The sequence below is a fragment of the Devosia sp. CN2-171 genome (genome assembly GCF_049354815.1).
Classification (GTDB): domain Bacteria; phylum Pseudomonadota; class Alphaproteobacteria; order Rhizobiales; family Devosiaceae; genus Devosia_A.
In genome coordinates this window covers 4,116,400-4,171,940 of record NZ_CP186479.1, presented here as the reverse complement: position 1 = coordinate 4,171,940, position 55,541 = coordinate 4,116,400, and the positions used below count along the sequence as shown (strand labels likewise).

At 65.5% G+C, this 55,541-nt stretch carries 54 protein-coding genes and 1 riboswitch (1 of these 55 running past the window's edge); of the genes, 34 read left to right on the top strand and 20 right to left on the bottom strand.

The features are described 5' to 3' along the window. Window positions 1–409, bottom strand: partial view of a glutathione S-transferase family protein gene (locus tag ACOYW5_RS20685; RefSeq protein WP_423066762.1) — the 5' portion only. It extends 218 nt beyond the left edge of the window; 409 of the gene's 627 nt are visible here — the first part of the coding sequence; its start codon is at window positions 407–409; the stop codon falls past the left edge of the window. Between the two features lie 152 nt (window positions 410–561). Here ACOYW5_RS20685 and fliF point away from each other — a divergent pair, with 152 nt between their 5' ends. From fliF to flhA, 6 genes are all read left to right on the top strand, one after another. Beyond that, window positions 562–2,244, top strand: coding sequence for a flagellar basal-body MS-ring/collar protein FliF (gene fliF, locus ACOYW5_RS20680; RefSeq protein WP_423066761.1), 1,683 nt, complete (start codon window positions 562–564; stop codon window positions 2,242–2,244). An 11-nt stretch (window positions 2,245–2,255) separates the two neighbouring features. Further along, a complete protein-coding gene (fliG, locus tag ACOYW5_RS20675) occupies window positions 2,256–3,329 on the top strand; it encodes a flagellar motor switch protein FliG (protein WP_423066760.1) in 1,074 nt (357 codons plus the stop codon). Continuing rightward, a complete protein-coding gene (locus ACOYW5_RS20670; protein WP_423066759.1) occupies window positions 3,329–3,967 on the top strand; it encodes a hypothetical protein in 639 nt (212 codons plus the stop codon). Before fliG ends, ACOYW5_RS20670 begins: the two co-directional genes overlap by 1 nt. Before the next feature lie 38 nt (window positions 3,968–4,005). Continuing rightward, window positions 4,006–4,293, top strand: coding sequence for a flagellar motor switch protein FliN (gene fliN / locus ACOYW5_RS20665; protein WP_423069521.1), 288 nt, complete (start codon window positions 4,006–4,008; stop codon window positions 4,291–4,293). A gap of 2 nt (window positions 4,294–4,295) precedes the next feature. Continuing rightward, on the top strand, window positions 4,296–5,663 hold the full coding sequence (locus ACOYW5_RS20660) for a sigma 54-interacting transcriptional regulator (protein WP_423066758.1): 1,368 nt from the start codon (window positions 4,296–4,298) through the stop codon (window positions 5,661–5,663). 111 nt (window positions 5,664–5,774) lie between these two features. Beyond that, complete coding sequence (gene flhA / locus ACOYW5_RS20655; protein WP_423069520.1) at window positions 5,775–7,838, top strand: flagellar biosynthesis protein FlhA; 2,064 nt, start codon at window positions 5,775–5,777, stop codon at window positions 7,836–7,838. A gap of 74 nt (window positions 7,839–7,912) precedes the next feature. On the opposite strand, the gene ACOYW5_RS20650 is transcribed toward flhA, so the two are convergent. Together ACOYW5_RS20650 and ACOYW5_RS20645 are read right to left on the bottom strand one after the other, a co-directional pair. Further along, window positions 7,913–8,122, bottom strand: a complete 210-nt coding sequence (locus ACOYW5_RS20650) for a hypothetical protein (RefSeq protein WP_423066757.1) — start codon at window positions 8,120–8,122, stop codon at window positions 7,913–7,915. Further along, on the bottom strand, window positions 8,119–9,159 hold the full coding sequence (locus ACOYW5_RS20645; RefSeq protein ID WP_423066756.1) for a hypothetical protein: 1,041 nt from the start codon (window positions 9,157–9,159) through the stop codon (window positions 8,119–8,121). Before ACOYW5_RS20645 ends, ACOYW5_RS20650 begins: the two co-directional genes overlap by 4 nt. Window positions 9,160–9,275: 116 nt before the next feature. Between ACOYW5_RS20645 and ACOYW5_RS20640 the strand changes: the two genes are divergently transcribed. From ACOYW5_RS20640 to ACOYW5_RS20625, 4 genes are all read left to right on the top strand, one after another. Next, window positions 9,276–10,394 (top strand): zinc-binding metallopeptidase family protein, encoded by a 1,119-nt coding sequence (locus tag ACOYW5_RS20640; protein WP_423066755.1) that lies wholly within the window; start codon window positions 9,276–9,278, stop codon window positions 10,392–10,394. Window positions 10,395–10,486: 92 nt separating this feature from the next. Next, entirely contained in the window at window positions 10,487–11,179 is a 693-nt protein-coding gene (locus ACOYW5_RS20635) for a hypothetical protein (RefSeq protein ID WP_423066754.1), read from the top strand. A 43-nt stretch (window positions 11,180–11,222) separates the two neighbouring features. Beyond that, entirely contained in the window at window positions 11,223–11,657 is a 435-nt protein-coding gene (locus ACOYW5_RS20630; RefSeq protein WP_423066753.1) for a GNAT family N-acetyltransferase, read from the top strand. Between the two features lie 394 nt (window positions 11,658–12,051). After that, entirely contained in the window at window positions 12,052–13,014 is a 963-nt protein-coding gene (locus ACOYW5_RS20625) for a PRC-barrel domain-containing protein (RefSeq protein WP_423066752.1), read from the top strand. A gap of 65 nt (window positions 13,015–13,079) precedes the next feature. On the opposite strand, the gene fliJ is transcribed toward ACOYW5_RS20625, so the two are convergent. Then, window positions 13,080–13,493 carry a flagellar export protein FliJ gene (fliJ, locus tag ACOYW5_RS20620; protein ID WP_423066751.1) on the bottom strand — a complete coding sequence of 138 codons (414 nt, stop codon included), beginning with the start codon at window positions 13,491–13,493 and terminating at the stop codon, window positions 13,080–13,082. A 28-nt stretch (window positions 13,494–13,521) separates the two neighbouring features. Then, on the bottom strand, window positions 13,522–14,862 hold the full coding sequence (gene fliI / locus ACOYW5_RS20615; protein ID WP_423066750.1) for a flagellar protein export ATPase FliI: 1,341 nt from the start codon (window positions 14,860–14,862) through the stop codon (window positions 13,522–13,524). Window positions 14,863–15,245: 383 nt separating this feature from the next. Between fliI and ctrA the strand changes: the two genes are divergently transcribed. Beyond that, window positions 15,246–15,956 carry a response regulator transcription factor CtrA gene (gene ctrA, locus ACOYW5_RS20610; protein WP_423066749.1) on the top strand — a complete coding sequence of 237 codons (711 nt, stop codon included), beginning with the start codon at window positions 15,246–15,248 and terminating at the stop codon, window positions 15,954–15,956. An 84-nt stretch (window positions 15,957–16,040) separates the two neighbouring features. Here ctrA and ACOYW5_RS20605 read toward each other — a convergent pair whose 3' ends face one another. Beyond that, window positions 16,041–17,702, bottom strand: coding sequence for an FAD-dependent oxidoreductase (locus ACOYW5_RS20605; RefSeq protein ID WP_423066748.1), 1,662 nt, complete (start codon window positions 17,700–17,702; stop codon window positions 16,041–16,043). Window positions 17,703–17,977: 275 nt separating this feature from the next. On the opposite strand from ACOYW5_RS20605, the gene ACOYW5_RS20600 reads away from it, so the two are divergent. From ACOYW5_RS20600 to ACOYW5_RS20590, 3 genes are all read left to right on the top strand, one after another. After that, window positions 17,978–19,501 carry a winged helix-turn-helix domain-containing tetratricopeptide repeat protein gene (locus ACOYW5_RS20600; RefSeq protein WP_423066747.1) on the top strand — a complete coding sequence of 508 codons (1,524 nt, stop codon included), beginning with the start codon at window positions 17,978–17,980 and terminating at the stop codon, window positions 19,499–19,501. Window positions 19,502–19,632: 131 nt separating this feature from the next. Further along, window positions 19,633–19,857: a hypothetical protein gene (locus tag ACOYW5_RS20595; RefSeq protein ID WP_423066746.1), complete on the top strand. Its 225-nt coding sequence runs from the start codon at window positions 19,633–19,635 to the stop codon at window positions 19,855–19,857. 23 nt (window positions 19,858–19,880) lie between these two features. Next, window positions 19,881–20,513 (top strand): sulfotransferase family protein, encoded by a 633-nt coding sequence (locus ACOYW5_RS20590; protein ID WP_423066745.1) that lies wholly within the window; start codon window positions 19,881–19,883, stop codon window positions 20,511–20,513. Window positions 20,514–20,592: 79 nt separating this feature from the next. On the opposite strand, the gene ACOYW5_RS20585 is transcribed toward ACOYW5_RS20590, so the two are convergent. Further along, window positions 20,593–20,973 (bottom strand): response regulator, encoded by a 381-nt coding sequence (locus ACOYW5_RS20585; protein WP_423066744.1) that lies wholly within the window; start codon window positions 20,971–20,973, stop codon window positions 20,593–20,595. A 324-nt stretch (window positions 20,974–21,297) separates the two neighbouring features. On the opposite strand from ACOYW5_RS20585, the gene ACOYW5_RS20580 reads away from it, so the two are divergent. Beyond that, a complete protein-coding gene (locus tag ACOYW5_RS20580; protein WP_423066743.1) occupies window positions 21,298–22,392 on the top strand; it encodes a helix-turn-helix transcriptional regulator in 1,095 nt (364 codons plus the stop codon). Window positions 22,393–22,419: 27 nt separating this feature from the next. On the opposite strand, the gene chpT is transcribed toward ACOYW5_RS20580, so the two are convergent. Together chpT and ACOYW5_RS20570 are read right to left on the bottom strand one after the other, a co-directional pair. Further along, entirely contained in the window at window positions 22,420–23,094 is a 675-nt protein-coding gene (gene chpT, locus ACOYW5_RS20575; RefSeq protein WP_423066742.1) for a histidine phosphotransferase ChpT, read from the bottom strand. Between the two features lie 83 nt (window positions 23,095–23,177). Further along, entirely contained in the window at window positions 23,178–23,732 is a 555-nt protein-coding gene (locus ACOYW5_RS20570) for a YHS domain-containing (seleno)protein (protein ID WP_423066741.1), read from the bottom strand. A gap of 126 nt (window positions 23,733–23,858) precedes the next feature. On the opposite strand from ACOYW5_RS20570, the gene ACOYW5_RS20565 reads away from it, so the two are divergent. Beyond that, window positions 23,859–24,452 carry a DUF1134 domain-containing protein gene (locus tag ACOYW5_RS20565; RefSeq protein ID WP_423066740.1) on the top strand — a complete coding sequence of 198 codons (594 nt, stop codon included), beginning with the start codon at window positions 23,859–23,861 and terminating at the stop codon, window positions 24,450–24,452. A 311-nt stretch (window positions 24,453–24,763) separates the two neighbouring features. Continuing rightward, complete coding sequence (locus ACOYW5_RS20560) at window positions 24,764–25,954, top strand: hypothetical protein (RefSeq protein ID WP_423066739.1); 1,191 nt, start codon at window positions 24,764–24,766, stop codon at window positions 25,952–25,954. Between the two features lie 85 nt (window positions 25,955–26,039). On the opposite strand, the gene ACOYW5_RS20555 is transcribed toward ACOYW5_RS20560, so the two are convergent. Further along, entirely contained in the window at window positions 26,040–26,390 is a 351-nt protein-coding gene (locus ACOYW5_RS20555) for a hypothetical protein (protein WP_423066738.1), read from the bottom strand. Here ACOYW5_RS20555 and ACOYW5_RS20550 point away from each other — a divergent pair. Together ACOYW5_RS20550 and rpoH are read left to right on the top strand one after the other, a co-directional pair. After that, entirely contained in the window at window positions 26,389–27,408 is a 1,020-nt protein-coding gene (locus ACOYW5_RS20550; protein WP_423066737.1) for an RluA family pseudouridine synthase, read from the top strand. The genes ACOYW5_RS20555 and ACOYW5_RS20550 overlap by 2 nt on opposite strands. A 183-nt stretch (window positions 27,409–27,591) precedes the next feature. Next, entirely contained in the window at window positions 27,592–28,479 is an 888-nt protein-coding gene (gene rpoH, locus ACOYW5_RS20545; protein WP_423066736.1) for an RNA polymerase sigma factor RpoH, read from the top strand. A 538-nt stretch (window positions 28,480–29,017) separates the two neighbouring features. On the opposite strand, the gene ACOYW5_RS20540 is transcribed toward rpoH, so the two are convergent. Beyond that, entirely contained in the window at window positions 29,018–29,716 is a 699-nt protein-coding gene (locus tag ACOYW5_RS20540; RefSeq protein ID WP_423066735.1) for a thiamine diphosphokinase, read from the bottom strand. Between the two features lie 26 nt (window positions 29,717–29,742). Next, a riboswitch (TPP riboswitch) is annotated at window positions 29,743–29,841 on the top strand. Window positions 29,842–29,906: 65 nt separating this feature from the next. Between ACOYW5_RS20540 and thiB the strand changes: the two genes are divergently transcribed. The 3 genes from thiB to ACOYW5_RS20525 are packed head-to-tail and all read left to right on the top strand — an operon-like array spanning window position 29,907 to window position 33,131. After that, window positions 29,907–30,896: a thiamine ABC transporter substrate binding subunit gene (thiB, locus tag ACOYW5_RS20535; protein ID WP_423066734.1), complete on the top strand. Its 990-nt coding sequence runs from the start codon at window positions 29,907–29,909 to the stop codon at window positions 30,894–30,896. Between the two features lie 8 nt (window positions 30,897–30,904). Then, a complete protein-coding gene (locus tag ACOYW5_RS20530) occupies window positions 30,905–32,506 on the top strand; it encodes a hypothetical protein (RefSeq protein WP_423066733.1) in 1,602 nt (533 codons plus the stop codon). Continuing rightward, window positions 32,493–33,131 (top strand): ATP-binding cassette domain-containing protein, encoded by a 639-nt coding sequence (locus tag ACOYW5_RS20525; protein ID WP_423066732.1) that lies wholly within the window; start codon window positions 32,493–32,495, stop codon window positions 33,129–33,131. The genes ACOYW5_RS20530 and ACOYW5_RS20525 overlap by 14 nt, the downstream gene beginning before the upstream one ends. 6 nt (window positions 33,132–33,137) lie before the next feature. Here ACOYW5_RS20525 and ACOYW5_RS20520 read toward each other — a convergent pair whose 3' ends face one another. The 4 genes from ACOYW5_RS20520 to ACOYW5_RS20505 form a co-directional block, all read right to left on the bottom strand. Then, window positions 33,138–35,264: a hypothetical protein gene (locus ACOYW5_RS20520; protein WP_423066731.1), complete on the bottom strand. Its 2,127-nt coding sequence runs from the start codon at window positions 35,262–35,264 to the stop codon at window positions 33,138–33,140. Between the two features lie 48 nt (window positions 35,265–35,312). Beyond that, window positions 35,313–36,602, bottom strand: a complete 1,290-nt coding sequence (locus ACOYW5_RS20515) for an adenylosuccinate synthase (protein ID WP_423066730.1) — start codon at window positions 36,600–36,602, stop codon at window positions 35,313–35,315. Between the two features lie 219 nt (window positions 36,603–36,821). Beyond that, window positions 36,822–37,712 carry an NAD(P)/FAD-dependent oxidoreductase gene (locus ACOYW5_RS20510; RefSeq protein WP_423066729.1) on the bottom strand — a complete coding sequence of 297 codons (891 nt, stop codon included), beginning with the start codon at window positions 37,710–37,712 and terminating at the stop codon, window positions 36,822–36,824. Beyond that, the gene (locus tag ACOYW5_RS20505) at window positions 37,702–38,148 is read right to left on the bottom strand and encodes an Rrf2 family transcriptional regulator (protein WP_423066728.1); all 447 of its coding nucleotides are present in this window, start codon (window positions 38,146–38,148) and stop codon (window positions 37,702–37,704) included. The genes ACOYW5_RS20510 and ACOYW5_RS20505 overlap by 11 nt, the downstream gene beginning before the upstream one ends. Before the next feature lie 126 nt (window positions 38,149–38,274). Here ACOYW5_RS20505 and ACOYW5_RS20500 point away from each other — a divergent pair, with 126 nt between their 5' ends. The 3 genes from ACOYW5_RS20500 to ACOYW5_RS20490 all read left to right on the top strand — a co-directional run bounded on the left by ACOYW5_RS20500 (window position 38,275) and on the right by ACOYW5_RS20490 (window position 42,072). Next, window positions 38,275–39,651, top strand: coding sequence for an FAD-binding oxidoreductase (locus ACOYW5_RS20500; protein WP_423066727.1), 1,377 nt, complete (start codon window positions 38,275–38,277; stop codon window positions 39,649–39,651). A gap of 88 nt (window positions 39,652–39,739) precedes the next feature. Then, window positions 39,740–40,699 carry a DMT family transporter gene (locus ACOYW5_RS20495; protein ID WP_423066726.1) on the top strand — a complete coding sequence of 320 codons (960 nt, stop codon included), beginning with the start codon at window positions 39,740–39,742 and terminating at the stop codon, window positions 40,697–40,699. A 209-nt stretch (window positions 40,700–40,908) separates the two neighbouring features. Then, window positions 40,909–42,072 carry an epoxide hydrolase family protein gene (locus ACOYW5_RS20490; RefSeq protein WP_423066725.1) on the top strand — a complete coding sequence of 388 codons (1,164 nt, stop codon included), beginning with the start codon at window positions 40,909–40,911 and terminating at the stop codon, window positions 42,070–42,072. A 40-nt stretch (window positions 42,073–42,112) separates the two neighbouring features. Here ACOYW5_RS20490 and ACOYW5_RS20485 read toward each other — a convergent pair whose 3' ends face one another. Beyond that, entirely contained in the window at window positions 42,113–42,907 is a 795-nt protein-coding gene (locus tag ACOYW5_RS20485) for a helix-turn-helix domain-containing protein (RefSeq protein WP_423066724.1), read from the bottom strand. Window positions 42,908–43,018: 111 nt separating this feature from the next. On the opposite strand from ACOYW5_RS20485, the gene ACOYW5_RS20480 reads away from it, so the two are divergent. After that, window positions 43,019–43,411 carry a hypothetical protein gene (locus tag ACOYW5_RS20480; RefSeq protein WP_423066723.1) on the top strand — a complete coding sequence of 131 codons (393 nt, stop codon included), beginning with the start codon at window positions 43,019–43,021 and terminating at the stop codon, window positions 43,409–43,411. 215 nt (window positions 43,412–43,626) lie between these two features. Here ACOYW5_RS20480 and serA read toward each other — a convergent pair whose 3' ends face one another. Together serA and ACOYW5_RS20470 are read right to left on the bottom strand one after the other, a co-directional pair. Continuing rightward, on the bottom strand, window positions 43,627–45,213 hold the full coding sequence (gene serA / locus ACOYW5_RS20475) for a phosphoglycerate dehydrogenase (protein ID WP_423066722.1): 1,587 nt from the start codon (window positions 45,211–45,213) through the stop codon (window positions 43,627–43,629). A gap of 87 nt (window positions 45,214–45,300) precedes the next feature. Beyond that, the gene (locus ACOYW5_RS20470) at window positions 45,301–46,485 is read right to left on the bottom strand and encodes a phosphoserine transaminase (RefSeq protein ID WP_423066721.1); all 1,185 of its coding nucleotides are present in this window, start codon (window positions 46,483–46,485) and stop codon (window positions 45,301–45,303) included. 285 nt (window positions 46,486–46,770) lie between these two features. Here ACOYW5_RS20470 and ACOYW5_RS20465 point away from each other — a divergent pair, with 285 nt between their 5' ends. Beyond that, on the top strand, window positions 46,771–47,493 hold the full coding sequence (locus ACOYW5_RS20465; protein ID WP_423066720.1) for an FkbM family methyltransferase: 723 nt from the start codon (window positions 46,771–46,773) through the stop codon (window positions 47,491–47,493). Between the two features lie 329 nt (window positions 47,494–47,822). Here ACOYW5_RS20465 and ACOYW5_RS20460 read toward each other — a convergent pair whose 3' ends face one another. Then, the gene (locus ACOYW5_RS20460) at window positions 47,823–48,299 is read right to left on the bottom strand and encodes a MucR family transcriptional regulator (RefSeq protein WP_423066719.1); all 477 of its coding nucleotides are present in this window, start codon (window positions 48,297–48,299) and stop codon (window positions 47,823–47,825) included. A 202-nt stretch (window positions 48,300–48,501) separates the two neighbouring features. Here ACOYW5_RS20460 and ACOYW5_RS20455 point away from each other — a divergent pair, with 202 nt between their 5' ends. From ACOYW5_RS20455 to ACOYW5_RS20425, 7 genes are all read left to right on the top strand, one after another. Continuing rightward, on the top strand, window positions 48,502–50,463 hold the full coding sequence (locus tag ACOYW5_RS20455) for a BTAD domain-containing putative transcriptional regulator (protein ID WP_423066718.1): 1,962 nt from the start codon (window positions 48,502–48,504) through the stop codon (window positions 50,461–50,463). A 20-nt stretch (window positions 50,464–50,483) separates the two neighbouring features. Then, window positions 50,484–50,702 (top strand): hypothetical protein, encoded by a 219-nt coding sequence (locus ACOYW5_RS20450; RefSeq protein ID WP_423066717.1) that lies wholly within the window; start codon window positions 50,484–50,486, stop codon window positions 50,700–50,702. A gap of 14 nt (window positions 50,703–50,716) precedes the next feature. Next, window positions 50,717–51,919, top strand: coding sequence for a YcaO-like family protein (locus tag ACOYW5_RS20445; protein ID WP_423066716.1), 1,203 nt, complete (start codon window positions 50,717–50,719; stop codon window positions 51,917–51,919). After that, the gene (locus tag ACOYW5_RS20440; RefSeq protein ID WP_423066715.1) at window positions 51,916–52,614 is read left to right on the top strand and encodes a TfuA-like protein; all 699 of its coding nucleotides are present in this window, start codon (window positions 51,916–51,918) and stop codon (window positions 52,612–52,614) included. Before ACOYW5_RS20445 ends, ACOYW5_RS20440 begins: the two co-directional genes overlap by 4 nt. Window positions 52,615–52,682: 68 nt before the next feature. Further along, window positions 52,683–52,898, top strand: coding sequence for a hypothetical protein (locus tag ACOYW5_RS20435; protein ID WP_423066714.1), 216 nt, complete (start codon window positions 52,683–52,685; stop codon window positions 52,896–52,898). Window positions 52,899–52,964: 66 nt separating this feature from the next. Continuing rightward, window positions 52,965–54,089 carry a hypothetical protein gene (locus tag ACOYW5_RS20430; protein WP_423066713.1) on the top strand — a complete coding sequence of 375 codons (1,125 nt, stop codon included), beginning with the start codon at window positions 52,965–52,967 and terminating at the stop codon, window positions 54,087–54,089. 84 nt (window positions 54,090–54,173) lie between these two features. After that, the gene (locus tag ACOYW5_RS20425) at window positions 54,174–54,533 is read left to right on the top strand and encodes a hypothetical protein (protein ID WP_423066712.1); all 360 of its coding nucleotides are present in this window, start codon (window positions 54,174–54,176) and stop codon (window positions 54,531–54,533) included. Between the two features lie 61 nt (window positions 54,534–54,594). Here ACOYW5_RS20425 and ACOYW5_RS20420 read toward each other — a convergent pair whose 3' ends face one another. Beyond that, complete coding sequence (locus tag ACOYW5_RS20420; protein WP_423066711.1) at window positions 54,595–55,530, bottom strand: AraC family transcriptional regulator; 936 nt, start codon at window positions 55,528–55,530, stop codon at window positions 54,595–54,597. Between the last annotated feature and the right edge of the window lie 11 nt (window positions 55,531–55,541).

Here is a 55,541-nt window from a genome sequence, read left to right as displayed (position 1 = left end):
TCCAGTTGTTGATCGACTCGGCGATCCGCCCCTCGTCCGTGTACGCCGGATTCTTCCGCATCAGTGCCTGCATTGCATAGCCCCACTGCGCGTTCAGCTCGGCCACCTGCCAGGTCAGCCACTGATCGACCAGCGCCCGCTCCTTCGGCGCCACCGGCCACAAGCCGCTCCGCCGCGTATCGGCGAGGTAGCGCATGATGGCGTTGCTCTCCCACAGGACGAACCCGTCCTCGATGATGACGGGCACCAGTGCATTGGGGTTGAGCGCCAGGTACTCGGGCGATTTCGGGTCGCGATGCGGCATGCCCCAGAGCTCGGTCACGTACTCCGTGCCGATCAGATCCGCCGTCCACAACACCTTGCGCATGTTGATCGATGTGATCCGCCCCAGGATCCGCAAGTCCGCCATGCTCATTCCTCCCTAACCATCACTGGGCAAACCCTGCCGCTTTTCGCATTTTGCGACACGGAGTTAACCCCTTGTTTACCATCCACTGGGTAATTTTTGCCTATGGGCTCGGTGCGTTTGCGCGCACCCAAGAATACAAAGGGTGATCCCGCGTGGACGGGTTACTGCAGTTTTTCAACCGCCTCGGTTTGGCGCGCGTCGCCGCTATGGCCGTAATCGCCGTGCTGATGTTGGGCTTTTTCGCCTTCCTCATCATGCGTGCCTCTGCGCCGTCCCTGGCGCCGCTCTATTCGGGCCTGTCCCTCGAAGACTCCTCCGCCATCGTCACCGAGCTGCAGGCGCAGAACGTGACCTACGAGCTGCGCGGCGACGGCGACACCATACTGGTGCCGCGCGACCAGATCACCTCGATTCGCATGACGCTGGCCCAGGACGGCCTGCCCACCCGCGGCCAGGTCGGCTACGAGATCTTCGACCAGCAATCGACGCTAGGCGCGACGAGCTTCGTTCAGAACATCAACAATGTCCGCGCCCTCGAAGGCGAGCTCGCCCGCACCATCGGCTCGCTTGCCCGCATCAAGAGCGCCCGCGTCCACCTCGTCCTGCCCGAGCGCGCCCTGTTCAGCCGCGAACAGAAGGATCCTACCGCTTCGATCGTCCTCTCGGTCCGCGGCGAACTCTCGGCCGGCGAAATCCGCGCCATCCAGCACCTCGCTGCCTCCGCCATCGAGGGACTGACGCCGAGCCGCGTCTCGGTCGTCGACGATACCGGGCGCCTGCTCGCCTCCGGCGCAGGCAACGGCACCGAGGACGCCCTCGCGTCCGAAGGCGAGGAGCGCACCCTCAGCGTCGAGAACCGCCTGCGCGGGCGCGTCGAGGACCTGCTCGCTAATATCGTCGGCTCCGGCCGCGCCCGCGTACAGGTGTCGGCCGAGCTGGACATGAACCAGCTTTCGAAGACCTCGGAGACCTTCGATCCCAACGGCCAGGTCGTCCGCTCCACCCAGACCCGCGACCTTGCCAACACGGCCAAGGGCGGCGACTCGGGCCAGGTCAGCGTCTCGACCGAACTGCCCGGCGCCACGCCCAATGCCGGCACCGGTTCCACGACCAGCGAGGAAGCCTCGACCACCGAGGAAACCACCAACTACGAAATCAGTAAGACCACCCAGACCGAACTGACCCAGGCCGGCGGCATCAAGCGGCTGTCGATCGCGGTCGTCGTCGACGGCACCTACGTCGCCGACGCTGCCGGCAATTCGACCTACACCCCGCGTACCCCCGCCGAGATCGAGCAGATCACCTCGCTGGTGAAGTCCGCTATCGGGTTTGACGAAGCCCGCGGCGACCAGGTGCAGGTCGCCAACCTCCAGTTCGCCGATCGCCCCGAGCTGACCGCCGGCGGCACCGCCGAAGCCGGTCTCTTCGACTTCACCCGCGACGACCTGATGAACGGCGCCGAAATGGCCGTCACCCTGCTCATCGCCCTCGCCCTCGTCTTCTTCGTCCTCCGCCCGCTGCTGAAGCGCGTGCTCGCCCCCGAGAACAAGACGCTCGCCCTGCCCGTCAGCGCCGAACTGGGTACTCCCGGCGCTCCGAACCTCAGCCAGTTTGGTCCGGACGGCATGACCTCGTCACTGCCCAACCTCAACGGCGAATACACGGTCGAGGACGAGCAGCCGCACAAACCGCCCCGCGATCCGGCCTGGATGAAGAACGCCAAATCGATGGGCGAAGCCCAGGCCAACACGCTCCGCACTGTCGGCAGCCTCGTCGAGGAACACCCCAAGCAGGCCGCGCTGATCGTTCGCGATTGGCTCGGTAGCGCGGCTTAGGACTGATCGACATGGCCACCGCACACCAGACCGACCCGCAACAGGCCCTTCAGAGCGCGCAGCTCGTCGTTGGTGCCAATGCCATGCAGCGCGCCCTGCGCGGCGACGAGAAGGCCGCCGTGCTGCTGCTCGCGCTGGGTCCCGATTTCGGCAGGCCGATCCTCGAAGAGCTCGACGAGATGGAAATCCGCCAGCTCTCGCGCGCCATGGTCAAGCTCGGCCCGATCACCCAGGAAATGCTCGACACCCTGTTCATCGAGTTCGTCACCACGATCTCGTCGAACGGCTCGCTCGCCGGCAACACCGACACCACCGAGCGCCTGCTGCTGAGCTTCCTGCCGCATGATCGCGTCGATTCCATCATGGAGGAAATCCGCGGACCGGCCGGCCGCAACATGTGGGAAAAGCTCTCGAACGTTCAGGAAGACGTGCTCGCGAGCTACCTCAAGAACGAGTACCCGCAGACCATCGCCGTCGTCCTCTCCAAGCTCAACACCGACCATGCCGCCAAGGTCCTCGGCAACCTGCCCGAGGAACTGGCGATGGAGGTCGTACAGCGCATGCTGTCGCTCGATCCGGTGCAGAAGGAGATCCTCGAAAAGATCGAGACGACGCTCCGCACCGAGTTCATGTCCACCCTCAGCCACACCAAGCGCCGCGACAGCCACGAGCAGATGGCCGAAATCTTCAACGCCTTCGATCGCCAGACCGAAGCGCGCTTCCTCACCACCCTCGAAGAGCGCGACCGCGACGGCTCCGAGCGCATCAAGGCCCTGATGTTCACCTTCGAGGATCTCGCTCGCCTCGAGCCCGGTGCGATCCAGACGCTGGTGCAAAAGCTCGACAAGAAGGAACTCGGCCTCGCTCTCAAGGGCGCCAACGAGACCGTCAAGGACGTGTTCTTCGCCAATATGTCGGGTCGCGCCGGCAAGATGCTGAAGGAAGACATGCAGGCGATGGGTCCGGTCCGCCTCAAGGACGTCGACGAAGCCCAGGGCCGCATGGTCGCGACCGCCAAGGACCTCGCCGCCAAGGGCGAGATCGTCATCACCAAGGGCAAGGCCGATGAGGAGATGATCGGCTGATGACCGCCGCGCCCTCCAAATTCACCTTCGACCTCGATCTTGGCCACCGCCAGGAGCGCAACTCGCTGGTGACCGAGACCGCCATGGCCGAGCTGCTCACCGCCGCCCGCGCCGAAGGCATCGCCGCCGGTCGTGCCGAGGGGGAACGCAGCGCCACCGCCAATGCCGCCAAAGCCCAGACCGCCGCCGCCGAAGCGCTCGGCGCCCGCGTCGCTGCCATGGCCGCCGGAATCGACGATGCCAGGAAGCAGACCATCTCCGAAGCCGTCGGTCTCTCGCTGTCGATCGCACGCAAACTTGCCGGCGGCCTGATTGCCCGCGAGCCCACCGGCGAGATCGAGCAGCTGATCGCCGAGTGCATGGCGACGCTCGATGGCGTGCCGCACCTCGTCATCCGCTGCGACCCCCAGCTCGCCGACGCCGTGCGCGATATCGCGACGGGCCGCATGACCACGTCCGGCTTCACCGGCCGCCTCGTCGTTCTCGGCGATCCTGATGTCGCCATCGGCGATGCCCGTATCGAATGGGCCGATGGCGGCGTCGTCCGCGACATCCGCAAGCTCAGCGCCGAGATCGATTTGAAGATCGCCGAATACTTCGCCGCCCGCGGCATCCGTAACGAGGAGACCGAACAATGAGCACCGGAGGGATGAGCCCCGGCGTCGAGTTCGAGGAAATGACCGCGCCCGGCCGCGACGGCCAGTTGCCGCCCGGCGAAAAGAACGCCGCCGACCTCGAAGCGGTCTTCGACGTTCCCGTCCGCATCTCGGTCGTGCTCGGCCGCGCCAAGGTGCCGGTCGCCAACCTCCTGAAGATGGATGTCGGCAGCGTGGTCGAGCTCGACCGGCAGGTCGGCGAGGCCGTCGAAATCTACGTGAACGACCGCCTCGTCGCCCGCGGCGAAATCGTCCTCGTCGAGAACCGTCTCGGCGTCACCATGACCGAAATCATCAAGGCAGCGTGATCATGCGTCTCCTTATCGTCGGGCCGCTCGAAGGCCAGCTCACCACCGCCACCAAGCTCGCCATGGATGGCGGCGCCAAGGTTGCCCACGCCCCGTCGATCGAAATCGCGCTCGCCAGCCTCCGCGCCGGCCGCGGCGCCGACCTGCTGCTGGTCGATGTGATGATGGATATCTCCGGCCTCATCGCCGGCCTCGAGGGCGAACGCTTCGTCATCCCCGTCGTCGCCTGCGGCACCGAGAGCAACGCCGCCGCCGCGGTGAGCGCCATCCGCGCCGGCGCCAAGGAATACATCCCCCTCCCCCCCGACGCCGAGCTGATCGCCGCCGTGATTGCGGCCGTCGCCCGCGAGTCGAGCGATTTCCTCTATCGTGATCCAGCCATGGCCCGCGTGGTCAAGCTCGCCGAGCAGATCGCCCCCTCCGAGGCCTCCGTGCTCATCACCGGCGAGAGCGGCACCGGCAAGGAAGTGATGGCGAAGTACGTCCACTCGCGTTCCAAGCGCGCCGGCCGCCCCTTCATCTCGATCAACTGCGCCGCCATTCCCGAGGCCCTGCTCGAGAGCGAACTCTTCGGGCACGAGAAGGGCGCGTTCACCGGCGCCGTCGCCCGCCGCATCGGCAAGTTCGAGGAAGCCACCGGCGGCACGCTACTACTCGATGAAATAAGCGAGATGGACGTGCGCCTTCAGGCCAAGCTCCTCCGCGCCATTCAGGAGCGCCAGATCGACCGTATCGGCGGCGGCAAGCCCGTGCCGGTCGATATCCGCATCATCGCCACCTCGAACCGCAACCTCAGCGACGCCGTGAAGGAAGGCAGCTTCCGCGAAGACCTGCTGTTCCGCCTCAACGTCGTCAACCTCAAGCTCCCACCCCTGCGCGAGCGCCCGGCCGACGTCTCCGCCCTCTCCGATCACTTCGTCGACAAATACGCCAAAGCCAATGGCCTCGGCCGCCGCGCCCTCTCCGACGAGGCTCGCGCCGCCCTGCTGAAGGCGCCATGGCCCGGCAACGTTCGCGAACTCGAGAACACCCTGCACCGCGCCGTCCTCCTCGCCGGTGGCGAAGTCATCGGACCTGATGCCATCGCCATGCCGGACGGCACCGGCCTCACCGAACTGGTCGCCAACACCTCGCTCGCAACGCAAGCGCGCGAGGCCGCCGAGTCGATCTCGCGCGCCATGGTCGGCCGCACCGTCGCCGACGTCGAGCGCGACCTGATCCTCGACACCCTCGACCACGTGCTGGGCAACCGCACCCACGCCGCCAACATCCTCGGCATCTCGATCCGCACACTCCGCAACAAGCTCAACCAGTACATGGACGAAGGCGTCCAGGTGGCCGGCCCGGGCGAACAGCGGAACGTGGCGTGAGCACCGATAGAGCCTCAATAACTCTCCTACCGGAGCCCACACGTGGCTGACCTCTCTGCCCCCGGCCCCGCCTCCGGCCTCAAGCTCCCGGCCTTCTCGCTCCAGGGCCTGATGAAGTCGCTCGGCTCGTCCGAGATCGGCCTCGCCGTGGGCATCATGGGGATCATCATGGTCCTCATCGTGCCGCTGCCTCCGCTGCTGCTCGATCTGCTGCTGGCCATCTCGATCGTCTTCTCGGTGCTGATCCTGATGACGGCGCTGTTCATCCAGACGCCGCTCGAATTCTCGTCCTTCCCGACCGTGCTGCTGATCGCCGCCATGCTGCGACTCGCGCTCAACCTAGCAACCACCCGCCTGATCCTCTCGGAGGGCCATAACGGCACCGATGCTGCCGGTCACGTCATCGAGGCCTTCGGCGAGTTCATCACCCGGGGCAACTTCGTCATCGGCGTCGTGGTCTTCGCCATCCTCGTCATCGTGAACTTCATCGTCATCACCAAGGGCTCGGGCCGCATCGCCGAGGTCGCGGCGCGCTTCAACCTCGACGCCATGCCCGGCAAGCAGATGGCCATCGACGCTGATCTCAGCGCCGGCCTCATCGACGAAGCCACAGCCCGCAAGCGCCGCGAGACCCTCGAAGGCGAAAGCGCCTTCTTCGGCAACATGGACGGCGCGAGCAAGTTCGTGCGAGGCGATGCCATCGCGGGCCTCCTCATCACGTTCATCAACATCATCGCCGGCCTGATCATCGGCATGCTGCAGGAAGGCCTGAGCTTCGCCGAAGCCGGCCACAACTACACCCTGCTCACCATCGGCGACGGTCTCGTTTCCCAGATTCCGGCGCTGATCGTCTCGACCGCCGCGGGCCTGCTCGTCAGTAAGGCCGGCGTGATCGGTTCGGCCGACAAGGCGCTGGTCGCCCAGTTCACCGGCTACCCCAAGGCGCTCGGCATGTCGGCCGCCGTCATCGGAGCGCTCGCACTGCTCCCCGGCATGCCAATCATCCCGTTCCTCGCCCTCGCCGGCGGTGTCGGCTGGCTCGCCTTCAAGTCGGGCAGGAAGAAGTCCAACGCTACCGACAAGGTTCTGCTCGAAAGCGCCATGGCCGAGGCCCAGCTTCCGAAGCCGTCCGAAGATGCCCCGATCACCGACAGCCTCAAGATCGACGAGCTGAAGCTCGAACTCGGCTACGGCCTGCTATCCCTGGTGAAGGAAGACGACACCGGCACCGATCGGCTCACCGAACAGATCAAGGCGCTCCGCCGTCAGCTCGCGACCGAACTCGGCTTCATCATGCCGCCGGTCCGCATCCTCGACAACATGCAGCTCGAGCCCAACGACTATAAGGTCAAGATCAAGGAGGTCGATTCCGGCCGCGGCCAGATCTTCGCGCACCAGCTCATGGTCATGGATCCCATGGGCCGCGAGATCAACCTGCCGGGCGTCCATACCACCGAACCGACCTTCGGGCTCCCCGCCACCTGGATTGAGCCCGCCCTCCGCGACGAAGCCGAACTCCGCGGCTACTCGATCATCGATCCCTCGACCGTCATCTCGACCCACCTCACCGAGGTGCTGAAGGCCAACGTCTCGGACCTCCTCAGCTACGCCAACGTCCAGTCGCTGCTCTCGGGCCTGCCCAAGGAGCAGCAGAAGCTCGTCGAGGATATTGTCCCGAGCCAGATCTCGGTCTCGGGCGTCCAGCGCGTCCTCCAGACTCTCCTCACCGAGCGCATCTCGATCCGCGACCTGCCGACCATCCTCGAGGGCATCGCCGAAATCGCCGGCCCGGGCCGCACCGCCCAATCGATCGCCGAGCACGTCCGCTCCCGCCTCGCCCGCCAGCTCTGCGCCGCCAACCTCGGGCCGGACGGCAACCTGCCGCTCCTCACCCTCTCGCCGCAATGGGAGCGCGATTTCGCCGAGGCCATGATCGGCGACGGCAACGACCGCCACCTCGCCATGGCCCCCTCGCGCCTGCAGCAGTTCATCATCGGCGTCCAGCAGGGCTTCGAGAACGCCGCTCAGCAGGGCGAAATCCCGGTCCTCATCACCAGCCCCGGCATCCGCCCCCATGTCCGCGCCATCATCGAACGCTTCCGCCCGCAGACGGTGGTGATGAGCCAGAACGAAGTCCACCCGCGAGTGCGGCTGAAGACGATCGGCAGTATCTAGCTAACTCGATCTGACCGTACCCACCGGCAGGCACCTCCCCCTTAAAGGGGGAGGACGGGAGGGGCCCGTCTGCCTCAGTCGGCACTGCCCTGGTACCGCCCCAGCAGCCACGCCACCAGCGCCGCGCGCTCCTGCGGCAGTTCCCCCGCGACGATCCGCACCGGCTCGTACCCACGCCGAGTCAGGCTCTCGTTTAGCGTCAGCACGCGGTTCGCCGGGTTGACGATCTTCAGCGTCCGCTCGGCCAGCTCCGCCGCCAGCGTCTTCGACATGCGTTTGCTCACGGCTGCTCCTTCCGCCAAATCTCGACGAGAACAGCGTATAGCCCCCACCCCACCCCCAGCATCAAGAGCGGTGTGAACACTGCTCCCCAGTAATAGTTGAATGGCTTCCCCACCGCCGCGAACAGCACGAGGTAAGCGACCCCGGCCGCCAGCGCCATTGTGCCGCCCCGCCAAGCCCACAGCCCCAGCAACCCGAGCGGCAGGAAGATGGCCGCCAGCCACTGCGGCGCGAGGCTCCACAGCCCGTTGAAACTCACCACCGAGACAAGGAAGCGCAGCCCGCCGAACTGCAGCCAGCCATCCGGATAAGCCCGATCCTCCGGGCCCAATTGCTGCATCACGGAAAACCAGTGCCAGCCGAAATAGCCGGCATAGGCGAGCCCGCCGACGACCCACGCCGCCAACTCGCTCCACCGCCGTTCCCGCAACGCCAGCACAGCTGCGGCCACGATATACGGAGCCGCCAACTCCCGCAGGAACAGCGCCAGCAGCCCCGCGACAAGCCCCGCCCAGCGCCAGCCCATCGCATAGGCCGCGACCGAGAACAGGATCACCGTTCCCCCCGCCACCTCGGCGAACACGACACTCGACGGCGATGCCAGCCCGCCGAGGCTCCCGCCCACTGCGACCAGCGTCAGCACCGCGGGCCCGATCCCGCCATCCCGCCGCGCGACCACGTAGCTCAGCACCAGCCCCACCAGAGCTACCGCCGCGAGCAGCCCCTGCGCCCACCCGGCCGGTAGCGCGGCCAGCATCATCGGCCATAGCGGCGTCCGCCAGTTGAACACCGAGCGCGTGCCGTAGCCGTCGGCCACCAGCACTTCATGTGCAGCTTCGTAATAGCCCTCGCCACCCCGCATTCGCTCGAGGATGCGCTGATAGCTGACGAGATCGCCTTCGGTGGGCCCCGTGACTGCGCCGGCCGGCGCAGTCACCGGCTGCATCGCCACCCACGCCAGAACCAGCATCGCAGCAAGCGTGATCGCCAGCACCAGCCAGCGGCGCGGTCGCGACAGATGCGCAAATCGTGTCGGCATCGGGTGCCCTCAATTCCCCCAAACGATGCCGGTTTCGCCTTAATTTTTCGGTTCGCGCCTGTGGAACTGCACACCATCCGCAGGCATTGTCTGCGGGCGTCACCGAGCACCGATACATGAAGCTCTTCCGCTGCGACCATTGCGGCAACCTGCTCTACTTCGAGAACACGCGCTGCGAACGCTGCGGCCACCGGCTTGGCTATGCCCCGCTGCTCAACCGCATGCTGTCGCTCGAAGGCGGTCCGGAGGTCTGGACGGCGCCCCACATCAACAACATGCAGTTCGTCTTCTGCGCCAATGCCGCACACGGCGCCTGCAACTGGGTGATCCTGCAATCGCCTGGCGGCGATCCATACTGCCGCGCCTGCCGCCACAACGAGCTGGTGCCGGACTTCGATCAGCCCGTCGATCTCGCGCGCTGGCAGTCGATCGAGCGCGCCAAGAAGCGCCTGCTCTACTCCCTGCTCCGCCTGCATTTGCCGCTCGCCACGCGTAACGAGGACCCCGTGCACGGCCTCAGCTTCCGCTTCCCCAACGAGGAGCTCTCCCGCGCTCCCGTCCTCACCGGCCACGACAGCGGCATCATCACCATCGCGCTGAAGGAGGCCGACGACGCCGCGCGCGAATATCGGCGCACCCAGTTCAACGAGCCGTACCGGACCCTGCTCGGCCATTTCCGCCACGAGATCGGCCACTACTACTGGAGCATCCTCGTCGCCAATCGCCCGGCCCATGAGGAATTCCACCAGCTCTTCGGCGATGAAACCCAGGATTACGGCGCGGCGCTGCAGGCCCACTACGCCACCGGCGCGCCAGCCGAATGGCAGCAGCGCTACATCTCGGCCTACGCCGCCTCGCACCCCTGGGAAGATTTCGCCGAGACCTTCGCCCATTACCTGCACCTCGTCGACACCACCGAGATGGCCGCGGCCTTTGGCGTGCGCCTGAAACCGAAGGTCGACAAATCAGGCGAACTCGCCGCCGATCTCGACTACCAGCCCTATGAAGTGGCCGACATCGACGAACTCATCGAAAACTGGGTCCCGCTCTCCTCGCTCATCAACAACCTCAACCGCGCCGTCGGCCAGCACGACGCCTATCCCTTCGTCCTCACGCCCGCGGTGATCGAAAAGCTCGGCTTCGTCCTCCGGCTGGTCCAGGAAGCGGGGTCGTCGCTGTGGACGGTTCCGGGACCATCGGGACCTATCCCGATCAACGTGCCGGTGACGCAGTAGGCGTGCGCACGAACCCCATCCGCAACGTACCGGACTAATCGGCAACCATTCACCGCGCGATGCTGTCCCTGGGTAACCTGGGGATCCGAGATATGGAAATCGACCACGAAGCGTTGATGCGGCTGGTAATCGGCTGGACCTGCGTAGGCGTCTTCGTCTGCACCGCAGTGATAACACTGCTGGCTTTGGTCGGCGTCCTGAACGTGGAGAAAGAGGTCCGTGACAAGCTCTACACGAGCCTGATCGTCGAGATCGTTGTAATTGCCGTGGCCGTATTCGCTGGCTTTATTAAAATCGATCCGAAACCGGTCGTGCAGCAGCTGCAGGCCGGCATCCAAGCGGAGCAAACACTTACGGCGATTGAGACGAGCACGACGGGCGGCGCGACCCCTCCGGCCCCTAGCCTACCAACCGGACCAAACATCCCAACGGAACCCGACGATTCGACCGGTCCCGGAGATGTGACTGAACCGCAGGGCGCGCCGGAGCTGCAGCCGCGCGTCTACATCCACATCGCGGACAACGCGCAACGCGACATTGCCGTAAGGGCCCGAGACGCGTTGCGCGACGCTGGTCAACTCGTTCCAGGCATCGAGCGTGTCGGGGCCAAGGCCCCGAACGAGACCGAGTTGCGGTACTTCCTGCCCTCAGAGGAGATATTGGCCGAGACGATCTCGAAGGAGCTTGCCGCCGTTGGGATCGAAGCACCGGCGCGATTCATCTCAGGCTTCGAGGACGCCAATATTCGTCCGCATCATTTCGAGCTGTGGTTCGCGAGAACATAAGTGACGGCTGGCCGAGCTTAGCGCAGCGTGCTTGTTTCTGGGCATGTCCGATATCACCCTCCTCAACGTCCCCGTCTTCTCCGCTCTCTGCAACGCCGCCTTCGCGCTGCGCCGCGAGGTCTTCGTCATCGAGCAGCAGATCCCGGAGTCCGAGGAGTTCGACGCCGACGACCTCACCGCCACTCACCTCGTCGCCATCGCCGCGGGCAACGTGGTGGGCACGCTCCGCATCATCGAGACGCCCGAGCATGCCAAGCTCGGCCGCGTCGTCGTCGCCAGATCCTGGCGCGGTCGCGGTATCTCGACCAAGCTCCTCACCCGCGCCATGGACATCGCCCGCGAGCGCGGCCAGGCGCGCTTCTACCTCACCGCCCAGCACGACAAGCTCGCCGTCTACGAAAAGCTCGGCTTCGTCGCTTATGGCGAGCCCTTCGACGACGGGTCCGGCATCATGCATCTGGCGATGAAGACGTACTGATTGTGGCTCCACCCACCTCCCCTTGATGGAGCAAGCAAGCGTAGCTTGCGAGCAAAGCGAACTAGCGAAGCCCGGAGGGGGTGGAGCCCCGCGCTCGGTTCCGAGTTAACCCCGGGTTAACCCGTTAACCCGACCCGGCGCGCCGTGCCGACAATTTTCCGCTAAGTTTAGCGATGTGGGGCGCCTCGACCGCTCCAACCAGACGCTGGGAGGCGTGGAAGGCCGGACCTCGAAAACGGGGCCGGCCTTTTGTCTTTCGTCCAAGCACCCCGCGGTCGGCGGAACAGATCGCGCCCACTCACGTTGCTATGTATCGGGCCGTACGGCACTCCACAGCCAAGCGTTGTGCCGCACGGCCCTGTCCATGACAGGCACGAACAAGAAGGACGATACAATGTTCCGTACATTGCTGACTACCACGGCTATTGCCGCACTGCTCACCGCTGGCGCGATCGCCCAGGACACCACCCAGACCCCCGCGACCGACGCACCCGCGACCACCGAGGCACCGGCGATGGACGCCCCGGCGACCGACGCCGCACCCCTCGACACCTCTATCCTCGCCACCGGCTATACAGTGACCGACAAGGACAACCTGGCCACCGAGATCATCGGCCAGCAGGTCTACTCCTCGAGCGCGGCCGACGCTGAGCATATCGGCGATGTAAACAACCTCGTCATTGGCGAGGCAGGCGAGGTCGCTGCAGTGGTTATCGGCGTTGGCGGCTTCCTTGGCATTGGCGAGAAGAATGTCGCGGTCAACTACGCGGAACTCGAATGGGTCACCGCCGAGGATGGCAGCGAGCGTTTCGTCCTCGCGACCACCAAGGAAGCGCTTGAAACGGCGCCGAACTTCGAAACCACGGATGAGGATGCCGACGCTCCGGCTGCGACAGCCCCGGCCGAGCAGCCTGCCGATGCGCCCGCCCCGGCCGACCAGCCGGCTGACGCTGCCGCTCCGGCCGACCAGAGCGCCGCACCGGCAGTCGCTCCGGCTGCCGGCCCGATCGACCGCGCCACCCTGACCGACGCCCCGCTGACCGCGGAGGAGCTGATCGGCACTAACGCCTACGGCCCGGCCGACGAGCACCTCGGCGCGATCGGCGACGTTGTCCTCAGCGAAGACGGCAAGACCGTCGAAGCCGTCATCATCGATTTCGGTGGTTTCCTCGGCATCGGCACCAAGCCGGTGGCCGTCGGCATTGAGAACCTGCGCTTTGCCACCAGTGCCAATAGCGACAAGTTCCTGTTCCTCAATGTCACGCGCGATCAGTTGGACAAGGCCGTGGCCTATGACAAGGACACCTATGCAGCCGAGCGCGACACCCAGCTGCTGAAGACCGAACCGCTGCAATAACAGCGCCAGGCCCAAGCACGAAAGGCCCGCTCCGGCGGGCCTTTTTCATCGTCGGACGGATGCGTTTACCGCCGCGTATGCCGCAGCCGGCCGATCTCGTCGTATTCCGACTGTTCTGCCTTAGCTTCAGCCGCGACCTCACGGCCGTGCTCGCGCTGGTCCAGCAGTTCGACCTTCTTCAGGTCCTCTACCGCCTCCGCCAGTGCGTCCTGTGCCGCCTCGAGATTGCCCTTCATGTCATTGGCCGACGCCAGGAGGTTATCCCTGCGCGCAATCGCGGCCTTGGCGAACGTTGAGTAGGCAAAATGGGCGACGTCGGAAATTCCGGTCTTCTGCTGTTCGATTTCGATCTGCTGGTCGAGTTCGGCGGCCATGCGCTCGAAATCGGCGATCATCATCTCGATCTGCGTCAGTTGCCGGCGCTTCTCGTCCACCTGAAACTTCTTGAGCCGGATCAGGCTTTCGCTGCGCGACTTCATGACTTGTACTCCTTACACCTCAAGTCATTCACTTCACTGGCGCGGAGTGTTCGCCCACCTTGTCCAGGATCGCCTCCAGCATCACGTAGCCGTCGGCAATCGAGGTGCGCTCCTCCCGCTGCTGGCTCAAAAACGCCTCCAGCGCCGGGTTGATCGCGATGGCACGGTCCACGCCTGGATCCGATCCCTTCCGGTAAGCCCCCAGCCGGATCAGTTCCTCCATGTCGGAAAACGTCGACATGAGCTCCCGCGCTTTCTGCAGGACTGGCCGGAAACTCACCGGCACGCATCCTGGCATCGTTCGCGAGATAGACCGGAGCACGTTGACCGCCGGATAGCGACCGCGTTCGGCAATCGAGCGCTCCATCACGATGTGCCCGTCAAGGATGCCGCGAACGGCATCCGCAATGGGCTCATTGTGGTCATCACCTTCCACCAAAACGGTAAATAGACCTGTAATGGAGCCGCTATCCTTTAACCCAGGCCCTGCTCTTTCCAGCAATCTGGGCAGTTCGGTGAACACCGTCGGCGGGTAGCCCTTGGCCGTCGGCGGCTCGCCGATGGCTAGCCCGATCTCGCGCTGCGCCTGGGCGAAGCGGGTCAGGCTGTCCATCATGCACAGCACGCGCTTGCCCTGATCGCGAAAGTACTCGCTCAGCGTCAGCGTCAGATAGGCCGCCTGCCGCCGCATCAGCGCCGCCTCGTCCGAGGTCGCGACCACCACCACCGCCTGCTGGATGCCGACTTCGCCGAGATAGTCGGTGACGAACTCCTGCACCTCGCGCCCACGCTCGCCAATGAGTCCGATCACCGCCACATCGACCTGGGCGTTACGGGCCAGCATCGACATCAGCACCGACTTGCCGACGCCCGAGCCCGCGAAAATGCCCATGCGCTGGCCCTCGCACATGGTGGTGAAGGTGTTGAGCGTCCGCACCCCCATATCGAGCGGATCACCCACCCGCACCCGCTCATGCGCAGGCAGCGGCACCTGCCGCATCGGATAGGAAATCGCCCCCGGCATCAGCGGGCCCTTGCCGTCGATCGGCTGCCCGTCGGCGTTGATCACGCGCCCCAGCCAATGCTCCGACGGCTGCACCGATCCGTCATGGCTCTTGAACAGCGCCCGGCAGCCCAGCCGAACCCCGTTCAAAGCCCCGAACGGCAGGCAAAGCGCATGGCCGTCGCGAAAGCCGATGATCTCGGCTCCGAGCACACCGCCATTGGTGGTTTCGATCTCGACCCGCCCGCCGACGCGGAGTTCGCGCACCGGCCCGACGATCTCGACCAGCAGCCCCTGCACGGTCTTGACCCGGCCGAAAACCTCAACGTCCTCGATAGCGTCTATTGCGGCTTTGAGGGACTGCATGAACCTGTTTCAAAAGGTCGAATCGCTTGCAACCCACGGTAACCGAACGTTAAGCAAAAAGCGTTAACCATAGGGTTGGGGCTCCGTCTGCGCGACCGCCCGAAAACCTCTTCAGACACCCCCAAATCCTTGAGTCGACAGAGTCGATTGTAAGGCCTTCTTAACCTAAAATCTTAAGTCCGTTTGGGCCGAATTATGCAGCATTTTCAACGATTTAATATATCGTTAGCGGGAGAACGTTTGCATCTTGCGGATCGGAATTAAACTTTGTTAACTAATTGCGCTTAGGTTTGGGTCATATCCAGTAGGGTTCGGTTAAGGGTGAACGCGCAGGGCGTCTCACCCGTAGTTCCAGCAGGGAACGGTTTAAGGGGATTGACGGCATGCGTGTGCTCTTGATCGAAGACGACAGCGCGACAGCGCAGAGCATCGAGCTGATGCTCAAGTCTGAGAGCTTCAACGTCTACACGACGGACCTGGGCGAAGAGGGCGTCGACCTAGGCAAACTCTACGACTACGACATCATCCTGCTCGATCTGAACCTTCCCGACATGTCGGGCTACGAAGTGCTCCGCACCCTGCGCGTGGCCAAGGTGCAGACCCCGATCCTGATCCTCTCCGGCCTCGCCGGGATCGAGGACAAGGTGCGCGGCCTCGGCTTCGGCGCCGACGACTACATGACCAAGCCCTTCCACAAGGACGAGCTGGTCGCCCGCATCCACGCCATTGTCCGCCGTTCCAAGGGCCACGCCCAGTCGGTCATCTCGACCGGCGACCTGACGGTGAACCTCGACACCAAGACCGTCGAAGTCCAGTCGGCCCGCGTGCACCTGACCGGCAAGGAATACCAGATGCTGGAGCTGCTCTCGCTCCGCAAGGGCACCACCCTCACCAAGGAAATGTTCCTCAACCACCTCTATGGCGGCATGGACGAGCCCGAACTGAAGATCATCGACGTCTTCATCTGCAAGCTCCGCAAGAAGCTCTCGGTCGCCACCGGTGGCAAGAACTACATCGAAACCGTCTGGGGCCGCGGCTACGTCCTGCGCGAACCCGACGAGCACGAGACCTTCGCCGAGTCGAGCGTCGCCTAAGCGCGCTCCCCCTTCGGAAGTTCCACGATCTGGCAAACCCCGTACCGGAAACCGGCGCGGGGTTTTGCTTTTGCCGGCCCCGCCCTACCGCTCGCCCGCCGCCAGCCGCGCCAGGTACTGGTGCACGAAGGCGATGGCCATGCTGCCCTCCCCCACCGCAGATGCGACGCGCTTGACCGGGCTGAAGCGAACATCGCCGCAGGCAAAGATGCCGGGCACGCTGGTCTCCAGCAGATAGGGATCGCGGCTTTCCGCCCAATGCCCGGTCTTCCTCAGGTCCTCGCCGGTGAGCACGTAACCGCGCGCGTCGCGGACAAGCTCCGCGGGGAGCCAGTCGGTCTCGGCGTCGGCGCCGATGAACACGAATAGCCCGCCACTCTCCTCGCGCCGGGTGAGGCCGGTGGCATTGTCCCTGAGCTCGACCGCGGTCAGGTGATCGTCGCCCAGCGTCGCCGCCACCTCGCTGCGCAGCGCCACCTTGATGTTGGATTTGCTGTGCACCTGGTCGACCAGGTACTGCGACATGCTCTTTTCAAGCGCGTCCCCACGCACCACCAGCGTCACCGTGCGCGCGTGGTTGGCAAAAAACATCGCCGCCTGCCCGGCCGAGTTTCCGGCCCCGATCAGGTGGATGTCGAGGCCCTGCGTGGTGCTCGCCTCGCTGCGAGCCGCACCATAATAGATGCCCTTGCCGATCAGCCGGTCGAAACCCTCGATGGCGACGCGACGCCAGCTGACGCCGGTGGCAAGAATGATCGTTTTCGCCTGCAGCATGTCGCCGCCGTCCAGTTCGACCGTGCGCGCAACTGGATCGATACGCTCGATCCGGCGGGTGATCAGCACCTCCGCCCCGAGGCGCTTCGCCTGCCGCAGCGCGCGGCTTGCCAGCTCGTCGCCCGATATGCCGCTCGGAAAGCCGAGATAGTTCTCGATCCGTGACGATGTGCCGGCCTGCCCGCCCGGCGCCTCGCGCTCGATCACCACGGTACGCAGCCCTTCGGACGCCCCATAGACCGCCGCAGCGAGCCCGGCCGGACCGCCACCGATGATCACCGTGTCGTATGTCGTTTCCTTCGCCGTGGTATCGAGACCGAGCAATTCCGCCAGTTCCCTCAGGCCCGGCCGCACCAGCGTCGGACCATCGACGATCTGCAGTGCCGGCAAACTATCGGTTCCCGGCACCTCGCCGTGCCAGTGCTCGGCCAACTCCGGAGCATCGGGCGTATAGCCGTCAAAGGCGATCTGGTTGCTGGCGAGGAAGCGTCGCAACTCGAGGCAGGCCGGGTCCCAGCGCTGGCCGAGTATCGTCACCTTGGCGCGGCGGGCATTCGCCGTGATGCTTTGCAGCCCGCCAATGCGCTCACGCGCCAGCTCGCCCATGCTGCGCGCCAACTCGGGCGCCATGGCCGCAGCGGCGTGAAACTGCCGCGCCTCGATCCGGGCGATCCGGACCGGTTCCGCTGCCCGCGCACCGGCCTGGAACTGCGTGCCATAGATGATCGGCACCTCGCCGTGCAGCATCCCCTCGGCACGCGCGCCGATCTTGCGCTCGATGCCGTCGACCCGCTTGATGATGTCGAGCGTGCCGGCGAGGACGACGAGCAGGGTCGGCTCGTCGCCTTCATGCACCGCATACTCGCCTGGTCCGAGCCGGATATCTGCCGAGCCGCGGGCCAGTTCTCTCAGCACCGCCAGATCCAGCGCCGAAAACGTCGGCACCACGGCCAGTTCATCCGCCGTCAGCATTCCCAGCCCCCAACTGCTTTGATTTGGCAGCAAGTGCTAGCGGACTTCGAATGTGGCGGCAACGTGCTGCGCGAGCCCGACAAACACGGGTCCTTCGCGGAGTCGAACGTCGCTTAACGCGCCGCCGGCGCGACGAGCCCTGCGGTTTCCGGAACCCCGTGCCCAGACGCTGTGTTCTTCGTTTTCGTCGCAGTAGTATCGATAGTTTTGTGCGTTGCTTGCCAAGTCCAAGGCAGGTCTACGAACCGCCGCCCAATTGATGTACAACGGCTGCCATGGACGAGACACAGTATGCTTTCGGGCCGTTTGTCCTGCTGCCGGGCCGCGAATTGCGGCGTGACGGCCGCCCTGTGGCGCTCGGGCCGCGCGCCCTCGCCATGCTCGAAACAATGGCCGCGGCCCGCGGCGAGATCGTCACCAAGGAGGAAATCCTCTCCCGCGTCTGGCCCGGCGTCACGGTGGAGGAAGGCAACATCACCGTCCAGGTGGCCGCCCTGCGCAAGGAACTCGGCGCCCGCCCCGGCGGCGAGGACTGGATCATCACCGTACCGCGCGTCGGCTACCGGCTGGTCCGGGACCCCTCGCCCAACCACGCCCAATCGGCCGAAGGCGGGCGCCCCAGCGTCGCCGTCCTGCCCTTCGTCAACCTCAGCGGCGACGCCAGCCGGGACTACTTCGCCGATGGCCTCGTTGAGGACGTGATCACCGCCCTCAGCCGCTTCAAGTCTTTCGCCGTCGTCTCGCGCTACTCCTCCTTCGCCTATCGCAACCGCGCCACCGATATCCGGCAGGTCGCCCGCGAGCTAGGCGTCCGCTACCTCCTCGAAGGCAGCGTCCGCCTCTCTGGCGACCGCGTTCGCGTTACCGTGCAGCTGATCGACGCCGCCAGCGGCACGCACCTGTGGGCCTCGCATTTCGACGGCGATCTCGGCCAGTTGTTCGACTTCCAGGACCAGATCACCGAGACCGTCGTCGGGCTGGTCGAACCCCAGATTCGCCGCGCCGAGATCGAACGCACGCGCCGTCGCTGGCCGGACAACCCCCAGGCCTACGACCATTTCCTGCGTGCCCTGCCCTTGTTTGTGTCGCGCGAACCCGCCGACTACCTCACCGCCATCGGGCATCTGGAACGCGCCATCGCACTGCAGCCCGACTATGCCGCGGCACTCGCCTATGCCTCCTGGGGGGTGGCGCGCCACGGCACTGTCGCGCTTGTTCAGCTTGACGAGCAGCAATCCGCCCGCTGCCTCGATCTTGCCCGCGCTGCGCTCCGCCATGGTGATGACGACCCGCTGGTCCTTGCCCTCTGCAGCCACTCGCTTCTCGCCATTGGCCATATGCGCGCGGAAGGGCTCGCCATGGCCGATCGCGCCCTCGCTGCGAACCCCAACAATGTGCTTGTGCAGGTGCTCGGCGGCATCTGCAACATGCTGGCTGGAGACCTGGCCAAGGCGGAAACCTGCTACAGCCGCGCCTATGCCCTCAGCCCCGGCGCCCCGGAAGCACCGGAAAGCCTCGCCGGCCGCGGCTTTGTCCGTTTCTTCATGCGCGATTTCGAAGGCGCCGTCGGATGGTTTGAACGCTCGCTCGCTATGCTCGTCGACTGGCCGCCCGCTTACTGGATGATGACGGCCGCATTCGCCCATCTTGGACGCCTCGACGAGGCGCACACGACGCTGGAGCGCCTGCGGGCGTTCGCGCCCCACACCAGCCTGGCGGGCGTCTATGCGATAGCCAACCGCTCGGATGGCCGCTTCGAGCTTGTCCTCGATGGGCTGAGGAAGGCCGGCCTCACCTAGTAGCCGCCTGACCCCGGCCCTTTGGACGATTTAGCAACTGTTTAGGAACTGCCTAGGGACCCAAGGCACCTGCATCGGCCAGATTTCTTGCCACGGCGCCACCACCACCCGGCGCCATGGAGGGACGAAAAATGGACATGTACCTTACAGCGATCGGCTATGCGATGCTCCGGAGCAGGCCCGACACCTCAAAGCCGACATCGCCCGCCGAGGAAGACGCCTACTACGCACAGGTCGGCGCACCCATCATGGCCCCCTGGGTCGGCCGTCTGCTCGGGTGGGCCAGGGCCAACCTGACCGATGCCCGTAATCGCACCACCGCCGCCCCGCTACGGCGGCCCGTCCGCCACGCCTGACCGGCTCAGACGAGGAACACGCAATGGCACTCGAAATCATCGGCCCCGGCTTCGGACGCACCGGCACCACCTCGCTCAAGGTCGCGCTCGAGCATCTCGGCTTCGGCCCCGCCCACCACATGTTCGAGGTACGCGACCACCCCGAGCTACTGCCCGCATGGGATGCGGTTTCCCGCGGCGAACGCCCCGACTGGGACGCGATCTTTGCCGGATATCGCGCCCAGGTCGATTGGCCCGGCGCCCGTTACTGGCGCGAACTGGCCTCCCACTACCCGGACTCGAAAGTGATCCTCACCGTGCGTGACCCGGACGAGTGGTTCGACAGCCTCGAGGCCACCATCCTGCCCTTCATGGCCGGTCGCGGCACCTACGACTCCGACCACATCAACGGCGTCGCAAACATGGCCCATCGCCTCGTCGTTGCCGGTGTCTTCGACGAGAAAATGTCGGATCGGACCTACGCCACATCCGTGTTCAGGGCCCATATCGATGAAGTGCAGCGGACCATACCGGCTACCCGGCTGCTGACCTTCGATGTCGCCCAGGGGTGGGAGCCGCTCTGCGCTTTCCTCGGCCGTCCAGTACCGCCGATCTCGTTCCCGCGGCTCAACTCGACGAGGCAGTTCGGAGAGCAGGAATGGCAGGCGGAGGCTTGATTGCCGGCGGCGGAGCGCCAACCGGCCGGGGGCACGCCGGGAAAGTATCTCCCCGGGCTCGACCGCGTAGACCAGTGGGTCAGGCGACGCTCGCCTGCCCCGATGCCTGTGCGATGAACTTGGCCTCGAGGTGGTCGCGCTCGAAAGGCTTCATCATGTAGTCGTTGATGCCGCTGCGGAGCGCAATCGCGATCTGCCCGATGTCGTTCTCGGTCACCATGTAGACCACATGCGGCGCCTGGCCGCCGACATAGCCGCGCAGCAGCTTCAGGAACTCGAGCCCGCTCATGATCGGCATCTGCCAGTCGAGCAGGATCGCGTCCGGCATTTCCTGGCGGCACTTGTCGAACGCTTCCTGCCCGTCTTCGGCCTCGTCGACGATGTAGTCGAGGTCTTCGAGAATGCGCCGCGCGACTTTGCGCACGACACTGGAATCGTCGACCACGAGGCAGGATTTCATGACGCGTTTCTCCACGAGCACGGCCCGCGCCGGCCAAGCCGGACCGCGCTTTCGACCACTCTGCCCACGAATGGTTATTGAAACCTGAAGCCCGTTCTCGGAATTTCCGGCAGGGTGCTCGAACGGCGCCAAGCTGCAACCTCGAATAACGGCAGGTTTCGCCGATAATGGCCTACGTCAAACTGAGTATGACGGCTCTGGCCCTTCGTGTTACTGAACAACATGGTGGCAGTCTGAGGCGTCCGAGACAACGGCTGAAGTTGAGGCAGGCCCGGACCGTTTTGTTCGAGACCCGTGCCGGACGCAGAGGGGATATTGTTGAGCATGCCTGAAGGTCTCGTGGACGAGATATACGAGGCCGCAGCTATTCCTGAGCTATGGTCGCCAGTTCTCGAACGGTTGGCGAGCCTGGCGAACGCGGATGCGGTGACGATTCTTTCCGTCGATAAGGACGGATACGGTCGCTATGCCGCCACCGGCGCCTACCAGGAAGCCTATGCCGACTATGTCGTCAACGGCCGCGAATATGAGAATGTTCGTTTCGAGCGCTCGCTGCAGCGTTACCCGTCCGCGTTCTCGTCCGACCTCGAACTGTGTACGGCGGCCGAACTGGACGCCGACCCGATCTACCGGGACTTCGTCCGCCCCCACGGCTTTGCCTGGACCGCCGGCACGGTCGTCCCCACGCCCACCAGCGACCTGATCGTCTTCGACTTTGCCCGCAAGGCCGGCGTCCCGCCATTCGAGCGCGAGGCCATGCATCGCCTCGATGCCTACCGGCCCGACATGGCCCGCGCCGCCCTGCTCTCGCATCGCCTCGGCCTGCGCTCGGCCGGCAACCAGGCGAGCGCCCTCCAGCTCGTCGGCCTCCCCTGCGCCGTGCTGGGCCGCATGGGCCGGATTCTCGCGCTTAATGCGATGTTCGAGGAGCTGGCGCCGCGCGTCACCTTCACCGCCTTTGGCGGCGTCGCCTTCGAGGACGCCGAGACGAATGCGCTCGTTTCCGCTGCGATCGCCGAACTGCGCTACGAAGCCGGCCCGGTCCTGCGCTCGATACCGGTCAAGGCCACGGCCGAGGCGCCCGCCCTCGTCGTGCATCTGCTACCCGTTCGCCGCGCCGCCGGCGACGTCTTCACGCGCGCCGAAGGGCTGATCGTCGTGACCCCGGTCACCATCCCCGAGGCCCCGCTCACCCACATCCTCACCGGCCTTTTCGACCTGACGCCGGCCGAGGCCAAGGTGGCCCGCGGCATCGCCTCCGGCCTCAATGTCGAAAGCCTCGCCGGCAGCCTCAACCTCTCGCCGGCCACCGTCCGCAACCAGCTCAACGCCGTCCTGTCCAAGACCGGCACCAGGCGCCAGGCCGAATTGACCCTGCTCCTCAGCGGCACGAGACCAATCCCCGAGGGCGCGTCCTGATCCGTCAAACTGCAGGGTGCGAGCCGTCTACGCCGCCGCCGCAACCGCCTTCGGCGTCGCCGAGAATTCGAATACGTCGTTCTCGATGCCGATCTTGATATCCATATCGGTCATCCGCGCCAGCACACCCGTGTAGAACGGCTGGATGCCGCGCGCATCGACGCCGCCTTCGGGATTGCCGAACAGCAGACCCTCGGCGCCCTGCGGCATCAGCGTCTTCTGCCGCTTCTCGGGGTCCGACTTCGAGGTCAGGACGAACCTTTCCTGCCCGGCCGGCCCTTCGACCTTCACCGTCACCACGCCACCGCGCGGCACCGACATGGCCGCGATCAGCAGCATGTTCATCAAGAGCTTGGCCTTGTGCTTGGGGAGCAGGATCAGCGGCACCTGCCAGTCGAGGTCGGCCTTCTCGATCTCGAAATAGAGCCGCGCCACGCGCTCGCATTCGCGCGTGTCGAAATCCGTACCGGCCGTCGAAGAAGCACCGAATGCCAGTCGCGCGAATTCGAGCTTGGCGCGCGCCTGCTTGGCCGAATTGGCGATCAGTTCCTGCGCGCCCTCGGCCATTGCGCCCTGCGTCGGGTCGGCCAGCACTTCGAGCCCGTTGCCGATCGCCCCGACCGGATTGATCAGGTCATGGCACACCCGCGAACACAGCATCGCCGCGAGATCGGTCGCCTTGAGCTCGATGATATCCGCCATTCTTTCGTGACCTCTGCAGTCGAATCAATTCCGTGAAGATTACCCGCAAAGCGGGCGGTGACCCTAGAACTTCCCGCCAATCCTCAATGCGCCGGGCTCTCCGCCACCGGCTCCAGCGCCTCGACGACATTGCCGCCGCCAGCTGCCAGTTCGCCCTTGAGCGTGTCCCACTGCCCGTCCGCCGTCGCCACCACGCCATCGCCGCTGGCGAAAAATACCTCGCGGTTGGCTACCGAGTAGAACAGGTAGAGCTTCATGTCCTTGATCGCATAAAGCCGTGGCTTGCCGTCCGACAGAAACCCGCGGCTGAGGCTGACGAGGCAGTGCCCGCCATACTGCGGCGCATAGATCTCGGGGTTGCGCATGAACACGTCGCGATTGGCCGGCGACGAGAAATACCAAGGCACCCCACCCCACTCATAAGCGAAGTCGGGCGTACCCATCACCGGGTCGGGGCCGATGAAATAGCTCACCGGGTCATAGCCCTCGAGCGCCACGCCGGTCAGTGGATCGGTGACGAACGTCTCGACCAGCCCGGCCGCCTGCGCCGGCAGGGCACCTCCTCCGAGCCCCACCAGCATCGCCAGAGCTACGAACAGCCGCCGTATGGTTAAGATTTGTTTACGCTTTTGCCGCATGATCGCCGCCATGAAGGCCTAGCTTGAGGGCCCCTCAGGCAGACCGTATGCGCCGCAACTTAGTCCCTCGTGGTAAGTACGGCGTAAATGGTGTGCCGCTTGAATAAGCCCCGCCGGGAGTTCCGCATGCTCGATCGCATGGTCTACCTGATCCTCGCCGCCTTCGTCGCCCTCACCGCGGCAACGCTGGTGCTCGCGCCCACCATGTCCTACGCCCAGCAACAGGGCTCGCTCTCCGACACATATTCGGGCGAAGAGCTCGTCGATACCGGCCACCAGTTCTTCGGCTCGGTGGCCCAGGGCCTCGCCTCTGTCGTCGAACGCGCCGTCAGCCAGTTCGGCCTGCCCAATGCCTACATCCTCGGCGAGGAAGCCGGCGGCGCCATCTTCGCCGGTGCCCGCTACGGCGAAGGCACAATGTACACTCGCAACCAGGGCGAACACCCCGTCTTCTGGCAGGGTCCGACCGTCGGCCTCGACTTCGGCGGCGATGGTTCGAAGGTCATGATGTTGGTCTACAACCTGGCTCAGATTTCCGACGTCTTCGGCCGCTATCCCGGCGTCGACGGCTCCGCCTACGTCATCGGCGGCCTCGGCATGACCGTGGTCAAATACGGTGACGTCGTCATGGTCCCGATCCGCTCCGGCGTCGGCGCCCGCCTCGGCATCAACGTGGGCTACCTGAAGTTCACCCAGGAACCGACTTGGAACCCCTTCTGACTTCGCAGTCGGTCGGCTCTGGCCGATGAAAGGCTCCGGTGGAGCCTTTCAAGACAAGAAGGCCTTGAGACCTATGGTCGAATGGCCCCGCAGGGCAAATCGCTCCAGTGGAGCGATTTGAGCGAAGAAGGCCATGAGAGCTACGCTCGAATGGCGTGAACGGTAGAGCGTTCATCCGCCGTCAATGAGCCGTTCATCTTGACGCTACGCATGTGTCAGCGAAACTGACACATGCGCGTCGTGACCGGCGCCTCAACTTCCGCTAATCTAGTTCGTGCAGGGCCGCCCGGGCGTGCTGGCGGAGTTGAGTTATGGCCATTGAGAATGTGATGTATTTCGTGCTCGGCTTTCTGGTCGCCGGGCTGCTCGCACTGATTATCCTCCCCGCCGTCTGGCGCCGCGCCGTCCGCCTAACCAAGAAGCGGATCGAGGCAGCGACCCCCATGACCATGGCCGAGTTCCGCGCCGACAAGGATCAGCTCCGCGCCGAATTCGCCTTGTCCACCAGGCGTTTGGAGATGAACGTCGAGGCCCTGCGCCGCCGCCTCGCCGACCAGCTGCGCGACATTAATCGCAAGAAGAACGAGCTCGGCGGCATCAAGGGCGAGCGCGACAGCCACCTGCAGGTCGTCCGCGAACTCGAGGAGCGCGAGGCCGAAGCCCGCCGCCGCATCCTCGAGCTGGAGAAGGAAGGCGCCGATCTGGCCCAGAAATTGCGCATGCGCGACAGGGAGTTGACCGACAAGTCGAGCCAGCTCGAAGCCGCCCGCGAAAGCCTGCGCGGCTCCTCGCCCAAGTCGATCTCGGTCGAAGGCAAGCCGCTCACCGGCGATTACAACGTCGATATCGACGAATTGCTCGGCTACCTCGAAGTCGAAAAGACCCGCGCCAGCTTCCTTGAAACACAGAACCGCACCCTGCTCGCCGACCTCGAGAAGGCCAACAACAGCGTTGCCGTCGCCCGTACCGAAGCGGCCGACGCCCGCGAAGCGGCGGCCGGTCGCGATGATGTTGAGGCCAGCAAGGACAGTGAACTCGCCGACGCCGAGGCGCGCATCGCTGATGCCGAGAGCCGCGTTTCGAGCCTCCTCGCCGAAACCACCAAGCTCATCGACGAGGGCGACCAGAAGCGCGACATGCTGCTCGCCGAGAAGCTCGGCCTCGAGGAGGAGATGGAAAAGCTCCGCCTCAAGGTCGCAAGCGTCGAAGAGAGCGTGATGACCGACTGGGACACCGACCGCATCGAGCAGTCCCACCTGCGCGAGCGCCTCAACGACATCGCCTCCGATGTCAGCAAGCTAGTCTATGCGCTCGAGGGCAACGGCCCGGTCGATCCCGAGGAAGAAACCCTCGCTTCCCGCATGCAGAAATATGTCGATGCTGCTGAAGCCGAAGCGAATACGCCGGTGCGCGGCCCCAACGCCCGCAACGGCGTCACCCCCGAACGCAGCGCCGTATCCGACCGCCTGAAGGCCCTGCGCGAACTGCAGGACGGCAACTAGCCTCTTGTCCTCCCCGTTTACGGGGGAGGGGGACCAGCGAAGCTGGTGGAGGGGGCGACCACACGCACCCGGCGCCACCGGCGAACTACTCGCTAACCACCGGAATTTCGCGGATCATCTCGCCGGACTTGCCGTCGAAAATGCGGACGCTGGTCAGCGCCCCAAGCCGGTAGGTGACGGTCACCCGGCCGTCCGCCGCCACTGCTGACACCACTTCGCCGCCGCTCGGGATCTTCAGCGCCGCGATTACATAGTCGCCGCCCACCTTGGGCTCGCTCTGCGATGCGCGGTAGACAAGGGCACCACCTACGGCGATAAGGCCCACCACCAGCAGCCCCATCGACACCACGAAGCTCTTCCGCGCCCGATTGAGCACGGCCTTGGCTTCCGGGCTAAACTCCGGTGTGGTTTCGCTTTTGTCTCGAGGATCGCTCATGCAGGATTTTTCCGGCGAGGAACAGGAGTGGCAGGTCACGGTCGAAGCGGCCGATGCCGGCAGCCGCCTTGACGTCGCGCTGGCCCGTGCCGTGCCGGTCTTCTCGCGCAACCGGCTGAAGGACCTGATACTGTCCGGCGGCGTTTCGATCAATGGGCGAGCCGTCGAGGAACCCAAATACAAGCTGAAGCTTGGCGACGAAATTCTCCTCGTCGCGCCAGAGCCGGTCGAGGCCGAGCCCACGCCCGAAAACATCCCGCTCGATATCCTCTATGAGGACGCGGACCTCATCGTCATCAACAAGCCGGTCGGCATGGTCGTCCATCCGGCCCCCGGCAATTACACCGGCACGCTGGTCAATGCCCTTCTCTACCACTGCGGCGAAAGCCTCAAGGGCATCGGCGGGGTCAAGCGCCCCGGCATCGTCCACCGCCTCGACAAGGACACGTCGGGGGTGATGGTCGCCGCCAAGACCGAGGCCGCGCACAACCACCTCGCCGCCCAGTTCGCCGATCACGGCCGGACCGGACCACTGCACCGGGCCTACAATGCCTTCGCCTGGGGTCGCACCCAGCAGGCCTCCGGCACCGTCGAAGCGTCGCTCGGCCGCGATCCCGCCAACCGGCTGAAACAGGCGGTGCGCAAGGATGGTCGTGAGGCCATCACCCACTATGCCGTCGAGGCCCGCTACGGCGACGAGGGCTGGGACATCACCCGTATCCGCTGCGAGCTAGAGACCGGCCGCACCCACCAGATCCGCGTCCACATGGCCCATATCGGCCACCCGCTCGTCGCCGACCAGCTCTATGCCCCGGGTTTCATCACCAAGGTGAACCGCCTGCCCGAGGCCGCCAAGGCCGCGGTGAGGGCCCTCGGCCGCCAGGCCCTGCATGCGGCCGAACTCGGCTTCGAGCATCCGACGACCGGCGAAGAAATGCAGTTCGAAGCCCCGCTCCCGCCCGATCTCCAGGCTCTCGCCGACGCCATCGCGCCCTTCGACCGCGCTTACGCGCGCTAGCAACTCACCAATTTGTAAGAACCACGTCATGCAACCGTAATGCGCGCAGGCGCATTCAAGTGGCGACGTAGTGGGTCTTATCAAGTGCTGATTTTGACCTATATATCGAAAACGTCAGCCAGCATGCCTGATGGATGCGGGCTGTATCTGCCCGTGATGACGGGGGAAAGACGAGGGTGCAATATGGCCCAGACAAATCTGCCTATCCTATCGGCTGAGGGGGGTCTCAGCCGTTATCTCCAGGAAATCCGCAAGTTTCCGATGCTCGAGCCTGACGAGGAATACATGCTCGCCAAGCGCTATAAGGAGCACGAGGATCCGGGCGCGGCCCAGAAGCTGATCACCTCGCACCTGCGCCTCGTGGCTAAGATCGCTATGGGTTATCGCGGCTACGGCCTGCCCATTTCGGAAGTCATTTCCGAAGGCAATGTCGGCCTGATGCATGCGGTCAAGCGCTTCGAGCCCGAAAAGGGCTTCCGCCTCGCGACCTACGCGATGTGGTGGATTCGCGCTGCCATCCAGGAATACGTGCTGCGCTCGTGGAGCCTCGTGAAGATCGGCACCACGGCCGCGCAGAAGCGGCTGTTCTTCAACCTGCGCAAGATTAAGGGCCAGATTGCCGCCCTCGACGACGGCAACCTGCATCCCGACCAGATCAAGCAGATCGCGACGACGCTGCACGTCACCGAAGCCGACGTCGTGTCGATGAACCAGCGCCTCTCCGGCGACGCCTCGCTCAACGCGCCCATGCGCGCCGACGAGGGTGCCTCCGAGTGGCAGGACTGGCTCGCCGACGACACCCCTTCGGCGGAGACCACCCTCGGCGAGACCGAGGAGTTCTCCGAGCGCATGGGCCTGTTGAACAACGCGATGCAGGATCTCAACGAGCGCGAAAAGGCCATCTTTCAGGCCCGCCGCCTCCGCGACGAACCGGCAACGCTCGAAGAGCTGGCGCAGGAATACAACGTCAGCCGCGAGCGCATCCGCCAGATCGAAGTCCGCGCCTTCGAAAAGGTCCAGGAAGCGGTGCAAAAAGCCGCCCACTCCAAGGGCCACGAAGCCGCCCTGTAGTCCGGCGAAACACAATGAACCAAGGCCGCCTCCGGGCGGCCTTTTTATTTGGCTGGCATCATCCAGAGATACTCACCGGCCCCCACCTCCCTCTGGGCGGGGGAGGCAAGCAAAGCTTGGGAGCGCAGCGACCTAGCCGCAGCTCGCAGGGGGTGAGACCCGCGCTCAACTTCCTGCAAGAAGAATCTTATCCCCCCGCTCTCCGCCCGGCCGTATCCTCATCACGTCCAACCACGGGCGGGCGCTCGCGACGAACGGATGGTGGTGGGATATCGGGAGCCATGGCAGTCGTGCCATGGCGGGTTTTGTGGGACCGACAACCAACCACCCATCCAGGCTCCGATGCGGCAACGTAGACGAGAGGCGCGATGGGGGCATGCTCCTTGGATCCCCAGAATCTCACTCAGTCCCGATCCAGACCGGCGCGGCGACGGCCGTTTCATTTGCGGACTACCCGCGTGGCCGAAAACCGCGCCGGTCTCCCCGCTCGCTTTTTGATATCCTCCGGCGCCAAGGCGACCGGATGCATCGGCGCGCGCTACCGCTTCTCCAGCAGCAGCTTCGCGATCAGCGACGCCAGATACGTTCGTGGCAGGATCAGGAGGTACGGCGCGTGTACCCCCTCCTCCGGCACGATGGTGAACGGCCCGGTGAGCGCCTCGTTCGACGTGCCGGTACGCACACCCGGGGCGAGCTTCACCGCGTCGAGCGGGTATTTCAGCCCCTCCGACCGCCAGAACGTCACCGGCTGCAGCGGATGGATCGACACCCGCTCCCCCGGCTCGACCTTGAACGAGAACGACGCCGTAAGCCCGAGCGCGACATCCTCCTCGTCGACCAGCACGATCCGCCGGCGGTGCGCGTATTTCGCCACCGCATCGAGGGCCGCGAGCGTGTGGTCGAAGCGCCGTCCGGTCATGCCCAGCGCCACCGTCACCGGCGCGCGGGTCGAATAGAGCGACTTCTCGAAATCGGTGGTTTCCTGCTCGGCAATCTGCATCAGCCGGGTCTTGCCCAGCCACGAATGCGGGTTCTTCAGCGAATCGAAATCGCCCACGATCAGCTCGGGCTTGAGCCCGGCGGCGACGATCGCGTCGGCTCCGCCATCGGCGCCGACCACGTGGCCGCCCGAGGCGTAAAGCTCCTGCAGCAGGTCGGTATCGACCGTCCCGCCGCCAACAATGACGAGCAGATCGTCAAAGACTGCGACGGAAGTCTCTTTGGGGCGCGCTTGCACGAAGGGAAAACTCTGTCTATCTGTCAGGCGTCTCGCTGGGGTGTTCCGGAGGTTTCCGGAGCTGAGAGTTACCCATTGAACCTGAACCAGGTCATGCTGGCGGAGGAAGTTCGAGATGGCAAGGGCGCCTCTGCGTCCGACCCATGTACGTGCCCTTCAATCCACATGGCCGCAAACCGAAGGGAACGATATGTCGTTCAATCGCTTCGCGTTGGCGGCAGTTATCTGCGCCATCGCCTCACCTACCATCGCCCAGGATAAGCCCGTCCTCGATGTCTACACCTATGACAGCTTCGCCGCCGAGTGGGGCCCCGGCCCGGCGCTGAAGGCCGGCTTCGAGAAGACCTGCGGATGCACCATCGCCTTCACCACTGCCGAGGACGCCATCTCGACGCTGCGCAAGGTGCAGCTCGAGGGTGCGGCGACCAAGGCCGATGTCGTCGTCGGGCTCGATACCGCCACCTCCGGCGAAGCCCGTGCCACCGGCCTCTTCGCGCCGCACGGCCAGACCCTAGAGGGTCTCGTCCTCCCCTGGACAGACGCCGATTTCGTGCCCTTCGACTACGGCTACTTCGCCTATGTTTACAACAAGGAGAAGACACCCAACCCGCCGACCTCGTTCGAGGAGCTGATCGCGCTGCCCGATAGCTTCAAGATCGTCATCGAGGACCCCCGCTCCTCGACCCCTGGTCTCGGCAACGTCTTCTGGGTGGCCGCCGCCTATGGCGACAAGGCGCCCGAGATCTGGAAGGGCCTGAAGCCGCACGTCCTCACCATGACCCGCGGCTGGTCCGAGGCCTATGGCCTGTTCCTCGATGGCCAGGCCGACATGGTGCTGAGCTACACCACCTCGCCCGCCTACCACGCCATCGCCGAGAGCGACGACAAGTACGCCTACGCCCCGTTCTCGGAAGGCTACGTGGCACAGGTCGAAGTGGCGGGCCTGCTGAAGAGCTCCGACCAGGCTGAACTCGGCAAGCAGTTCCTTGCCTATCTCGTGACACCCGAGGCGCAGAAGATCATCCCCACCACCAACTGGATGTATCCGGTGATCGACATCGGCGACGACCTGCCGGCCGCCTTCGGCACGCCGCCGGAAAAGGTGCTGACCGTCGACGAGGCCACCATCGCCGCGCACAGCCGGGCCTGGGTCGACGCCGCCCTCGCCGCGCTGCAGTAGGAGCCCGCGTGGCCAACCCGCGCACCCTGCCCGATCGGCCGCTCCGGATCGTCACCGGGGCGACCATCGCGCTTGCCATCGCCGCGCTCGTGGCGATGGTCCTGTGGGCTATTTTCACCACGGCCTCGGACAGCGCCGCACAGCCGCCACGTATCGATATCTGGCACCTCGTCGTGATGACGACGATCCAGGCCGGCCTCAGCACGATCCTCTCGCTGCTCGTCGGCACCGCCCTCGCCTGGGCTCTCAACCGCCTGCACTTCCCCGGCCGCGACCTCGTCGTCGGCCTCTTCGCCTCGGCCATCGTCACGCCCGGCCTGATCGTCGCCTTCGGCCTCCTTGCCGTCTGGGGCCGCGCCGGCTGGATCAACCAGACCGCGCTCGCCCTCACCGGTCACACGCTGGAAATCCCCCTGTTCGGGCTCGGTGGTATTCTCGCTGCCCACGTCATTCTCGACGCCTCGTTCGCGGCAAGGATCCTGTTGGCCCGCCTCGACACCATTCCCGAGCCCCGGCTCAAGACCGGCCAGAGCCTTGCTCTTTCGCCCTGGCAGCGCTTCGCGGTGATCGATTGGCCGATGCTGCGCGGCTCGCTCCCCGGCCTCGCCGCCATCATTTTCCTCTTGGCCTTCACCAGCTTCCCCATCGTGCTGCTGCTCGGCGGCGGCCCGGCCAACCAGACGCTCGAGGTGGCGATCTACGCCGCCGTCCGCCTCGATTTCGATTTGAAGGGCGCCGTACAGCTGGCGCTGGTCCAGATCGCCATCTGTTCGGCTGTCATTCTGGCTGCCGCGGCATTCGCGCCGATCTCCGCCTCGACCGGAGCCTCCACCGAGGTGAGCTGGCGCGATCGCGGCACGGCCCGGCTGCTGCAGTGGATCGTTCTGACCACCGCCATCCTCGGCTTCGGCCTGCCGCTCCTCGCCATCCTCATCAACGGCCTCGGCGCCGGCGTTCTCGATGTCATGGGACGCGCCAGCTTCTGGTCCGCCCTCGGCTCCAGCCTGCTTATTGGCACCGGCTCCGCCCTCCTGACCCTGCTCCTCGCACTCGGCATTGGCCTCGGCCGCGCTGCGACACCTCTGCCGCTTCTCCGCACCGGCATCGGCGCCCCGGCATACGCTTATCTCGCGGTACCGGCCGTGGTGCTGTCGCTTGGCGCCTTCCTGCTCGTACGCAACGCCGGGCTGGTGCCGGAAACGGCGGCGCCGATCGTCGTCCTCTGTGCCAATGCCCTGCTCTCGCTACCCTTCGCCCTCGCGACCCTCGCACCGCCGCTCGACGCCATCGTCCGCCAGCGCGGGCGGCTGATCCGCTCGCTCGGGCTCGGCGGCTGGCAACAGTTCCGGGCCGTCGAGTGGCCGCTGATCGGCCGCGATGTCGGCGTGGTGCTGGCGCTGAGCTTCTGCTTTTCACTCGGTGACCTGGGCGTCATTGCCCTGTTCGGCACGCAGGATTTCGCCACCCTGCCGCTGCTGATGTACCGCGCGCTCGGCGCCTATCGCACCAACGATGCCGCGACCATCGCCGCACTCATGCTGATCATCACCATTGCCGCCTTCGTGCTGCTGCCGAAGCTGGTCGGAAGGCTCACCGATGCTCGAAGCTAAGCACCTGATTTTCCAGTATGCGGACGCCAGCCGGCAGTTCGACCTGAGCTTCGTGGCGCGGCCGGGCGAGGTCACGGCCATCAGTGGCCAGAGCGGCGCCGGCAAGTCGACACTACTCGACCTCATCGCCGGGTTCCTGATGCCAAAGTCGGGCGAATTACTGCTGTCGGGCCGTGAACTTCTGCCACTGCCGCCCGAGGAGCGGCCGGTCTCGATCCTCTTCCAGTCCGAGACCCTGTTCGAGCACCTGACCGCCGCCAAGAACATCGAGCTCGGCCTGCCGCGCGACACACCGCGTCTGGAGCGCACCCGCCAGATCGTCGCCGCCCTCGATGAAGTGGGATTGCCCGGTGTGCTCAAGCAGCGCGCCGCGACGCTGTCCGGCGGCGAGAAGCAACGCGTCGCCCTCGCCCGCACCCTGCTGCGCAATCGGCCGGTGCTGCTGCTCGATGAGCCGTTCTCGGCGCTCGACGACGCCACGCGCGCCACCATCCGCACACTCGTGCGGACGCTGACCGAACGCCATCAGTGGATCACGCTGCTGGTGAGCCATCACGCCGACGACGTCGACGCGCTGGCCGCGCGCCGCTATCGGCTGGAAGACGGGAAGTTGATCGAGGCTTAAGGCCGATCAGGCCGGCGGAGCCGCTGCCGTGGTTGCGGCGCCGTTCCACGCACCGACCACTTCGGTGAACAGCTTCTCGGCGTTCGCGTCCTTCTCGAGCGTGATGATCGCGCGCTTGCCGGTGGCATAGATGAGCGCGAGGTCCATCCACTTGCGCGAAGTCAGCAGTGTCGAGTTGGCCGTGATGTCGGCCGGTGTGGCGCTGAGTGCGAACAGGAACGAGTTGCCGACGACGCGGGCCGAGGCGCCGACCAGCGGCGTGCCCTGCACCAGTTCCTCGTTCTTGAGCAGCACACCCGGCAGCCCAGCGATCGAGCCACCGATGAAGCTGTCGGTGACGCGGAAGTTGACTTCCATCAGGTGGCTCGCCGGCAGGCCCGGGTCCGAATTCTTGCGGATCAGCACGTCCACCGCGAGGTTGCGCGCCGGGATATTCGCCTTGCCGATCAGCGTCGGCAGGCCCATCTCGTCGGTGCCCTTAGTCCACTCGACCGTGCCTGAATATGGCACGGCGCCGGTGGTGCCGCTATCGGAAGCCTCGAGCAGCAACGACTGGCTGCCGGCGAGGTTGGCCGGATCGATCGCCGCCACTGCGGTTGTGTCGTTGGCCGCCGTTGCGGCCGGAACCGGTTCGGCACCGAGCCGGGCCTCCGCCGTGGGCTCGACCAGCGGGATCGCCAGGCTGCCTGCAGCCGGTTCCTCGCCGAGGCGATCCTCGGTTCCGAGTTCGGCAGTCGGCGCAACGTCCTCGGCCGGAGCGGTCGTATTGCCCGGTCCGGTGGCTGGAGCCTCGGCAACAACTTCGGTAGGCGTAGGCGGCGTTGTCGCTGCCTGCTCGGTAACCGGACCGCGGCCGAACATCGTATCGAGATTGATGAAGCCTTCGCGCCAGGCCCAGAAGCCGGCGCCACCGGCACCGAGCAGCAGCACGGCAAACACTATGAGGAAAATCGTCACCGCACCGAGGCCACGGCGCTCATCTTCCTGACGTGCACGCGGCAGGCGCGCTTCGGCATCACGCTGGCGCGGCGCCCGCGCATCGCGAGCGAAGGCACTGGCCTTGGCCGCCTTACCCTCGCGCTGTTGCGGACGCACATCGGCCTTTAGTGCCGGCGCCGCGAAGGCGGCCTCGTGGGCCAGCTCCTCGTCGCCGTCGTCGAGGCCGTTGTAGTGGTTGCCGTTAGTCTCTTCTTCGTACTCGTTCTCGCCGCGCGCTTCGCGATCGAGTGTCGCGATGGCGCGATCGATGGCGCCCTGCGGATCGACCGGGGTCGGTTCTACTTCGACTTCCCGCACCGCCGACATGGCAGCCGCGATCGGCGGCTCGCTGAACAGCGCGACGGGTTCCGACTCGACCTGCCGGGCCGCGGCAGATTGTCCGCTGCGGGCCGCAAGGTCGCGCCGCGGCTCGAGCACCGGACCACGGGCCGGACCACCGATCGGCGCGCCGAAGGCGGCACTGCCGGTCCGGCTCTTGGCGGCTTCCGCCCGGGCGACGATGGACGGCAGGGCGCGATTGCCGGCGGCGGGTACCGGTTTGACCGGGATCGGCGTACGAGCCGGCATGGCCTGCGGCCGATCGTCCTCGCTGCCCTCGTCGTTACGCTGAATCGGCGCCGCAATCTGCGGGCGACCGGAAGACGGGACCAGCTTGGGGACGGGTTTCCCCATCGGCTTGGCGTCCTGGCGCACGATCTGGCGCGACGGATCGGCCTGCCCCTGCGTCTGCTCGGCATTGGCGGCGGCGATGATTTCTTCGATGGTGCCGCCGGGCGGCAGCGGGCGCGGCGGCTCCTTGGCGGTCCCAGGCAGGGCCTTGGCGACAGGGCGCGTGGCTGGTGCGGCTTTCTTCGGCGGCTCGAAATAGACCGGCGGCGGGGGCGGATTATCGTCCTTGCCCGAACCGAGACCGGCGATCACGGCCTCGCTGGCTTCCTGCTCGACCTGGCGGATGCAATCTTCGAGCTGCAGGCGGTGAGCGGTGATGTCGCGGGCGGCGAGAGGCGGGTTGATGGCGCGCAGCTGCCCCACGAGCGCGGCACGTGCCTTCTCGTAGACCGCGCGGCGCGCGGCGCCGTTGTTCTCGGGCAGGGCTTCTACGGCCCTGCGCAACAGCTCTTTGTAGTCCGCCATTCGCTAAACGACATCCATAAGTTCGGGGCCTGTTCTAACGAAAAAATCTCAGTCTTGGAACGGGTCCTGCACCAGAATGGTATCGAGTCGTTCCGGGCTCGTGGAGAGCATGGCGACCGGGGCCCCGATCAGCTCTTCGATATACCGAACGTACTTGACCGCCTGTGCAGGGAGTTCAGACCAGCTTCTCGCCCCAGCCGTTGTTTCCGACCATCCCTCAAGGGTTTCGTAGATGGGCTTAACAGCAGCTTGTGCCCCCATTGAGGCGGGCAAGTAGTCAATTTTTTGACCGTCAAGCTCGTAACCCACGCATACTTTGATCTCTTTGAGGCCGTCGAGAACATCCAGTTTCGTCAGCGCGATGCCGTTTATCCCCGAAGTTCTGACGGTCTGGCGCACCAGCACGGCGTCAAACCAGCCGCAACGACGCGGCCGGCCCGTGTTGACACCGACTTCGCGACCAACAGTCGAAAGGTGCCGGCCGATCTCGTCGTCGAGCTCGCACGGAAACGGCCCCTCGCCGACGCGGGTGGTGTAGGCCTTGGTGATCCCGAGCACATAGCCGATCGCCGTCGGCCCGAGGCCCGAACCGGCCGCGGCCTGCCCCGCGACGGTGTTGGACGAAGTGACGAACGGATAGGTGCCGTGGTCGTTGTCGAGCAGCGCGCCCTGCGCGCCCTCGAACAGGATACGCGCGCCGGAGCGTCGCTTCTCGTCGAGCAAGCGCCAGACCTGGTCGACATAGGGGAGAATCTTGTCGGCGACGTCCATCAACTCGTCGTAGAGCGACTGGGCCGAGAGCTCGGTGAGGCCCATGCCGCGGCGCAGCGCATTGTGGTGCGCCAAGAGCCGCTCGATCTTGGGCATCAGCGTCTCGGGCTCGGCAAGATCGCAGACGCGGATGGCGCGGCGGCCGACCTTGTCTTCGTAAGCCGGGCCGATACCGCGACGGGTGGTGCCGATCTTCAAACCGGAATTGCCGCTTTCGCGTATGGCATCGAGCTCGCGGTGGAGGCTGAGGATCAGCGGCGCGTTGTCGGCGATCTTCAGCACTTCGGGCGTCACTGCGATGCCCTGCGCGCCAATCTTTTCGACCTCGGCGACGAAATGGTGCGGATCGACGACCACGCCATTGCCGATGACCGAGAGCTTGCCGCGCACCACACCCGATGGCAGCAGCGCCAGCTTGTAGCTCGTCCCGTCGATCACCAGTGTATGGCCGGCATTGTGTCCGCCCTGGTAGCGCACGACCACGTCGGCCCGCTCCGAAAGCCAATCGACGATCTTGCCCTTGCCCTCGTCACCCCACTGGCTGCCGACGACGATCACATTTGCCATGCGCTTGATGCCCCTCAGGAATCGGCAGCCCGCCGGCTCTTTGCCGGGAGCTGCTAAGGTTCTGCTCCGATGTCTGTGCAAGCCGCCGGCGGACGCGACACAAGGGCCATCCGCAGCAGTTGCGGACGTCCTTTAGAGCAAAGGGGAAAGAATGACAAACGCCTATGCGTCGCAGGTGGTGGTCCTCCCCGTTTACGGGGGAGGGTCAACAAGGCAGGCCTAATACACCAGCGAAGCGTGAATAGCCACTCCAGCCATGACGCCATCCGCCACAGCGAAGGTGACGTTGTGCATGGCGCGGGTGATGTCCCCCGCGGCGTAGACGCCGGGAACCGTGGTCATCTTCATGCCGTCGACCTTAATCACCGGCCCAGCAGGGCTCTCCTCCGTGTCGCAGCCGAGGTCGATGGCGATCGAGCTATTGTGGCGGGTCGGTGCGCCGATATAGAGCGCCTCGATCCCGACCGTCCGGCCGTCGATAAGCTCCACCCCCGACAGATGCTTGCCGTCGCCATGCAGCGACTTAACGGGAGTGGGCTCGATGGCGACCCCGCGCTTTTCGAGCATGGTGCGGGTAGCGTCGTCGATGGTTTCGCCGTTGAGGAAGAAGGTCGTCGGTCCCCACTCGGCGATCAGTTGCGCCTGGTGGCTCGACCGTAGCTGCATGTTGAGCACGCCGAGTTGCCGGTCGCTGAACTCATAGCCGTGGCAATAGGGACAATGAATCACCGAGTTGCCCCAGCGTTCTTTGAGGCCCGGGATCTCCGGCAAGATGTCGGAAATGCCATAAGCGAGGACGAGCTTCCGTGCCTCGACGACCTCACCGGTCCCCAGCGTCACCGCGAAGCCGTCGCCGGTCTTCGTGGCCGAGTTGGCCGAGCCATCGATGAACTGCACCGTCGGATAGGCCGCGACCTGGGCCCGCGCCGTCGCCAGAATTTCGGCCGGCGCGTTACCGTCGTGGGTGAGGAAGCCGTGCGAATGCGCCGCGAAGCGGTTGCGCGGCAAGCCGGTATCGATGATCGCCGCGGTGCGGCGGCCACGCGCGATGTAGGTGGCGGCGGCGAGGCCGGCAAAGCTGCCGCCGACGATGATGGCATCATGAAGCATGGACGTGATCCAGGTGTTGGTGATTGCCGCGAATATCGGCGGCCAATTGCTTGAGGGTGACGTCGCCGAAGCGCGCGAGGAGCAGCGCCTCGGCCTCGTCGAAGGTTTCGCCGAGCGCCCGGTTGACCGCCTGCTCGACGAGGCAACCAGGCGATTCCGTCCGGTTGCCCATGGCGAGCAGCGTCGGTGCGCCGAGGGCTTCGTAGATGTCGCGCAGGGTGATCTTGTCGAGTTCGCGCGCGATCACCCAGCCGCCGCCATGGCCCTTTTCGGACCGGACAATCCCCGCGTCCCGCAACCCTGCCATAGTGCGTCGGACAACGACCGGGTTGGTCTGCATCGCCCGGCCCATGGCATCGGAGGTTACCGGGCCGGTGGGATCGGCCATGTGGAGCAGGACGTGGAGCACGCCCGAAAGTCTGCTGTCGCGTTTCATGTAACTTCGTATGTTACATTAGTGATCGATCGTCAAGACCTCGATATGGAAACGGCTTGAATCGTTCCTCGGTCACACCCATGTTACCGCAGCCCAGCGCGACACACCCGAGAACAAGGTCACACCATGCCCCTTACCTCGACTGCCGCGACGACCACCCGCTTGCCCGCCGGCATTGCCGGCACGGTGATCACTCCTGATCACCCCGACTACGACCAGGCCCGCACTGTCACCTATGGCGACATGTTCAAGCGCCCGGGACTGATCGTCCGGGTTTCCGGCCCGGACGACATAGCAACCGCCATCGCCTATGCCCGCGACAACGGGCTCGAGCTTGCCGTTCGCAGCGGCGGGCACAGTGGCGCTGGCTTCTCAAGCACGGAGGGCGGGCTCGTCATCGACGTGCGCGACCTCAAGGGGATCGACATCGACCCCGACAACAAGACCGTCTGGGCCAGCGCCGGCGTCACTGCCGTCGAACTGACCGAGGCGCTGACCCCGCACAAGCTGATCGTCGGCTTCGGCGATGCCGGGACTGTCGGCGTCAGCGGCATCACGCTCGGAGGCGGCGTCGGCTACCTCTCGCGCAAGCACGGGCTGACCATCGACTCGCTGCTCGCCGCCGAGATCGTCACCGCCAACGGCAAGGTGCTCATTGCCGATGCAGACAACCACCCGGACCTCTTCTGGGCACTGCGTGGTGGTGGCGGCAATTTCGGCGTCGTCACCCGGCTGAAGTACCAGCTGCACGCGCTGCCGGCCTTTACCGGCGGCATGCTGCTGCTGCCGGCCACGGCCGAGACCATCGCCGGCTTCGTCAAGGCGGCCCGCGAGGCGCCCGACGAACTGTCCTCGATCGCCAACGTCATGCCGGCGCCGCCCATGCCGTTCCTGCCGGCCGAAGCCCACGGCAAGACGGTGATCATGGCGATGCTGGCCTTTGCCGGCGACGATGCGGCCGCCGAAGCGGCCCTCGCGCCGTTCCGGGCCATCGGCAAGCCGCTCGCCGACTTCGTCAGGCCGGGTCCCTTCGCCAGCATGTATCCGCCCGACGACGGCGAGGAGTATCACCCGACTGCCGTGTCGATGAACCAGCTGGTGAACACGATCGGCATCGACGAAGCGGAGACGATCCTGGGCTACCTCGCGGAGTCCGACGCCCCACTCCGGGTATGCCAGATCCGCGTGCTTGGCGGAGCGGTGGCCCGGGTTCCGGCCGATGCGACGGCCTATGCCCACCGGCAGAGCCCGATCATGGTCAACTACGCCGCGTTCTATACAGGTCCCGACGACCGACCGGCAAAGCTCAGCTGGCTCAAGGACTTCGCCGCCGCGATGTACCAAGGTGACGACGGCGCCTATGTCAACTTCGTCAACGACGAAGGGCCGGAACGCGTCCGTGCCGCCTATCCGGGCGCCACCTGGGACCGGCTGCGGCGCGTCAAGCGCCAGTACGACCCGGAGAACCTGTTCCGGCTCAACCAGAACATTCCGCCGGCATGACTGGCGCGCCGCGCCACGCCTGAATAAGGTCGCGCCTTCGTTCGGCCGCCGCCCCCGGTGGCGGCCGACATCACGACAGCGACCGACAATGACCACCTCCCCTGCTCCGGCCAATCCGCTCAGCGCGGTGATGAACCGGCCCTACCTGATCCTCGTCCTCACCAACATTTTCTGGGGAGGCAATGTCGTCGCCGGCAAGCTCGCGGTCGGGCATATCGATCCGCACTCACTGATGATCCTGCGCTGGACCGGCGCCCTGCTCCTGGTGCTGCCCTTCGCCATCGGGCCGCTGCCGCGGGATTGGCCGGTGATCCGCGCGAAATGGTGGCTCTATCTCTTCTACGGCGCCGTCGGCTACGCCACCTTCAACGTCTTCGTCTATGTCGCGGCCTATTACACCTCGGGCGTCAACATCGCGCTCGAGCAGGTGGCAGTGAACATCTTCGTCATTCTGCTCAATTTCGTGCTGTTCCGCACCGGCGTGAAGGCGCTGCAACTGGCCGGCATCGCCATCACGATCGTCGGAGTCGCCATCATCGCGACGCACGGTGAACTAGCGCGCATCCTCCAGCTCGACGTGAATCTGGGCGATCTCTTCATCATCCTCGCCTGCTTCGCCTACGCCATCTATTCGATCGCGCTGCGCTGGCGGCCAAAGACGCACTGGCTGAGCTTTTTGAGCGCCACCTTCGTCGGCGCCATCCTCGGCTCGTTCGCCTACCAGGCCGGGCTCGGCAACGGGCCAGGGGCACTGGCGTCCAACTTCGCCTCGATCGACCTGCAGGGCTGGCTGATCGCCGCCTACACCGCAATCTTCCCGTCCGTCCTATCGCAGATGCTCTACGTGCGGGGCGTGGAGCTGATCGGCTCGAACCGGGCGAGCCTGTTCATCAACCTGATCCCGCTGTTCGGCACGCTGGGCTCGGTGATCGTCCTCGGCGAGAGCCTGGAGCTCTTCCACGTCTATGCCGCCGCCCTGATCGCCGCAGGCCTGGTCCTGGCCGAATGGAGCGCACGGCGGCCCGAAGTCAGCGGCCAGCCGGGCTAGTCGTCTTCAGTATCGAAACCGCCCGCAAGATACCCTCGTGGGGCGCCTTGCCTTGCTGCTGACAGGCTCTGTCAGCAGGCAAGGCTACGGTCATTCCAGCAGCAAGTGCTGCCCCGGGAGGACCTGAAATGAACCGTCGCACCTTCGTTCAAGCCGCCGGAGCGCTCGCTCTCGCCGCCGCTCACACCCCTGCATTTGGAGCCAACGAAATGACCGATATCACCGACTTCCAGATCGCCATCCCCGAAGCAGCAGTTGCGGACCTCAAGGCCAGGCTGGCCGCAGCCCGCTGGCCTGTCGAGGTCGAGCCCGAGACCTGGGATCGCGGCATCCCCGGCGGCTACCTGCGGCAACTGGCCGAAGCCTGGCACAACCTCGATTGGCGGGCCGTCGAAGCAAAGCTCAACGCCTACGAGCAGGTGATGGTCGAGCACGACGGCGCCCAGGTCCACGCCTTCCATATCCGCTCGCCACACGAGAACGCCCTGCCGCTCGTGCTCTGCCATGGCTGGCCGAGCTCGGGGATCGAATATCTGAAGCTGTTCGAGCCGCTGACCAACCCCACCGCCTTCGGCGGGCAGTCCGAGGACGCCTTCCACCTGATCGTCCCCACCTCTCCCGGTTTCGGCCTCTCGCCCTCGCCGAACGTGCCCGGGTGGACAACCAAGAAGACGGCCGAGGCGGTCGTGAAGCTGCTCGACCGGGTCGGCTACGAGCGCTTCGGTGTGCACGGCACCGATATGGGGTCAGACACTGCCGCCAAGCTCGACGTCATGACCGCCGGCCGCGCCGTGGGCATCCACGTCGGCACCGACCTCGACAGCGTCGTCGCCGTCGCCTCTTTCATGGGGGGCGAGCAGGTGCTGCAGAACCCGCGCCTCAGCGACGAGCAGCGCGAGCGGGTGAAAGCCCTCCTGGCTGCGGCACCGGCACGTTCGGGCTATATCGCCATCCAGACGACCCGTCCCAAGACCATCGGCTACGCGCTCAACGACTCGCCCATCGGCCAGCTCGGCTGGATTGGGGAGAAGTTCGCGGCCTGGACCGATGCCGGAAAGGACAAAATCGAAGACGCCGTCGATCTCGAGCAGTTCCTGACCCACGCGAGCTTCTGCTGGTACGGCGGCGCCGGCGCCGGCTCGGCAACCGCGCTCTACGAGGCCTTCCGCTCGATGGACTGGGCTCCGCCAAGCGAGACGCCCAACGGCGTTGCAGTGTTCAGCGCCGATCCGCTCGTTCGGCTGCTGTTCGACCCCGAGCAGAAGATCGCCCACTGGACGGAGTTCGACGTCGGTGGCCACTTCCCGGCCATGGAGCAGCCGGTGCTTTTGGCGCAGGACCTGCGCGACTTCTTCCGTCCGCTGCGGACGTAAGCCGAACTAGTTGTGACACGCGGGTGCAGGGGCAGCCAGGCTAGGCCGTCAGCAGCCGAGCCGTTGCCTCGTCCGCCGGTAGGAAGGCCTCGATGACGAGCTCCGACAGCGTGATCTCGGTCGGCGTGCCGAACACTGTGGTGGTCGAGATGAAGTTCGCCACCCCGTTGGGCAGCTGGATGCGTAAGGGGACGAACACCCCGCCATGCTCGTCATGCCCCTCATGGCCCGGCGGGATTCCCGCCAGTTCGCGCAGTTCAGCCATCAGCTCGGCGATGGCAGGATCGCCGCTCGCTTCGAGCTGGGCGCTGAGGCGGCGCAGCAGGTCGCGAGACCACTCCTCGTAGTTGAGAATCAGCCGGCCGATGCCGCGGGGATGCAGGCTCGCCTTGAGCACGTTGAGCGGCGGCTCGAGCAGTGTCCTGTCCTCCACGGCGTCGAACAGCGGTGCAACGGCGGCATTGGCGGAAACGAGGTTCCAGCGCTGGTCCACCGCCACGGCCGGAAACGGTTCGTAGGCCTTGAGCACGCGGTCGACAGCGGCACGCGCCGCAGCCAGGTCCGGGTGGTCGAGCCGGCGCTCGCGATAGACCGGCGCATAGCCCGCTGCCAGCAGCATCAGGTTGCGCACCCGGAGCGGCACGCCGAGGCCGGCCGCGATGCGCAGCACCACCTCGCGGCTCGGGATGGACCGGCCGCTTTCGATGAAACTCAGGTGCTTCTGGCTGAGGTCGATATCGAGCGCGAGGGCGAGCTGGCTGTAGCGCCGATGCTGGCGCCAGTCGCGAATGTAGTCCCCGATCGAACGATCCGACGAGATGGCTTGCGTGGTCATGGCGCGTATCTAGCCCACCGTGGCGTCGTTTCAATTACCTCGAGCTTAATCGACCCTGGCACCGCCACGGTACAAATGTGTCGCCGTCAACTTGAGAGACGGAGACATCAGATGCAGATCACCCTTCTTCGCTTTGCCCTCTACGCCGACGCCGCGGCAACGGCAGCCACCGGCCTGCTGATGGCCGGCGCGGCCGGAATGCTCGCGCAGGTCACCGGCATCCCTGCCGCGTTCAGCCTGCCGGTGGGCCTCGGCCTCGTCGCCTTCGCCGCCTTTGTCGGCTGGGTCGCCTGGCGCGCACCGACCTCGCGGCTGCTGGCGATGCTGGTGGTCGGCGTCAATGCGCTGTGGGTGGTGGGGAGCATCATCGTGCTGGCGACCGGGCTGTTCCCGCTGACCCTCTTCGGCACCGCCTTCGTGATCGTCCAGGCGGTAGCGGTGGGAGCGCTCGCGCTGCTCCAGGAGGCCGGGCTCGTTGCGGCAGGTCGGCGCGCCCTCGCCTGAGCATACTCCCCCGGACAAGGCGGAGCTCCAATCGCGCTGGGACCGTGAACGGTTCCGCCCGTCCCGGACGGAGAAGGGGCGCCGGTGTTGCTGCCACCGGCGCCCCGTTTCGGCTTAGAGCATTTCACCGTTTCGCTGAAACGGCGTACCGCTCTAAGTTATTGAGTTGTCGCGCTTTCGAACCGAAAAAGTCTGCAACCGTTCCTGAAAGCGCTCTAGTTGAACGCCACGGCCTTGGCCTGCTTGACGCCCGGCAGGGCCGCGATTTCCTTGAGCTGTTCGGCGGTGACCGAGCCGTCGATCGAGAGCAGCGCGATGGCGTCGCCGCCAACCTCGGCGCGGCCGAGGTTGAAGTTGGCGATGTTGATGCCGAGGCTGCCGAGCAACGTGCCGAGACGGCCGATATGGCCCGGCTTGTCCTCGTTGGTGACGTAGAGCATCGATGCCGTCAGCTCGGCATCCATGTTGATGCCCTTGACCTGGATGATACGCGGCTTGCCGTTGGCGAAGATGGTGCCCGCAACGCCCCGCTCCTGCCGCTCGGTGATCACCGTGAGCCGGATATAGCCTTCATAGGCGCCCTGCTGGTCGCGGGTGATGATCTCGACGTTGATGCCGCGATCCTTGGCGATCTGCGGGGCCGAAACCATGTTCACCTCGGCCACCTGCGGCTTCAGCACACCATTGATCGCGGCGGCGGTCATCGGCTTGGTGTTGAGCTGAGCCACATTGCCCTCATACTCGATGCGGATGCCTTTGATCGAGGTTTCGGTCAGCTGGCCGGCAAACGAGCCGAGCGCTTCGGCGAGCTTCACCCACGGGGTAAGGCGCGGGGCTTCCTCGGCGGTGATGGAGGGGAAGTTCAGCGCGTTGGTGATCTCGCCGGTGTTGAGATAGGCCGAAATCTGCTCGGCCACCTGCAGCGCCACGTTCTCCTGCGCTTCGGTGGTCGAGGCGCCGAGATGCGGGGTGGCGATGAAGTTAGCGAGCTCGAACAGCGGGTTGTTCTCGGCGGGTTCCTCGACGAACACGTCGAAGGCAGCGCCCGCTACCTTGCCCGACTTCAGCGCATCGTAGAGCGCGGCTTCATCGACGAGGCCGCCGCGGGCGCAGTTGATGATGCGGACGCCATCCTTCATCTTGGCGATGGCCTCGGCGTTGATGATGTTACGCGTCGCATCGATCAGCGGCGTGTGCAGCGTGATGAAATCGGCGCGCTTCAGCAGCTCGTCCAGCTCCACCTTCTCGACACCGATCGCCTGGGCGCGCTCGGGCGTCAGGAACGGATCGAACGCCACGACCTTCATCTTGAGGCCCTGGGCGCGGTCGGCGACGATCGAGCCGATATTGCCGGCGCCGATCAGGCCGAGAGTCTTGTTGGTGACTTCGACGCCCATGAAGCGGTTCTTTTCCCACTTCGATGCCTTGGTCGAGGCGTCGGCCTCGGGGAGCTGGCGGGCGAGCGCGAACATCATGGCGATGGCGTGCTCGGCGGTGGTGATCGAGTTGCCGAACGGGGTGTTCATCACGATGATGCCGGCCTTGGTGGCGGCCGGGATATCGACATTGTCGACGCCTATGCCGGCGCGGCCGATGACCTTCAGGTTCTTGGCAGCGCTCAGGATTTTCTCGGTGACCTTGGTCGCCGAGCGGATCGCGAGACCGTCGTACTGCCCGATGACTTCGAACAGCTTGTCCTTGTCCTTGCCGAGATCGGGCAGGTAGTCGACGTCGATATTGTTGTCCTTGAAGATCTGGACAGCGGTCTTCGACAGCTTGTCCGAAACGAGAACCTTGGGCATATCGCCCTCCTTTGGCCGCGGGAATGCCACGCGGATGAATGGAAAATAACGGGAGATAAACCCTCGCTGCTGGCGAGGGCTCGAACCTTAGGCGGCGGCCTGAGCCAGCGCGGCCTTCTCGGCGGCGAAGGCGTAGTCGAGCCACGGCACCAGCGCTTCGACGTTGGCGGTGTCGATGGTCGAGCCGGTCCAGATGCGGAGGCCGGTAGGCGCGTCGCGATAGCCGCCGATGTCATAGGCGACACCGGCCTTGTCGAGGCGGGACACGATCGCCTTGGCGAAAGCCGCCTGCGCATCGTCGCTGAGTGCGGTGATCGCCGGATCCTTGATCACGAGGCACATCGAGGTGTTCGAACGCTCGGCCTCGTTCTTGGCGAGGAACGCGGCCCAGTCGGACTTGGCGACCCAGTCGGCCAGCACCTTGGCATTGGCATCGGCGCGAGCCTGCATGCCCTTCAAGCCGCCGACAGTCTTGGCCCACTCCATCGCGTCCACCGCGTCCTCGATGCAGAGCATCGACACGGTGTTGATGGTGGCGCCCTCGAAGATATCGGCCATGAGCTTGCCGCCCTTGGTCATGCGGAAAATCTTGGGCAGCGGGCGATCCGGCTTGAAGGTCTCGAGCCGTTCGACGGCGCGGGGCGAGAGGATCAGGATGCCGTGCGCGGCTTCACCGCCCAGCGCCTTCTGCCAGGAGAAGGTGACAACATCGAGCTTTGCGAAATCGAGTTTCTGCGCGAAAGCCGCCGAGGTCGCGTCGCAGATGGTGAGGCCCTTGCGGTCCGAGGGGATCCAGTCGGCATTCGGTACGCGCACGCCCGAAGTGGTGCCGTTCCAAGTGAAGACCACGTCGTTGTTGAAGTTGACGGTCGAAAGGTCCGGCAGCTCGCCATAGGGCGCGGTCAGGGTGCGGACATTCTGCAGCTTCAACTGCTTGGTCACGTCGGTGACCCAGCCCTCGCCGAACGATTCCCAGGCCAGCATGTCGACGCCACGGGCGCCGAGCATCGACCACAGCGCCATCTCGACGGCGCCGGTATCGGAAGCGGGGACGATGCCGATCAGGTAGTCGGCCGGGACCTCAAGCAGCTCGCGCGTCAACGCGATGGCCTTCTCGATGCGCTGCTTGGCCGGCTTGGCGCGGTGCGAGCGGCCGACGAGCGCGTCGGCAAGCACGTTCACCGTCCAACCAGGACGCTTGGCACATGGGCCCGACGAAAAATTGGGGTTAGCCGGTTTCACTGCCGGCGCAGTCAGGGGCAAATCAGCCATGGCGACCCTCCCAGGTCGAAAGCCTTGCGTTAGGGCAAGGTGTCCTGAGGGCCGAGATATCGGAACGCCCCGGAAAGCGCAAGTGGGTGCAAGAGCGTGAGCGGGATGTGTCGCAAGGGGCCGCTGGCTTCGCATCCCTCCCCGCTGTCGAAGACGGCCTCCCGGAGATCACAATCAGGACCAGGCAGACCAGCGGAGACTGCCAGACATCCTGCGCCTTCGGTCCCCATTGCTAAGTATTTCTGAAAATGCAACGCTCTCACCGCTTATCCTTGGGGGAGGATCATGGGCATAATATCAGCGGTATTGAAAAGTGCGTTCAAGGAACGTCTGGCAGCTCTGCGATATCGCAAGACAAGTTATTCTCAGTTTGGAGAAGATGTACACCTAAAGTCGTTTTATGACCGGCTGGAATTCGACCTTAATATAAGGGTTGACCGAGGATGCTTCGTGGACATTGGGGCGTATCGCCCAATCGCACAGTCGAATAGCTACGCCTTCTACAGGCGCGGCTGGCAATGCATCAACGTGGACGCCACTCCAGGCTCGAAGCTGCTGTTCGATAAGGTCCGCCCCAGAGACATCAACCTTGAAGTGGCGGTCGGCCCGGCTGCTGGAGAGGCGACCTACTTCTCCTTCGGGTCTCCCTCTGTCTGGAACACTCTCAGCGAAGAGGCCGCCGCCTCGGCCGCCGCAAAAACCGGCATCGCGCCGAAGCGCATTCCTACGAAGGTACAAACCCTCGCCTCGATCCTTGATCGGAACGATATGGTCTACCCTGTCGAAATCCTCAGCATCGACGCAGAGGGCTACGACATCGAAATCCTGCGATCGAACGATTTCAGCCGTCACCGGCCGCGCATCATCCTCGTTGAGACGCACGATGCGACGGCCGGGAATATCGCCGCTCACCCCACCGTCCAGTTCCTTGCCGTCCACGGCTACCAGCTTCACTCGTGGATAAACCCTAACCTCATGTTCGTTCGGAACGACTCCGTGCTGCCCTAGATCGGATGAGCTTTCGGTTGCAGTGGCAAGCCCGCTCCCGGCTGCGTACCAAGAGGCCGCACCGATAGATGCTCGTCACCCATGTCAGGCGCAACCCGATCCTCCAGGACTTCATCCGCAAGCTGCAAGCCCGCCAGTCCTAGCTCCTGCGTAACGCCAACGTCACGGCGCGGGGTCTATTATCCCGGCTAGCATAGGAAATTCGGGTCCTGTGTCTTCAACTGCCCCCTCCCTGCAACGGAGGGAGCAGTTGATTTGTCATGCCCGCGCGGACGTTTCGCGTCGCTACGGCACCATCGGCGGACGTCGCCGCACGATGGTTGGCTCGATCAGGCCGGAACCTTGGCGCGGCCGCGACCTGATGGCGTCTTGGGCTTACGGCCCAGGCCGATGGTCTTGGCCAGGCGTGAGCGGGCCTCGGAATAAGTCGGCGCTACCATCGGATAGTCTGGCGGCAGCCCCCATTTCGCGCGGTATTCCTCCGGAGACATGTCGTATTCCGTGCGAAGATGACGTTTCAGTGACTTGAACTTCTTTCCGTCTTCAAGACAGATCAAGTATTCAGGCGTAATCGACTTCTTGATCGGCACAGCCGGTTTCAGTTCGACTACTTCCTCGGGCTCGGATGCACCGCTCAGTCCCATCAGCGCCGTGTGAACGCTGGCAATCAACTTGCCAATGTCGCTGGCGCTGAGTGCGTTGTGGCTCACATACGCACTAACAATGTCAGCGCTGAGTTCGACCAGATGTGAACTCCGTGCTTCCGAAGCTGCCGCCGCTGCTGCGTTCGACGATCCTGATTCCATATTTCCCTCTATATTGTTGCCTAGGTTTCGGGTCCTAAGTACGCGAGACTGCGGCCCACCCACCGCCGTCACCTACGGTTATTTTGCTAGGCAGGCGCATTGGCGTAGCTTACTTCAACGCGTTATCTAGCCGTTATGTCGCTACGCTTTGGCCTTTACTTCGTCAAGTAAACTTCCACCAAATCCTCGGAACAACTGAGAATTGCCGATCACTTTCATGTCTGGAACGGTTTCGCTGCAGCTTTTGGGGAGCCCGGTCCTCCGCCTGCCGGACGGCTCGGCAGTCAAGCTGCGCCAGAAAGCCTATGCGCTCGCGGCCGTGCTCTATCTAGAGTTCTCGAATCGGACGCGGCGCTCGACGCTTGCCGAAAAGATCTGGGAAGATAGCTCGGCCGAGCAGGCGATGACCAATCTGCGCCAGACCCTGCTACATACCCGCGACCTCGAAGCGAAGCACAACTTCACCCTGTTCGAGGCCGACGCCACCGAAATCGAACTCAACCGCGATATCACCCTCGACCTGCGCGAGATCGGCCGCATCCGCGCCGCCACCGAACCGGAGGAGCTGGAGCGGCTGATCGATTACTATCGCGGCGAACTCCTCACCGGCGTCGACGGCATGGGCAGCGAGCTCGGCCAGTGGCTGTCGCTCGAGCGCACGCGAATCGAGAACCAGTTCGCGACGCAGGCCACCGAGGCAGCGCTGCGGCTTGGCGGCAGGGCAGGACATGCGGGCCTCCACCGGCTGGCCGAACGCCTGCCCTATTCGGATGTGGTTTGCCGGGCCACGATCGAACTCTTCCGCGCCGATGGCAACGAGAGTGGCGCCCGCGCCGCCTACGCCGCCTTCCGCAACCGCCTGCGACACGGCCTCGGGCTCGAGCCGGCGGCCGAAACCGCCGACCTGATCGGGCAGGAGACCGAGACTCCGGTCCCCGCGGTGCCGCAGCGGCGGCGGACCGACAATCCGGAATACGTCGAAGAGGCGGCACGCCCCAGCTTCATTCCTCGCGTCGTGCTTTTGCCGCCGCTGCAGGATTTCAAGCAGGCGAGCATCCCCAAGCACCTGGCGCCGGCGCTGGTCGAAGACGTCATCATCGGCCTGTCGCGCCTGAAGACCGTGTCGGTCATCGCGCCGCACACCGCCTGGCAGATCGACCCGTTCTCGGCCCTCGACGAAGTCCGCTCGCACCAGATCGACTACGCCGTGGAAAGTCGCATAGCGCCGAGCTTCGCCAGCGACGGGCTGTCGCTCGCCATCCGCCTGGTGCGCGCCGCCGGCCGCGAGATCGTCTGGGCCGACAAGTTCGCCTTCTCGACGCTCACCGCGCCCGAGGCCTACTGGGACTTCACTAACGGCGTCGCCCGCGCCCTCGCCGACTCGATCGAAACGGCGGAACTGCAGCGCGAGCGCACCCAGCGCGACGCCAACGCCTATGCCCACTACCTGGCCGGCCGGCACAACCTCCGCTCGTTCGACCTGCCCAAGATCCGCCGCGGCCGGAAGTCGCTGCGGATCGCGCGCGACATCGAGCCCGGCCAGGCCTCGATCGAGAGCGCGCTGGCCCGCTCCTACGTGGTCGAGTGGGTGCTGCGCGCCGGCTCCGACCGGACGCTGCTCGACAAGGCCAAACTCCACGCCGAACGCGCCGTCTCGATCGACCCCAACGATGGCACGGCCTATCGCGAACTGGGCCGCGTCGCCCTGTTCGATCGCGACCTCGATCAGAGCCTAGTCCACATGGCGATGGCCGCAGACCTCGCGCCCAACCATGCCGACGTGCTGGCCGACTTTGCCGACACGCTTGTCCACAACTCGGACTTCGCGGCCGCGCAGGAAAAGATCGAGGCCGCGGTGCGGCTCAACCCCATGCCTCCGGATGAATACCTATGGACGCTGGGCGGCATCAATTTCTTCAGGGGGCGCTGGGAAGAGGCGCTGCGTCACCTCAATCAGATGCGGAACCCGGAGCCGGCCTTCCGACTTATGGCTGCGGCGGCCGCCATGGCCGACCAGCCGGAACTGGCGCGGCGATATCGGTTGCAAGCGCTTAAATTGCAGCCCGATTTTACAACCGCCCGTTGGGTATCCCGTATGCCACAGCGCGATCCTGCGGATGTTGATCTGTATATAGAGGCGTTGCGAAAGGCCGGATTTAAGTAGGCCGCAAAGGAGATACACTTATGCGCTACGTCATTATCGGACAGAAAGACTCGTCGCAGCTGCTCGTGGTCGACACCCAGCTGATGACCGTGACCCCCGTGGACCAGTCCACCGTGGTCCCCTCCAACGTTCGCTCGGCGCTTGCCGCGGGCAACACGATCGTTGACGGTATCGACATCGCCGTGGCCGCTGGCCAGCGCGACGACGGCTCGGCCGTCTGGCACTTCCACGCCAAGTAATCCAAGAGCACGACTTGCTCGGGGACCCGATTTCCCGTCCGGCGGCTCCGGCCGTCGGCGGCACCAGAAATCCCGCGGCGCTGCTGCGGGATTTATCGTCTCATTTCGCCGAACTGGGGATCACCCGCCTCGCCCGCCAGACGGGGCTCGATCGTATCGGCATCCCCTGCTACGCCGCCATCCGGCCTAATTCCGCGACCATCGCCAGCCACCAGGGCAAGGGTCTCGACGATATTTCGGCTCAGATCTCGGCCGTGATGGAAGCGGCGGAATATGCGTTCGCCGAAGCGCCGCAGGGCGTGCAGCGCACGCAGAGCCTCGCCGAGATCGAGGCCACCGGGCTGGCGACGATGGACGTGACCAACCTCCTGCCGCGCGGCGCGGTCATCGATCCGCATCTGCCGCTGCGCTGGATCGAGGGCTTCGCGCTCGAAACCGGAGCCCCGGTCCTGGTGCCGTATGACGCCGTGGTGCTCGGGCCGTCGCCCGCCGACCTCCCCGGCATCGCGCAATCCACCAACGGCATCGCCGCCGGCACCAGCCTGACCGGAGCACTGATCCACGCGCTCTGCGAGGTCATCGAGCGCGACGCCGTGTGTCTCTGGGGGTTCAAGTCCGACGCCGCGGCCGCCGCGACCGCCGTCGCTCCGGCCGCCTTCGAGGATGCCGATGTCGAGGCGCTGGAGTTCAGGATCAGCGAGGCCGGGTTCCGGCTGCGGCTTTACGACCAGACCAGCAATACCGGGCTGCCCACCATCTACGCCGTGCTTTCGCCCGAAGATGGCGCCGACCGGCATTTCGACGCGGCCACCGGGGCGAGCTGCCACCCCATCGCCGCCGTCGCCGCCCGCCGAGCCATCGTCGAGGCAGCACAGACGCGCATCACCAATATCGCCGGCGCCCGCGACGACATCGTCGAGAACGAGTACGAGCAGCAACTGAGCCGATCGATCGCCGTGCTGACCGACATCGGCGCTTCAGGACGGCCGGCGCCGCTGGGTCTCCCCGCGCCGGCCTCGGAGGAGGGCCTGCTGCTCGCGCTACGGGCCGGCCTCGCCCGCGCCGGCCTCAACCGCACCATCGTCATCCCGATCGGCGGCGAGGCGATGGGCATCCATGTCGCCAAGGTGTTCGTCCCGGGCCTCGAAGACCGGCTGACCAACCGCAACTGGCGTCCGGGCAACCGGGCGACCGCCGCCATGCTGGGGTTCATGTGAAAGTCCTGTTCGCCGGTCCCTCGCTCTGGGGCGTCAGCTACGATCGTACGGGTCTCGATGTCCGCCCGCCGGCCCGGCAGGGTGACATCCACCGCGCCGTCGTCGAGGGCGCCGAGGCGATCGGACTGATCGACGGCGTGTTCGGCTTCGTGCCCTCGGTCTGGCACAAGGAGATTCTGTTCGCGCTGAAATCCGGCGTCCGCGTCATGGGCGCGGCATCGCTCGGTGCGCTGCGAGCCGTCGAATGTGCGCCGTTCGGCATGGAAGTGATCGGCAGCATCGCCACCAGCTACGCCGCTGGCTCGCGCATAGAAGATGCCGATGTCTGCCTCGTCCACGCCCCGGCCGAGCTCGACTTCATGCCGCTCACCGAACCGCTGGTCGATGTTGAAGCGACGCTCGAGGCCATGCGGCAGGCGCGCCTCGCGAGCACCGGCGAGGCGGAAGCGCTGCTCGCCGCCGCGCGTTCGATCTACTTCGCCGACCGGACGGTCGAAGCACTGACGCTGACCGCCGGGCTGCCCGAACTCGCTCCGGGCTATCGCGAGGCGCGCGTGGGGGCGAAGTCCGCCGATGCGCTGCTGCTGGTCGAGCACCTGCGCTCCGCGCCGCGCGAACGCACGCCGGCCCCGGACTGGGAGCTCGTCTCGTCCGACCCATGGCGCCACTACCTCGCCGGGCAAGCTGTCGCCTGAGGTCGACGGCCACGCGCCGGCGTGGCACACTCCTCCAGCACATCTGCAACAGCCACGAGGAGGCGGCTATGGCAACGATGGTGCGGCTGTCGCGCGAACAGATCGACCAGATGTTCGTCGAGATGGACGAGATGGAAAAGAGCCTCAAGGCCATCCACGCCGAGCTGATCGAACTCGGCGTGCCCAAGGACACGCTCAACCGCTTCAGCCGGATGCACGACCGCTACACCTCGGGCGTCGCCTTCCTGATGAAGCAGCGCGACCTCGCCAAGCCCGAGGACTAGCAGCCCAGGCCGGATGCGCGTGGGGTCGGGCGTCCGGAGACTGTTCCGGCCAGCAAGGAGTTCGAGATGCGCGCCATGCTCCGCCTGATCGCCGCCGTTTCGGTGGGCCTGCTGTGCACGCTGGCCGCTGCGGCCGACCTCGACCGCGCCGGGATCGAGCGGCGCGCCGAGGCAGCAGCGCGCTACCTCGTGGCCGTGGAAGGCGCCGATGGCCGCTTCCTCTATGAGTTCGACTTCCTCGCCTCCCGCTTCCTGCCGGCGGACAATGTCGTGCGCCAGGCCGGAGCCGGCTTCGTGCTCAACCAGTTTCTCGCGGCCAGCGGCCTGTCTGCCTTTATCGAGCCAGCTGCAAGGGCCATCGGCTATTACGCCGCGCAATCGGTCGCGCAAGGCGACGGGCTGATGGTCTCGGAGGACCGCACACGCGAAGGCGCGCGCGCCGGCGGCACGGCCCTCGCATTGCTGGCCGAACTGTTCCACAGCCGCGCTATCGGCCGCGACTTCCGGCCCGACCTGCGGCTCGGCTGGCTGAAGGGGCTCGCGGCCCAGCAAGTGCCGGCCGGCGGCATCGCACAGAACGTGGGCGAGACCGACGAGGATTCCTACGCAACCGGCGAGACCTGGCTGGCCCTCGCGCACTATGCCGACCTTGCTGCGGAAGAACCGGCCCTGGGCCCGCTGCTCCAGCGCCTCGAGGACCGCGTGATGGTGAAATATCTCGAAACGCCCGACAACCAGTTCGCCCACTGGGGCCTGATGGCCGCGGCGCAGCGGCTCTCCACCACGGGGGACGCGCGCTATCTCGACTTCATCGCCAGCTTCGTGACGGACTACGTCCGGAACCGGATGCCGGCCAACGAGATGCGCGGCAACCGCTGTGCCGCGCTCGAGGGCCTCATTGCCGCCGCTGGCGCGCTCCGGCAGCATGGCAACGACGCCCTGACGGCGGAGGTGCTGGACAAGGCCGTGCCAGGGCTGACCGAGGCGCTGGACCTGCAACTGTCCGGCAGCCAGCGGCTCGATTTCGGCCCCGGCCGCTCCTACGAGGATGCCAAGCTCGCCAATTTCGCCGGAGCGTTCCTCAACGGCGCCTACACGCTCAGGACACGGATCGACTCCACCCAGCACTGCCTGTCCGCACTGCTGCTCTATCGCGAACTCGCCGAGGGCGCGCGCGGGTGGAGGATGTGATGCCGGCAAGTCGTTTCGCGCTGTGCGGCAACTGCGCGAAGTGATTAGATGACCGTGGTCAATCGTTCTTGAGGAGATCACGCCATGAAAGCAGTCTCGACCAAGGCCGGCCGGAAGACAACAGTGCGTCCGACGCACATTTTTGCAGCGCTTGCTGCAGCCAGCTTACTGATCCTTTCCGGATCGGCGAGTTCACAGACCATCACGCCACAGAGCGTCGATCCGTGGCAGCACTTCATCGATTGCGCAGGCGTCCTTATCTCGGCGCCGGACATCCACGCACAGTACTGCCTGCCGAGCAACAATCCGCCCGAGACCAAGTCGCTCATGCCGACAGGCGACGGCGGGGACTGCATGACAGTAGTGGATGACACCGCTGACGCCTTCGACGTGTCGAAGGACCCGTGCTTTGGGCAGGATGACGACGTCCAGATCCCGGGTTGAAACGGAGCGACGCGAAGCGGCGGCGGCCCCGGCAAGCTCGGCGTCGCCTGAATTGGCGGCGCTACCCTCGATCACCCTGCTTGGCCAATGCCGGCGGATAGCCGAACTGCGCCTTGAAGGCTCGGCTGAAGGCTGCGTCGGAATCATACCCCACGCGGCGCGCCACCTCGCCGACACGCTTGTCCGGTCCCTTCAGCATTTCGTTGGCCAGTAGCAGCCGCCAGCGGGTCTGGTAGTGCAGGGGCGCGGCGCCGATCAGCGTGGCGAAACGGTCGGCGAAGCTGGAGCGTGACATGCCGGCGATGCCGGCCAGTTCGGCCACCGTCCGCTGCCGGAACGGCTCGTCGTGGATGGTCTTCAGCGCCCGGCTGATGCGGACGTCCGCCAGCGCCCCGAGCCAGCCCTTGTTCTCGGGCGGGGCGGTGCGCACCCAGACGCGCATCGCCCGGATCACCAACACGTCGATCAGGCGCGAGATCATCAGCGCGGCGCCAGGATGCGGCTCCTGCGCCTCGGCGAGGAGGAAGTAGGAGAGCCCCTCGAGCCAGCCGGTGTCCTCGGTTCGCATCGAGTGCGGGATATGGATCAACGAGGGCAGCACCGCCAGCATGGTCGGCATGTTGTCGCCCTCGAAGCGGAAGGCGCCGATCACCAGCCGCGTGAGAGCCCCATTGCCGCCCAGCCGGATCGCCAGCCGCTCGTCGCGCACCTGCGCTTCGAGCACCTCGCGCGCCGAGACCGGCTTACCGCCGCCGACGCCGATCGCGTGCCCCCTGCCCTGCGGCAGGACGATCAGGTCGCCCGCCTCGGCTCGGACGCGCTTGCCGTCACTTGCCGTGACCTCGACCTCGCCTTCCGACACGACGTGGAAATAGGCGGAACCGGGCTCGAACTGCAGCGCCCATGGCGCCGTGAGATCGGCCGAGAAGATCAGCTCGCCGCGCAGCCGGATCAGCGTCAGCACCTGCGACAGCAGGTCGACGCGCGACGCCATCATCGGGAAAGTCG

Bases quoted from the DNA above. Each gene is read 5' to 3' on its own strand.
- fliG (WP_423066760.1), top strand. From the start codon at position 2,256: ATGGCCACCGCACACCAGACCGACCCGCAACAGGCCCTTCAGAGCGCG.
- ACOYW5_RS20670 (WP_423066759.1), top strand. From the start codon at position 3,329: ATGACCGCCGCGCCCTCCAAATTCACCTTCGACCTCGATCTTGGCCAC.
- fliN (WP_423069521.1), top strand. From the start codon at position 4,006: ATGACCGCGCCCGGCCGCGACGGCCAGTTGCCGCCCGGCGAAAAGAAC.
- ACOYW5_RS20660 (WP_423066758.1), top strand. From the start codon at position 4,296: ATGCGTCTCCTTATCGTCGGGCCGCTCGAAGGCCAGCTCACCACCGCC.
- flhA (WP_423069520.1), top strand. From the start codon at position 5,775: ATGAAGTCGCTCGGCTCGTCCGAGATCGGCCTCGCCGTGGGCATCATG.
- ACOYW5_RS20645 (WP_423066756.1), bottom strand. From the start codon at position 9,159: ATGCCGACACGATTTGCGCATCTGTCGCGACCGCGCCGCTGGCTGGTG.
- ACOYW5_RS20640 (WP_423066755.1), top strand. From the start codon at position 9,276: ATGAAGCTCTTCCGCTGCGACCATTGCGGCAACCTGCTCTACTTCGAG.
- ACOYW5_RS20635 (WP_423066754.1), top strand. From the start codon at position 10,487: ATGGAAATCGACCACGAAGCGTTGATGCGGCTGGTAATCGGCTGGACC.
- ACOYW5_RS20630 (WP_423066753.1), top strand. From the start codon at position 11,223: ATGTCCGATATCACCCTCCTCAACGTCCCCGTCTTCTCCGCTCTCTGC.
- ACOYW5_RS20625 (WP_423066752.1), top strand. From the start codon at position 12,052: ATGTTCCGTACATTGCTGACTACCACGGCTATTGCCGCACTGCTCACC.
- fliJ (WP_423066751.1), bottom strand. From the start codon at position 13,493: ATGAAGTCGCGCAGCGAAAGCCTGATCCGGCTCAAGAAGTTTCAGGTG.
- fliI (WP_423066750.1), bottom strand. From the start codon at position 14,862: ATGCAGTCCCTCAAAGCCGCAATAGACGCTATCGAGGACGTTGAGGTT.
- ctrA (WP_423066749.1), top strand. From the start codon at position 15,246: ATGCGTGTGCTCTTGATCGAAGACGACAGCGCGACAGCGCAGAGCATC.
- ACOYW5_RS20605 (WP_423066748.1), bottom strand. From the start codon at position 17,702: ATGCTGACGGCGGATGAACTGGCCGTGGTGCCGACGTTTTCGGCGCTG.
- ACOYW5_RS20600 (WP_423066747.1), top strand. From the start codon at position 17,978: ATGGACGAGACACAGTATGCTTTCGGGCCGTTTGTCCTGCTGCCGGGC.
- ACOYW5_RS20595 (WP_423066746.1), top strand. From the start codon at position 19,633: ATGGACATGTACCTTACAGCGATCGGCTATGCGATGCTCCGGAGCAGG.
- ACOYW5_RS20590 (WP_423066745.1), top strand. From the start codon at position 19,881: ATGGCACTCGAAATCATCGGCCCCGGCTTCGGACGCACCGGCACCACC.
- ACOYW5_RS20585 (WP_423066744.1), bottom strand. From the start codon at position 20,973: ATGAAATCCTGCCTCGTGGTCGACGATTCCAGTGTCGTGCGCAAAGTC.
- ACOYW5_RS20580 (WP_423066743.1), top strand. From the start codon at position 21,298: ATGCCTGAAGGTCTCGTGGACGAGATATACGAGGCCGCAGCTATTCCT.
- chpT (WP_423066742.1), bottom strand. From the start codon at position 23,094: ATGGCGGATATCATCGAGCTCAAGGCGACCGATCTCGCGGCGATGCTG.
- ACOYW5_RS20570 (WP_423066741.1), bottom strand. From the start codon at position 23,732: ATGCGGCAAAAGCGTAAACAAATCTTAACCATACGGCGGCTGTTCGTA.
- ACOYW5_RS20565 (WP_423066740.1), top strand. From the start codon at position 23,859: ATGCTCGATCGCATGGTCTACCTGATCCTCGCCGCCTTCGTCGCCCTC.
- ACOYW5_RS20560 (WP_423066739.1), top strand. From the start codon at position 24,764: ATGGCCATTGAGAATGTGATGTATTTCGTGCTCGGCTTTCTGGTCGCC.
- ACOYW5_RS20550 (WP_423066737.1), top strand. From the start codon at position 26,389: ATGCAGGATTTTTCCGGCGAGGAACAGGAGTGGCAGGTCACGGTCGAA.
- ACOYW5_RS20555 (WP_423066738.1), bottom strand. From the start codon at position 26,390: ATGAGCGATCCTCGAGACAAAAGCGAAACCACACCGGAGTTTAGCCCG.
- rpoH (WP_423066736.1), top strand. From the start codon at position 27,592: ATGGCCCAGACAAATCTGCCTATCCTATCGGCTGAGGGGGGTCTCAGC.
- thiB (WP_423066734.1), top strand. From the start codon at position 29,907: ATGTCGTTCAATCGCTTCGCGTTGGCGGCAGTTATCTGCGCCATCGCC.
- ACOYW5_RS20525 (WP_423066732.1), top strand. From the start codon at position 32,493: ATGCTCGAAGCTAAGCACCTGATTTTCCAGTATGCGGACGCCAGCCGG.
- ACOYW5_RS20520 (WP_423066731.1), bottom strand. From the start codon at position 35,264: ATGGCGGACTACAAAGAGCTGTTGCGCAGGGCCGTAGAAGCCCTGCCC.
- ACOYW5_RS20515 (WP_423066730.1), bottom strand. From the start codon at position 36,602: ATGGCAAATGTGATCGTCGTCGGCAGCCAGTGGGGTGACGAGGGCAAG.
- ACOYW5_RS20510 (WP_423066729.1), bottom strand. From the start codon at position 37,712: ATGCTTCATGATGCCATCATCGTCGGCGGCAGCTTTGCCGGCCTCGCC.
- ACOYW5_RS20505 (WP_423066728.1), bottom strand. From the start codon at position 38,148: ATGAAACGCGACAGCAGACTTTCGGGCGTGCTCCACGTCCTGCTCCAC.
- ACOYW5_RS20500 (WP_423066727.1), top strand. From the start codon at position 38,275: ATGCCCCTTACCTCGACTGCCGCGACGACCACCCGCTTGCCCGCCGGC.
- ACOYW5_RS20495 (WP_423066726.1), top strand. From the start codon at position 39,740: ATGACCACCTCCCCTGCTCCGGCCAATCCGCTCAGCGCGGTGATGAAC.
- ACOYW5_RS20490 (WP_423066725.1), top strand. From the start codon at position 40,909: ATGACCGATATCACCGACTTCCAGATCGCCATCCCCGAAGCAGCAGTT.
- ACOYW5_RS20485 (WP_423066724.1), bottom strand. From the start codon at position 42,907: ATGACCACGCAAGCCATCTCGTCGGATCGTTCGATCGGGGACTACATT.
- ACOYW5_RS20480 (WP_423066723.1), top strand. From the start codon at position 43,019: ATGCAGATCACCCTTCTTCGCTTTGCCCTCTACGCCGACGCCGCGGCA.
- serA (WP_423066722.1), bottom strand. From the start codon at position 45,213: ATGCCCAAGGTTCTCGTTTCGGACAAGCTGTCGAAGACCGCTGTCCAG.
- ACOYW5_RS20470 (WP_423066721.1), bottom strand. From the start codon at position 46,485: ATGGCTGATTTGCCCCTGACTGCGCCGGCAGTGAAACCGGCTAACCCC.
- ACOYW5_RS20465 (WP_423066720.1), top strand. From the start codon at position 46,771: ATGGGCATAATATCAGCGGTATTGAAAAGTGCGTTCAAGGAACGTCTG.
- ACOYW5_RS20460 (WP_423066719.1), bottom strand. From the start codon at position 48,299: ATGGAATCAGGATCGTCGAACGCAGCAGCGGCGGCAGCTTCGGAAGCA.
- ACOYW5_RS20450 (WP_423066717.1), top strand. From the start codon at position 50,484: ATGCGCTACGTCATTATCGGACAGAAAGACTCGTCGCAGCTGCTCGTG.
- ACOYW5_RS20435 (WP_423066714.1), top strand. From the start codon at position 52,683: ATGGCAACGATGGTGCGGCTGTCGCGCGAACAGATCGACCAGATGTTC.
- ACOYW5_RS20430 (WP_423066713.1), top strand. From the start codon at position 52,965: ATGCGCGCCATGCTCCGCCTGATCGCCGCCGTTTCGGTGGGCCTGCTG.
- ACOYW5_RS20425 (WP_423066712.1), top strand. From the start codon at position 54,174: ATGAAAGCAGTCTCGACCAAGGCCGGCCGGAAGACAACAGTGCGTCCG.
- ACOYW5_RS20420 (WP_423066711.1), bottom strand. From the start codon at position 55,530: ATGATGGCGTCGCGCGTCGACCTGCTGTCGCAGGTGCTGACGCTGATC.